The following is a 55,468-nucleotide window of genomic DNA, read 5'->3' as shown; positions in this document are numbered from 1 at the left end:
TCAGGATGAAACATCCCGCGGCAGTCGCTCTGCTAGAATCCGCCCCATTCATTGCCAGAGACTCTCCCATGAGCGAGCCGATTCGTCTGACCCAATACAGCCATGGCGCCGGGTGTGGCTGCAAGATTTCCCCGCAGGTGCTGGAAGTGATCCTCGCCGGCAGCGGCGCGCAGAATCTCGATCCAAAATTGTGGGTCGGCAACGCGTCGCGCGATGACGCGGCGGTGTACGAGATCGATGCCGAACGCGGTGTGGTGTCGACCACCGATTTTTTCATGCCGATTGTCGATGACCCGTTCGACTTCGGCCGCATCGCCGCGACCAACGCGATCAGCGACATCTACGCGATGGGCGGCGATCCGTTGATGGCGATTGCGATCCTCGGCTGGCCGGTGAATGTGCTGGCGCCGGAAGTGGCGCGCGAAGTGATTCGCGGCGGTCGCTCGGTGTGTGACGCGGCGGGCATTCCGTTGGCGGGCGGGCATTCGATCGATGCGCCGGAGCCGATCTTCGGCCTCGCGGTCACCGGGCTCGTGGACAAGCGCCACATGAAGCGCAACGACACGGCCACCGCCGGTTGCCTGTTGTACCTGACCAAACCGCTGGGCATCGGCATCCTTACCACCGCCGAGAAAAAGGGCAAATTGCGCGCTGCCGACGTTGGCGTGGCCCGCGACTGGATGTGCACCCTGAACAAGCCCGGCAGCCGGTTCGGCAAGCTCGCCGGTGTCACCGCAATGACCGATGTCACCGGTTTCGGCCTGCTCGGGCATCTGGTGGAAATGGCCGATGGCAGCCAGCTGACCGCGCGCATCGCTTATAGCCGCGTGCCGCGTCTGGACAGCGTCGAGTACTACCTCGATCAGGGCTGCGTGCCGGGCGGCACGCTGCGCAATTTCGACAGCTATTCGAGCAAGGTTGGCCGTGTGCAGGAGCTGCACAAACGCGTGCTGTGCGATCCGCAAACCAGTGGCGGTCTGCTGATTGCGGTCACCCCTGAAGGCAATGAAGAGTTCCTCGGCGTTGCTGCCGAACTGGGCCTGAACCTTGAGCCGATCGGCGAACTGGTCGAGCGACAGACCCACGCAGTCGAGGTGATCTGATGCTCCGCGACTGCTCCGACTACCGCGATATTTTCCTCAACGACCGGCCTATGATGGATGCCCGCGCGCCGGTCGAGTTTCACAAGGGCGCGTTCCCCGGCGTGGTCAATCTGCCGCTGATGAATGACCTGGAACGGCAGAAGATCGGCACCTGCTACAAGCAGCACGGCCAACAAGCCGCCATCGAACTGGGCCACCAACTGGTATCCGGCGCGGTGAAGGCCGAGCGTATCCAGGCCTGGGCCGAGTTCGCCAGGGCTCATCCCGATGGTTATTTGTATTGCTTTCGCGGCGGCTTGCGCTCGCAGATCACCCAGCAATGGCTGCGCGACGAGGCCGGCATCGACTATCCGCGGGTCGGCGGCGGCTACAAGGCGATGCGCAGTTTTTTGATCGATACGCTTGAACAGGCCATTGCGCAGTGTGATTTCGTTTTGCTGGGCGGCATGACCGGCACCGGCAAGACCGAAGTACTGGTGCAGTTGCGCAACGGTCTGGATCTGGAAGGCCACGCCAACCATCGCGGTTCCAGCTTCGGCAAACGCGCCACCGGGCAGCCGTCGAACATCGATTTCGAGAATCGCCTGGCCATCGACGTCCTCAAGAAACGTGATGCCGGTATCGAGCGGTTCGTGCTCGAGGACGAGAGCCGGGTGGTCGGCAGTTGCGCCTTGCCGTTGCCGTTATATCAAGGCATGCAGCAGTACCCGATGGTCTGGCTGGAAGACCGTTTCGAGGATCGTGTCGAGCGGATCCTGCGCGATTACGTGGTCGATCTGTCGGCGGAGTTTGCCTCGGTGCACGGTGAGAACGGCTTTGCATTGTTTTCCGAACGTCTGCTCGAAAGCCTCAATAACGTGCAGAAACGCCTCGGAGGTGAGCGCCACTCGCGGATGCTGGGGTTGATGGAACAGGCGCTGGCGGAGCAGGGCCGCAGCGGCGCGGTGGATCTGCACCGCGGCTGGATCGAGGGTTTGCTGCACGAATATTACGATCCGATGTATGTGTTCCAGCGCGAGAAGAAGGGCGGGCGCATCGAGTTTGCCGGGGAGCGTCAGGCGGTGACCGAATATTTGCGCGGGCGGGTGAGTCAGAAAGTCTGAGGTGGGTGCTACCGGCCTCTTCGCGAGCAGGCTCGCTCCCACAGGGAAATGCATTTCAACTGTGGGAGCGAGCCTGCTCGCGAAGAGGCAAGATCAGGCGATACCAATCTCAGGTCGGGCAAGTGTCCTTGCCGTTATCCAGCCCCTGCTTGTAACTGTGACTCTGCACACTGGCCCTGCCGTTGTGCCATTTCAGGGTCAGCACATACAACGAATCGAAATCGTCGCCCGCCCAGTCATCGGTAATCTTCTGCCGCTCGCCCACCGCATTGCCGGCGACCTTGTTGATCAGCTCCGGCAGGTAGCCATGGGACCAGGCGGTGTAGATCGTCGAGTTGTGGTACTTCTCGTCCAGCAGCTCGCGGGCCAGATCGCTGGTGTCGTTGGCGGAGAACTCAATGTTCACCGGCAAGCCGAGCTTGATCGCAACGGGGCTGATGGTCATCAGTGGGCGAATGTAGCTGTAGGAATTGTCCAGTTCGCCTTCTTCGACGTTGCGCGTCGGGTTGGCGGCGAACACGTAATCGGCCTTGCCGAATTTCTCCGGCAGCAGCGTCGACAGGTCGATGGCACGATTCAGGCCCTGGCAGTTGAGCTGGCCGAGGCCGCCTTCGGGTTTTTCCGCGTGGCGCAGAAACACCAGCGTCTGCGTGCCGTCCGCCGGCTGCGCGCGGCTCTCACTGGATTCGAGGGACAGGAATAACGCGCTGACTGCCAGCAGGGAGGGCAGGGCCACATACGCGCGATGTTTGAAACGTTTGGCGAAACTCATAAGGTTCGTCATCGATTGGCAGTTTCTTCAGCAATATCGGTTAAGGCTGACAAACCTTGGCACCGCGGGCTCCCAGCACCGGGTGTTTCCCTGTCGTGAACAGCTTCCTCTGCGAGAAAGGCATAGCTCAGAGTCCTTGATCGCCCGTTGGTTCGATGCGGGCCAGTGCGCAGCACTGTAACGGCAACCTTTAAGGGCTGGGATGCAGGTTAGCGACAGGATGTTACGGTTCGTGTAGGCGCCAACCCGGGCCTACATTATGATCGGCTTTCAATTTGTGACTGGATGCTTCCAATGACCGATCTGTCTGCATTCCCGATTACTCAGAAATGGCCGGCGCAGTACCCGGACTGGATTCAGCTCTACTCCTTGCCGACCCCCAACGGCGTCAAAGTGTCGATCATGCTCGAAGAAATCGGCCTGCCGTATGAGCCGCACCGCGTCGGTTTCGACACCAACGATCAGACCTCGGCGGAGTTTCTCTCGCTGAACCCGAACAACAAGATCCCGGCGATTCTCGATCCGCACGGCCCGGACGACAAACCGCTGGCATTGTTCGAATCCGGCGCGATCCTGATTTATCTGGCGGATAAAAGCGGCCAGTTGCTCGCGCAGGAGGGCGCATTGCGCTATGAGACCGTTCAGTGGCTGATGTGGCAGATGGGCGGCGTCGGCCCGATGTTCGGCCAGCTCGGTTTCTTCAACAAGTTCGCTGGCAAAGACTACGAGGACAAGCGTCCGCGCGATCGCTATGTCGATGAAAGCAAACGCCTGTTGAACGTGCTCAATACCCGCCTTGAGGGCCGCGACTGGATCATGGGCGAGCGCTACACCATCGCCGACATCGCCACGTTCCCGTGGGTGCGCAATTTGCTCGGGTTCTATGAGGCGGGGGATCTGGTGGGCATTCAGAATTTCCCGAATGTCACGCGGGTGCTGGAGCGGTTCCTCACTCGCCCGGCAGTCATCCGCGGCCTGACCATTCCTTCCTGACTGAACGCAAGACCCCTGTAGGAGCTGCCGAAGGCTGCGATCTTCTGATCTTGTTGTTTAGATCAAAATCAAAAGATCGCAGCCTTCGGCAGCTCCTGCACGGATTGTTGCATCTGCGGTAACGCTCTCTTGAGCGATCCAGGTTTGTCCCGCACCCGCCGCAAGGCATAAGCTTCGCCCCCTACGACTTTCGTCTCATTCGCTGTTTTCAGGAAAGGCCCCATGTCCAGTCAGTTCCCCGAAGCACGTCCCCGCCGTCTGCGCCGCAATGCGAGCCTGCGCAGCCTGTTCCAGGAAACCGAATTCAGCCTGAACGATCTGGTGCTGCCGATCTTTGTCGAGGAAGACATCGACGACTTCGTGCCGATCACCAGCATGCCCGGTGTGCAGCGCATTCCCGAGCGCAAACTGGCCAGCGAAATCGAGCGCTATGCCCGTGCCGGCATCAAGTCGGTGATGACTTTTGGCGTGTCCCATCATCTCGATGCCAACGGCAGCGACACCTGGCGCGAAGACGGTCTGGTCTCGCGCATGTCGCGCATTGCCAAGGACGCCGTGCCGGAAATGATCGTGATGTCCGACACCTGCTTCTGCGAATACACCGATCACGGCCATTGCGGCGTGATGCACAACCACGAAGTCGACAACGACCAGACTCTGATCAACCTCGGCAAGCAAGCCGTGGCCGCCGCCAGTGCCGGGGCTGACGTGATCGCGCCGTCGGCGGCGATGGACGGCCAGGTGCGCGCGATTCGCCAGGCGCTCGACGCTGCCGGCTTCACGCAGATTCCGATCATGGCCTACTCGACCAAATTCGCTTCGGCACTGTACGGCCCGTTCCGCGAGGCCGGTGGCAGCGCGCTCAAGGGCGATCGCAAAAGCTATCAGATGAACCCGATGAACCGCCGCGAAGCCCTGCGCGAATCGCTGCTCGATGAGCAGGAGGGTGCCGACGCGCTGATGGTCAAGCCGGCTGGTGCTTACCTCGACATCATCCGCGACATTCGCCAGGCCTCGAACCTGCCATTGGCGGCGTATCAGGTCAGCGGTGAATACGCGATGATCAAGTTCGGCGCCCAGGCTGGGGCGATCGATGAGGATCGCGTGGTGCGCGAAAGCCTTGGCGCAATCAAGCGTGCCGGGGCGGATCTGATCTTCACTTACTTTGCGATGGATCTGGCGTTGGCGGGGATCTGAGAAAGGAATCGCAACTTGCAGCATTGCCTGTATGGAATGGTTGCTCCTTGTAGGCAGAGGCGTCAGGTTGCGATCGTCTCCATGACTCGATTTTTATCAGAAAAGAGCTTTGCTGAGTTTGACACCTAGCGACGCAGTGACATGCAGCGTTGGAGCACCAATTTTGTGTTCTATTGGATCGAAATCAGCTTTGATTTCTCCACTGAAACGAGTTTTATTTTCAGAAATCGTTAGATACAAGATTGATTGATTGGGCGATGCGTACGTCCAACCTGCATGATTTGCAAAGTACACTGCGGCGGTCTGGTAGTAGGTCGAAGGTATTTCATATGTTCCATCTTCCAGATCGCTGAAAATTTGAAATATAAAAGACCTGTCGTTGGCCTCCGTTCTCCCTCGGAACTCATATTTTACCCGCTGGGTTGAACGCAACTCGATCAAAGCAGCATTTAAAGGTTGGTGGTCGGCGACTTCGAACAGTGCGTTTAATGTTCCAGTGACCTCTATGTCTTGCACTTGGTCTGCGGTGGACAGTTCCATCTTGATTGCTCCTTGAAAACGGTGAGCAATGATTAGAGGTGGCGCTGCGCAATACGTCTACTGTCAGAGTTGACAGGTGTTCAGGTCTTTCCGACGAATGGCTGGCCAACGAAGTGTGAAGGTCACTGAAAAGGCCGGATGCCGTGATCGAGGAAGTAGCGTTCGATCACCTTCGGATCGGCGCTGCTATCGGCAATCGCCACATAGGTATCCGGCCGCAGCAGGTAAAACCCGTTGCGCCCCAACCCCGCCGTTTCAAACGCCGGGCGCCAGTCGAACATATGCAGCGGCAAATGATGTTCCGCGCACCAGGCAATCATTTCGTCGCTGGTGTCGCCATAGACATGCACCTGCCAGCATGGCTGGCGCAGCGGTTCGAAATTATCCCCCTCAGCATCATGCGCCCACGGCAGGCGGTCGCCGCCGTGCACGTGGCCGGCTTCGCCCTGACTCAGCGGCATGCCGCGATAGTTGAGGGTGACTTGCGAGACCGTGCGAAACAGGAACTCGCGGCTGGCCTCGAACGCGGCCATTTTCGGCAGCAGAAACGGCGCTACACGCATGCGCAACAGGTCGGCCATACGGCCCTCGGCGGTGACGATGCTGAACACTTTGTCGGTGGTCGACACCAGCCGGCGGGCGAAGGCGATGCGTTCGGTTTCGTAACTGTCGAGCAGTTTGGGTTCAGCGCCACCGCTGAGCACCGCTGCGAGTTTCCAGGCCAGATTGATCGCATCGCCGATGCCGGTGTTCATGCCTTGTCCGCCGGCGGGACTGTGGACGTGGGCGGCATCGCCGAGCAGAAATGCCCGACCGCTGCGAAAGTGCTCGGCCACGCGATGATGCACGCGGTAGGTGGAGAACCAGTGCACGTCTTCGATATGCACCTTCAGATGTTCGATGGCGCGGCTGCTGACGTCGGAAAATTCCAGGGTTTCGGCGCGCTCGGCACGTTCGTCACGCACCGTGCCGATCAACCGCGCGCGGCCTTCGCCGGCCAGCGGAAACACCGCCAGAAAATCCGCTTCGTCGAGGTCCAGATGCAGCTCGCCATTGAGCGCCGGGCCGCTGGCCGTGACGTCGGCGACGTAGAAAATCTGTTCATAGGTGCCGCCGGGGAAGTCGGTGTCGAGAGTTTTGCGCACCATTGAACGGGCGCCGTCGCAACCGGCCAGATAACAGGCCTGACAGATTTCCGGCCGGCCATCGGGCAGGCGCAGATGGGCGGTGATGGAGTCGCCGGTCTGCTGGAAACTGTCCAGCGCGGTATTGCGTTCGACGCTGACGCCGTAGTCTTCGAGGCGTTCGATCAGCAGCCGTTCATGCTCGTCCTGGGGGAAGATTTCGACGAAGGCGTAGGGTGTCAGGCCTTCGCCGATACGGTTGAGCGGCAGTTGCGCGACCGGTTTGCCGTTGACCCAGAAATTCGCCGCCGCCACCTGGTGGCCCCGACGCACGATGGTCTCGGCGAGGTCGAGTTGGCGGTACAGCTCGAGGGTTCGCGCCTGCACGGCCAATGCGCGGGAAGTGGTGCCGGGCGCGGAGGTCTTGTCGAGGATGCGCACGCGCACGCCGAGTTTGCTCAGCCACAGGGCGAGGACCAGACCGGTCGGGCCGGCACCGATGATCAGGACGTCGCTGCGGTTCATGGGGCTGTCCTCCTGTTGCGGTGCAGCAAGTATGGATCAGGTCGCCAGTTCCGGCCTCTTCGCGAGCAGGCTCGCTCCCACAGGGAACGCATTCCAGTGTAGGAGCGAGCCTGCTCGCGAAGGGGCCGGGTCAACCACCACAAAACCGAAAAGGCCCCGCAACGTGAAGCTGCGAGGCCCTTTTTACACTGCGATGACGTTTAGAAGTCGATAGTCCCGGACAACTTCGCCACCCGCGGTTCACCCTGGCTCAGATACCCGCCCTGAGCCGATTCCCAGTATTTCTTGTTTGCCACGTTTTCAACGCCGAAACGCAGCGTCACGTCCTTCTCCGAGACCTTGAACGCATACCGTGCGCCCGCGTCGAAGCGGTTCCAGGTCGGCAGGCTGAGGTTGTTCGCTGCATCAGCGTATTGCCCGCCCGTGCGCAACATCCGCGCATTCAGTGCGACGCCTTGCAGGCCAGGCACGTCCCAATCCACGCCGGCGTTGAACTGGAAGGTCGGCACGCCGATGGCATGGTTGCCGTCGTTGGCGCCGTTGAGGGTGTTTTTCAGTTCGGTGTCCATCAGCGTCAGGCCGCTGATCAGGCGCAGGCCTTCGATCGGCTCACCGAACACGTTCATTTCCACGCCTTTGTTGATCTGCTCGCCTTCACGCACATAGGTGCACGTGGTGGCGCTGTTGATTTCGCAATAACCGTCGCTTGGCTGTTCGATGCGATAAACGCCCAAGCTCGCGCCATAGGTGCCCATGTCGACCTTCACGCCGAGTTCGGTCTGCTTCGAGCGTTTTGGTGCGTAGACTTCGTTGCCGTTGGTCACGCGCAAACCGCCGGAGCTGGCCGGCGAGGTCGGCCCCTGCGCGAGGCCTTCGATGTGATTGGCGTAGAACGACACATGCTCCCACGGCTTGAAGACGATGCCGTACACCGGCGTGGTGATCGATTCGTCGTAGCTCGACTTCCTGTCGCCGCTGCCCCAACTGGCGTAGTTGTAGCCTTGTACCACCAGTTGCTGACGACGCAGGCCGGCGGTGACCAGTAGGCGGTCGTCGAAGAAACCGAGGGTGTCGGAGAGGGCGACGCTGCGGTTGAAGGTCTTGCCGACAATGCCCGGATCGTTCAGATCGCCACCGGCGAAGTTGCCGACCGGCGCCGGGGTGGTGACCGGGTGATAGATGTTGTTGGAGTAGCGGGTCAGGTCGAAATCATAGGCGCTGCGCTGCTCGGCCCAGATCCCGGTGAGGCCGAAATTGAGTTTGTGGCTGACCGGTCCGGTGTTGAATTTGCCGTTGAGGCCGGCCATGACGCTGGTGTTGTCCTCGTCATGGGGCACGAACGAGCCGGTGGTGAACGACGCACCGTTGTTGCCGACCAGGGTGGTCGAGTTATAGCGCCCGACCTCACGGGTATGCTTGGCGCCACCGGCGGCGTAGGCCGTCCAGTTGTCGTTGAGGTCGTACTCGGCACGCAGCATGCCGAAGGTGTCTTCGATGTCGGTGTAGCCCCACTTCGGCGCGTAGTTGGTGTCGGCCGAAGGCGCGTCCGGCAGGTGCGTGGCGGTGCCGAGGTTGACCGAGCTGCGGCCACCGTTGACGCGCTCCTTCTGATAGGCGAAGTCACCGGATAGCCGCAGCGCATCGCCGCGATAATCCAGGCCGATGGCGAACAGTTTCGAGCGCTGGTTCTCGTGATCGATGCCGGTGTCGCCCTCGCGCTGCGACAGGTTGATTCGTGCGCCGAAGCGGTTGTCTTCGCCGAAACGCTGGCCAATGTCGAAGTGCTGACCGATGCGGCCTTCGCTATTGATGTCGGTGGTGAAGCGGCGCAGCGGCACGTCGCCGGCACGCTTGGGTTGCAGGTTGACGCCGCCGCCGATGCCGGAGCCAGTCGGGGTCACTCCGTTGATAAAGGCGTTGGGGCCTTTGAACACTTCCACACGCTCCAGCGCATCGGTGGAAATGATCTGTCGGGGCAGCACGCCGTAGAGGCCGTTATAGGAAATGTCATCGCCGTTCAGCGGCAGGCCGCGAATCATGAAGACCTGCGCCTGGTTGGAGAACCCCGAGGCCTGGCGCACCGAGGAGTCGTTGAGCAGCACATCGGCGACGTTTTCCGCCTGCTGGTCCTGAATCAGTTGCTCGGTGTAGGACGCCGCGCTGAACGGCACGTCCATCATGTCTTGATTGCCCAGTACGCCCAACTGGCCGCCGCGCGCCACCTGACCACCGGCGTAGACCGGGGGCAGGGCGTTGGGAGCTGGGGCCTGGGCGTTGATGTTGACGTCGTCGAGCACCAGCTCTTTGCTGTTTTCTTCAGCAGCGTGGGCGGTGACGGTCAGGGAGCACAGCAGAGCAAGCAATGTCGGGCGGAACGGGGCGCCGAGTCGAGCTGAAGCGGGCATGTCGGATACCTGGAGGCGAGCGGCCAATGAATAATTAAAGAGCAGCGCGAAACTCCTTTCGCTAATGCGACTCCAGGCGCAAATGATAGGGTTTCGCAGTAACGTTTTGCAATCAGTTTGTCATCCATAGGAGCCGCCGCAGGCTGCGATCTTTTGACCTTGATCCTGGTCTTGATCTTGATCTGCAAAAAGCAAGATCAAAAGATCGCAGCCTGCGGCAGCTCCTACACGGGTTGTGTATGGTGGTCTGGCTAAATTGATTGGATGGAGCAACATGCGACTACTCATTACTCTCGGCACCTTGCTACTGCTCGCCGGTTGCGCCAGCCAGCGCAGCAACGAACCGGCACCGCGCCCGCCGGCCGAAGTGAAGGCTGAAATCGTTCGTCTGCTGCCGGCGAAAACTGCCGATCGCCAAGGCTGGGCCACCGACATCTACGCCGCGTTCGCTGCTCAGGGCATCAATACCACCACGCAGAATCTGTGTTCGGTGCTGGCCGTGGCTGAACAGGAATCCACTTTCCAGGCCGACCCGACGGTGCCCGGTCTGGGCAAGATCGCCCGCGACGAAATCGACCGCCGCGCCGCCAAGGTGCACATCCCGAGCTTGTTGGTCAGCGGTGCTTTGCAGGTTCGCTCGCCGAATGGCAAGACCTACAGCGAACGCCTCAATGCAGCGCGCAGTGAAAAAGAGCTGAGCGCGATTTTCGATGACTTCATCGGCATGGTACCGATGGGCCGTACGCTGTTCGGCGGCTTCAACCCGGTGCATACCGGTGGGCCGATGCAGGTCAGCATCGAGTTCGCCGAAGAGCACGCCGAGGATTACCCATACCCGGTGGACGGCACGATCCGCCGCGAAGTGTTCAGCCGACGCGGTGGCATGTACTTCGGCATCGCCCATTTGCTCGGTTACCCGGTGACCTATCGCGAGCCGCTGTATCGCTTCGCCGATTTCAATGCCGGCTGGTACGCCAGCCGCAATGCTGCTTTTCAGAACGCAGTCAGCCGTGCCTCGGGGATCCCGTTGACCCTGGATGGCGATCTGATTCGCTACGACTCGATCATGCCCGGCAGCACCGAGCTGGCGGTACGCACCCTCGGCAAATCGTTGGGCATGCGCAACCCGACTATTCGCGATCAGCTGGAAAAGGGCAAAACCCTGGAATTCGAAGAGACCAAGCTCTATCAGCGTGTGTTCGAGCTGGCGGAGCGGGCCGAAGGCAAGGCGTTACCCCGTGCGCTGTTGCCCGGGATCGTGCTGCAGAGTCCGAAAATCACCCGAAAACTCACCACAGCCTGGTTCGCCAAACGCGTGGACGAGCGCTACAAGCGCTGCATGGCCAAGGCCGGATAAAACAGGCAGGCATAAAAAACCCGGCTGCGGGAGCCGGGTTTTTCTGCGGTGTTGCGCTTGCAGTCATGCATCAGGCAACGCGGCGTTCGATCAAACGATCCGAACCACCTTCGGCAACGCGGCGTTCGAGCAGACGATCAGCACCGCCTTCGGCAACGCGGCGTTCGATCAGGCGATCAGCGCCACCTTCGGCAACGCGACGTTCGAGCAGGCGATCAGCGCCACCTTCGGCAACGCGGCGTTCGATCAGGCGATCAGCGCCACCTTCGGCAACGCGGCGTTCGAGCAGGCGATCAGCACCACCTTCGGCAACGCGGCGTTCGAGCAGACGATCCGAACCGCCTTCAGCCAGACGGCTTTCGATCAGTTTGTCCGAGCCGCCTTCGGCGATCATGGTGTGCGCCGGGGTGGCGGCAAAAGCGTTTACTGCGAAAACCGAGAAGGCGATGCTGAGAAGAGTCTGGCGTTTCATGATGGTGTGCTCCGGGGTGTTGTTGGTTGGTATGGAGCTGATGTTACGCCGGGATTTTTTTATGAGAACTTCATTGCCGTGATGGTGAACATCGACGTGGATGATGGTTAATGTAGGAGCTGCCGAAGGCTGCGATCTTTTGATTGTTCTTAAAATCAAGATCAAAAGATCGCAGCCTTCGGCAGCTCCTACAGAGAAACGTTAGAGCACCTTCACCGCACGACCGATCGCCTGAATCGGCCCGGTCGGTTTGCCGATCGGCGAGCCGTTGGCGCCTTCCAGCGTCAGCTCGAACAACTGGTTCGGCTGCAGCGGCGGCAACTTGTCCAGTGGCACCGACAAGGCCTGTCCCGGTTTGACCAGGCCCAGGGAAACCGGCCCCGACCAGCCATCGGCCTTGGTCCAGAATTCCAGCGCCTTGTCCGCTGGCACTTCGACCGCCCCCAGCGGAATCAATTGAATCTCACGGGAATTGCTCGCCTGAATCACCCAGCCCGGCGCCTTGTCCTGCGGCGCGACGAGTACCACCAGATAACTCGGTTTCGGCGCGGTCTGGGTCAGCAGGATCGTGCCCAGGATCAGCGTCGCGGCCAGACCGGCGGCACTCAAACCACGCCACAGCGGCAACAGGTTCCACCAGGAGGCTGGCGGTTGTGCAAGCGTCAGGCGTTCGAGACTGCGCTCGATACGCGGCCATAGTTGTGCCGACGGTTGCTGTGGCTCGGCCAGATCGGTCAGCTCCAGCAGGCGCCGCTCCCAGGCATCCACCGCCGCACGAAGTTCAGGATCGTTCGGCAATCGGCGTTGCACCTCGATGCGCTGCTCGAACGACAAGGTGCCGAGCACGTATTCGCCGGCCAGTTCATCCCGTTCCTGCGCTGATTCGCCGGTCATCCCATGCACTCCCGCAAAGCATTGAGGCTACGCTTGATCCACGCTTTGACCGTGCCCAGCGGCGTGTCGAGGCGTGCGGAAATCTGCGCATGGCTGTAACCGTCAACGTAGGCGTGAAGGATGCAGCTGCGCCGCTGCGGTTCCAGTTGTTCCAGGCAGCGGTGGACACGCGCCGAGTAAAGATCGGCCACCTCGTCAGGCGCCGCTGTTTCGTGTTCTTCGCTGAGCGGCGTTTGCCGACCTTGATTGCGCAACTGATTGAGCGCCAGATGCCGGGTCACGCTGTACATCCAGCCCCGCGCCGAACCGCGTGCCGGATCGAACCCGGCCGCGCCGTTCCAGATCTTGATGAATGCCTCATGCACGATGTCCTCGGCCAGCGCCGTATCGCGCACCAGCCGCTTGGCCACGCCGAGCAGGCGCGGACCTTCCTGCACGTACAAATCACGCAGGGCCGCGCGCTCGCCCCGGACACAGGCTTTGAGTCGGGCTTCATAATCGAACGTGGATTCGGGTATCGGCATGTCCTGCAATCTAGCTCACATTCTCCAAACATCCAGACTGTAGCAATCGCTGTGGGAGCGAGCCTGCTCGCGAAGGCGGAGTGTCAGTCGCCAAACCAATACCTGACCCACTGCATTCGCGAGCAGGCTCGCTCCCACATTTGAATTTTCAGTATGCCCAGATCAGTTCGCCGCCCAGAAAATATAATCCGCCTGATACTTCACCACTTCCTGCTTGCCCCTGTTTGCCGCTGTGCATTCACTGCCCGGTGCGACGCCGCCCTTGAGCGCGACACGCTGGATATAGCTGACCCCACTCATCGCGCCTTTGCCCTCGGCGGGGTTGGCCTTGACCAGTTGATAGGGCAGGTTGCCCGGTCCCGACGGCGCCACGGCCAGTTGCGTGCCGGTGACTTTCGAACCGTCGTTGGCCTGCCAGGTGGCCGGTGGGCCGAAATAGCTGCCGACCTGTTTGCCGCTGCGATCATTGAGCACCGCTTTGGGGCCGACAAAGGTCCATTCGCTCTGCCCGGCAGCGTTGGGCTTGTCGCGGCATTCATAGGTGATTTCACCGACCCCGATGGTTTCCAGCGCAATCCTGTGCCCGTCCGGCACCTTGATCGCGTCGGGATAACTGCTCTGGGCAAAGGTGCTGGCGGTGAAAGCGAGCAAACCGGTGAAGCCAATCAGCTGGGTGATGTTCATCCGATGATTCTCCGAAAAGGGTGGGGCGCTGACAGCCGAAAGCGGGCTGTTACAGGGACTACCCGTGGCGGAGGCGATTGGATGCAGGGCTAGAAAAATAAATTTCAATCACCGCCGATCAAACCTGTGGGAGCGAGCCTGCTCGCGAAGGCGGCGTGCCAGAGACACATTCATGGCTGACCCACCGCATTCGCGAGCGGGCTCGCTCCCACAGGGTTTTGCATCTGGCTTGAACGATTCATTAACAGAATTTTCTACATCAGGGCAGCCAGCATCTACCCTGTTGCAAAGGCCTTTATCGGGGGGAACGGACATGTACCAGCTCTACGGGCACAAGAATTCCGGCGCGGCCGCCATCGAGGCGGCACTGGAGTTGTGCCAGATCGCCTATCGCTTCATTGACACCGAAGCCAGCACCGAGGCCGCCGAGGCGCTGGGCAAACTCAATCCGCTGAAACAGATCCCGACCTTGCAACTGCCTGACGGCAGTGCCATGACCGAAAGTGCGGCGATCCTGATTCATCTGGGTCTGACGTTTCCCAAGTCCGGTCTGCTGCCGACCGAGGCGGCGGATCGCGATCAGGCGATTCGCGGTCTGGCGTACATTGTCAGCAACTGCTACGCGGCCATCGGCATCATCGATTACCCCGAGCGCTGGTTGATCGCCCCCGACGAAAGCGCACGGCAAAACCTGATCGCCGGCACACGCCAGCGGCTGCACTTCAGTTGGGAAGTATTTGCCGACCAGTTTTCCGGCGAGCTGTATCTTGATGACGAAACGCCGGGAGCGCTGGATGTGCTGGCGGCGGTGGTGAGCCGCTGGGCTGGCAGCCGCGAACATCTGCGCCAGACCCGCCCGGGCTTTTATGCGTGGCTGCAAAGAATTGACCGGCACCCGGTGCTGGCGCCGGTGTTCGAGCGGCATTGGCCGTCTCACGGCTGAGAAATACCCCCGGTGGGAGCGAGCCTGCTCGCGAAAGCGGTCTGTCAGCCAAAAGATGTGTCGACTGAGCCAGCGCATTCGCGAGCAGGCTCGCTCCCACAAGGGGATCACGGTGAGCAGCTCACTCCCCGCGAATGTACTGCTCCAGCTGTTTGATCAGTTCGGCCTGTTCGGCAATCGCTTCCTTGACCAGGTCACCGATCGACAGCAAGCCGATCAATTGGCCGTCCTCGACCACCGGCAAGTGGCGCAGGCGTTTGTCTGACATGATCCCCAGGCAGGTGTCGACGGTTTGCCGGGTGTCTACGGTGATCACGTCCTTGACCATGATGTCGCGCACCGGCGTGCCCACCGAGGAGCGCCCGTGCAGCACCAGTTTGCGTGCGTAGTCGCGCTCGCTGATGATGCCGACCACCTTGTCGTCTTCCACAACCAGCAAGGCGCCGACGTTTTTCTCGGCCATCTTCATCAGCGCTTCGAGCACCATGTGATCGGGTTGGATCTGGTGCACTTCCTGATTTTTCTGATCTTTGAGCTTGAGCAGTTGGGCGACGGTCTTCATGGCGGTTACTCAGGTGTTGTCGTTGTTAACCAAGCATCGTAGACGCAGCGGCGCAGGGCAAGGTGGCAAAGCGGCAGATAGCGTGCAAAAAACGCCATCTGCGGGGTTTTTTCGCAGATCCGCAGCATTTTTCGCCAGGGCCAACCCGGGCAATGCCGCGTAGAATGCCCGTCAGTTTCAATATCCGAGGTCGCAGTGGTGGATTTACAGCAGGGCTTCGTCCTGACCCGGCACTGGCGCGATACGCCGGGCGGCACCGAAGTCGAGTTCTGGCTGGCGACGGACGCCGGGCCGCGCCGTGTGCGTCTGGCGCATCAGCCATCGGTGGCGTTTATTCCCGCCGTACAGCGGGAGGCGGCCGAGCGGGTGCTGGCGGACGAAAAGAATGTCGAACTGCGCCCGCTGGCCCTGCAGGATTTCGAACATCGTCCGGTGCTCGGTCTGTATTGCCAGCAGCATGGCCAGTTGATGCGCCTGGAGACCGCACTGAACCGCGCCGGCGTCGACGTTTTCGAGGCGGATGTACGCCCGCCGGAACGCTATCTGATGGAGCGTTTCATCACCGCGCCCGTGCTGTTCAGCGGTACGCCGGATGCCGACGGCGTGCTGATAAACGCCCAGCTGAAACCCGACCCCGGTTACCGGCCGACACTGCGGCTGGTCTCCCTCGACATCGAAACCACCGAAAAAGGCGAGCTGTATTCCATTGCGCTGGAAGGCTGCGGCGAACGTCAGGTGTACATGCTCGGCGCGCCGAACGGCAATGACAGCGTGGTCGACTTCGACCTGGAATACTGCGACTCGCGCACGCTGATCCTGAAGAAGCTCAACGACTGGTTCGCCCGCCACGACCCCGATGCCATCATCGGCTGGAACGTCGTGCAGTTCGACCTGCGCATCCTCCACGAACATGCGCGACGCCTCGGTGTGCCGCTGAAGATTGGCCGTGGCGGCGAAGAAATGCAGTGGCGCGAGCACGGCAGCCGCAACCACTATTTCGCCTCGGCAGCGGGGCGGCTGATCATCGATGGCATCGAGTCCTTGCGTTCGGCGACCTGGAGCTTTCCATCCTTCAGCCTGGAAAATGTGGCGCAGACCCTGCTCGGCGAAGGCAAGGCGATCAACAATCCGTACCAGCGCATGGACGAAATCAACCGCATGTTCGCCGAGGACAAACCGGCGCTGGCCAAGTACAACCTCAAGGACTGCGAACTGGTCACGCGAATCTTCGCCAAGACCGAACTGCTGACGTTTTTGCTTGAGCGCGCCAGTGTCACCGGTTTGCCCGCCGATCGTAGCGGCGGCTCGGTGGCTGCGTTCACCCACTTGTACATGCCGTTGATGCATCGCCAGGGTTTCGTTGCACCGAATCTGGGCACCAATCCACCCCAGGCCAGCCCCGGCGGATTTGTCATGGATTCGCGACCGGGGTTGTACGAATCGGTTCTGGTACTCGATTACAAAAGCCTTTACCCGTCGATCATTCGCACTTTTCTGATCGACCCGGTGGGCTTGATCGAAGGCCTGCAACACCCGGACGATGCCGACTCGGTGCCGGGTTTCCGTGGAGCACGTTTCTCACGTACCCGGCATTGCCTGCCGTCCATCGTGGCACGGGTGGCCGAAGGGCGTGAGACCGCCAAGCGCGAGCACAACGCGCCGCTGTCCCAAGCGCTGAAGATCATCATGAATGCCTTTTACGGCGTGCTCGGTTCCAGCGGTTGTCGGTTTTTCGATACGCGCCTGGCCTCGTCGATCACCTTGCGCGGCCACGAAATCATGCTGCGCACTCGCCAGTTGATCGAGGAGCAGGGTCACGCCGTGATTTATGGCGACACCGATTCCACCTTCGTCTGGCTGCGCCGGCTGCACGGTCAGGACGAAGCGGCGCAGATCGGCCATGCGCTGGTCAGGCACGTCAACGATTGGTGGCGTGAGCATGTGCGTGAGGAGTACGGGTTGCACAGCGCGCTGGAGTTGCAGTTCGAGACTCACTACAAACGCTTTCTCATGCCGACCATTCGCGGCGCGGAGGAGGGCAGCAAGAAGCGCTACGCCGGCCTCGTCAGCCGCGCCGATGGCAGCGAGGAAATGGTCTACAAAGGCCTGGAAACCGTGCGCACCGATTGGTCGCTGCTGGCCCGGCAGTTTCAGCAGGAACTCTACGAGCGGATCTTCCAGCGCAAGCCGTATCAGGATTACGTGCGCGACTATGTGCGCAAGACCCTGGCCGGGGAATTCGACGAACGACTGGTCTACCGCAAGCGCCTGCGCCGCACCCTCGATGATTATGAGCGCAACGTGCCGCCCCACGTGCGCGCGGCGCGGTTGGCCGACGACTACAACGACCAGAATGGGCGGCCCCGGCAGTATCAGAACGGCGGCTGGATCAGCTATGTCATCACCCTGGCCGGCCCGGAACCGCTGGAAGTGCGCCGCGCCGCCATTGATTACGACCACTACATCACCCGGCAACTGCAGCCGGTAGCGGATGCGATTCTGCCGTTTGTCGACGACGACTTCTCAACCCTGATCGGTGGGCAACTGGGCCTGTTTTAAGTCGAGCAGTTGCAGCGTCCACTCATCGAGAATGCCGTGGAAATAGCGCTCGAGCGCCTGGTTGAACAGGCTGTCAGCGCCGCTGAACTGCGCGAACAAAGTCATCGAAGAATGAAATTTCAAGTCATCCGGATGCCCGAAAATCTCCGCGATCGAGCGCTGCGGAATGTCGAGCACCCACTGCGTGCAAGTGCGCAGCCGCGCGCCGAGCAGTTCGTCGGCCAGATAGGCCTGGGCTTCCTCGGCTGAACCAATGGCAAAGCGCCGGGCCATTTCGCTGCCGCCCAGACCGGCGAACTGCGGAAAGACAAACCACATCCAGTGGCTGCGCTTTTGGCCTTCCTTGAGTTCGCGCTCGACCCGATCAAACACCGGGTCCTGAGCCTGGATAAAACGTTGCAGGTTGAACGGGTCGTGCAGATCGGTGCTTCTCATTGCCAAGCCCTCGCAGTCGGCGGCTCAAACCATGGCCAGCCGCTGCTTGCGTTGTGGCGCCGGAAACACCTGATCCAGCGCCGCGAGATCCCCGGCCTCCAGTTGCAGCTGCGCCGCTTGCGCATTGAGTTGTACATGCTCGGGGCGCACAGCTTTTGGGATCGCAATCACGCCATCCTGGCGCAGGATCCACGCCAGCGAAACCTGCGCCGGGGTGGCGTTGTGACGAGTGGCAATCTCTTGCAGCACCGGCTCGGCCAGCATCGCGCCGCCCTGGCCAATCGGACAGTAAGCCATCAGCGGCAGGCGCTGATGTTTGCACCACGGCAGCAGATCGAATTCGATGCCGCGCTCTTCGAGGTTATACAACACCTGATTGGTGGCGCAGGCCGAACTTGAGAGTTCTTCGAGGTCGTCGACATCGAAATTCGACACGCCCCAACGGCCGATCTTGCCGTCCTCGCGCAGGCGTTCGAAAGCTTCGACGGTTTCCTCCAGCGGATACTGGCCACGCCAGTGCAACAGATACAGGTCGATGTAATCGGTGCCGAGCCGGCGCAGGCTGCGCTCGCAGGCCTGCGGGATGCCTTGGCGGCTGGCGTTGTGCGGGTAGACCTTGCTGACCAGAAATACTTGCTCACGCAGACCGGCAATCGCTTCGCCGACCAGCGTTTCGGCGCCGCCCTCGGCATACATTTCGGCCGTGTCGATCAACGTCATGCCCAGCTCGATGCCCCTGCGCAGCGCGGCCACTTCACGCTGATGCGCCGAGCGATCCTCACCCATGCGCCAGGTGCCCTGACCAATCACGGGAACCTGCACGCCGGCCAACTCAAGAGTACGCATTCAAACCTCCTGGCTTAAAGAGTCGATATCTTTAGTGGGCAGCAGAATAGCGTCGGGGTTCAAAAAGCAGAAAAGATCGCAGCGTTCCGCAGCTCCTACAGGGGGATGTGTTTTTCTGTAGGAGCAGCGGAACGCTGCGATCTTTTGATCTTCCAGCTTTTACCTGGTGGTGAATTTCAGGATCACGCTGTGGGCATAGGTCTGCCCCGGATCAAGCCGCGTGCTCGGGAAAGCCGGCTGATTCGGCGAGTCCGGATAATGCTGGGTCTCGAGGGTAAACGCGCCCCAGTGCGGATAGACCTTGCCGCCCTTGCCCTTGACCGTGCCATCGAGGAAGTTGCTGGTGTAGAACTGCACGCCCGGTTCGGTGGTGTACAGCTGCAGGGTGCGCCCCGATTGCGGGTCGCTGACTTCAGTGGCGACTTTGCCGATATCGCCCTTGGTGTCCAGCGCCCAGTTGAAATCGAAACCGCCGTGTTTCGCTTCGGCGAATTTCAGCTGCGGGTGGTCAGCCTTGATGTGCGTGCCGATCGCCGTCGGTTTGGTGAAATCCATCGGCGTACCGGCGACTGGCGCCAGTTCCCCGGTGGGGATCAGTTTCGCGGTGACCGGCGTGTAATGGCTGGAGTGGATGGTCGCGACCTGCTTGAGAATGTCGCCATTGCCAGCGCCGGCGAGGTTGAAGTAACTGTGGTTGGTCAGGTTGAGCACGGTCGGTTTGTCAGTGCTGGCCTTGTAGTCGATGCGCAGCTCGTTGTTGTCGGTCAGGCGATAGGTGACTTCGGTGGTCAGATTGCCCGGGAAACCCATTTCACCGTCCGCCGACAGATAGGTCAGTGTCACGCCGACCGAATCCTTGTCCTTGGTTTCCCTGGCCTTCCAGACTTTTTTGTCGAACCCATCGGGCCCGCCGTGCAAAGCGTTGGTCTTGTCGTTCTGCGGCACTTGATAGCGCTTGCCGTCGAGTTCGAAGGCACCCTCGGCCAGGCGATTGCCGAAGCGGCCAATGGTCGCGCCGAAGTAGGCGGTGCCTTTCTGATAGCCCTGCACATCGTCGAAACCGAGGACGACGTCGTCGAACTTGCCGTGCTTGTCAGCGACTTTCAGCGCTTGCAGGGTGGCGCCATAGGTGATGACGGTGGCCTGCATGCCGTGGCTGTTGCGCAGGATGTACTGCTCGACGGGCGTGCCGTCATTGGTCTTGCCGAAGGCTTTGTATTCAGCGGTCAGGCCCGCCGCGTTGGCGGAAAGGGTAGCGATCATCAGGGACAGTCCGAGGCCGGAGAGCAGGTGACGGGATTGAAGCATGGTTGACCTTCCTTTTTGTTGTTGTTTTGGTACAGACCGTAGGAGCTGCCGAAGGCTGCGATCTTTTGATCTTGATTTTGATTTTTAGAAGCAAGATCAAAAGATCGCAGCCTTCGGCAGCTCCCACATGTAACTAGTCATGCTATTTGAGTCGAGAAAGAAGATTTATAGCGGATTTTCCGGGTTTCGCAAATATAAAGTCCGACTAATTGACAGATCGCAAAGCGCCGAAGGTCGGCTAACACCTCGAGCACTGCACTTTTTCGCAATCGGCGGCTCTATGCATGGCCAGGATGCGGTGACTCCCGCCGCACAGGAATGTGCCTGTCCGAGACTTCATGCCGAGTGTTTTTGCCCTGATCAGCGCCTTTCACCGCCGCCCGTGCCTGCTGCTGGCCTGGCTGTTCCCGTTGTTGCTCAGCGGCTGCAGCCATCAGAACGGCAACGGATTCTTCAATCAGATGCGTGAAGGGCAGCCGCAGGAGTTTTTGCAGACCAGCGTCGACCGCATGGCCACCCTGGCAATGCGCGACAACCTCGACAGCCTCTATCGGCTGATGGGCAAGTTGTACCTGCGCAACCCGGAAGAGCTGCGCAAGTCGGGCTTCCTCAACATCAACACCGCCGTGAAACAGGTACGCCTCGCTGTCGAGCAACAGCAGCCGCTGCCCGTGCTGGGCGGGCGCAAGGATCTGGCGGCGCTGAGCTACGCGATGAGCCGGGAATTCCTCGGCGACCGGGTCGGCGCGTTCATCTATGCGATCGGCAGCATGCTGGTCACCGCCCACGGCAATCGCACCGAGTTCTACATGACCGACGCGATCAACCCGACCTTCGTGCACAACGCCGCGCGCAACATCGAAAAAGCCATGTGGATTTTGTCGCAACGGCAGAACAAGGAGGGCCAACCGCTGCTGTTCTCCAACGAAATCTCGGAGGAGGGCAGCAACCTCAGCTTCGCCACCGAATTCAGCAAAGTCGTCGCACGCCTGGATCTGCTCACGCAAATGCTGGATGAGCGCTATCGAAGGATCGGCCTGAATTACGCGCAGAGTCTGTTGTTTCTGAATTTCTTGCCGGTGCAGTGAGCCAGACCACTGTGGGAGCGAGCCTGCTCGCGAAGGCGCCGGATCATTCAAATCATCGGTTGCTGACCCACCGCCTTCGCGAGCAGGCTCGCTCCCACAGGGGTACTTCGCTGAATGCCGATATGGCATAACGATAGACCGCATCGATATATGTGGTTATATGAAAAATCGCTATGCTGCGGGCCAGATTTTTCCTGTCGTTTTCTGGACGTTTGAATGGAATTGGCAAATTTCGGCCTGGTCATTGCGGGGCTGGTCGTAGGGTTTATTGTCGGCATGACCGGTGTCGGCGGTGGTTCGTTGATGACGCCGATTCTGCTGTGGTTCGGCATCAACCCGGCGACGGCGGTGGGCACTGATCTGTTGTACGCCGCCATTACCAAATCCAGTGGTGTCCTCGTTCACAAGAAGAACAAGAATATCGACTGGGCGATCACCGGCTGGCTGACCCTCGGCAGCGTGCCGGCGGTGGCCATGACCCTGTGGTTCCTCAGCACCCTGCACACCGCGCCGGAAGCGATGAACGCCATCATCAAACAGGCCCTCGGCTTCGTCCTGTTCGCCACGGCGCTGGCGATTTTCTTCAAGAAACGCTTGCTCGAATTCGCCCACAAACGCGCCGGCGGCAACTACAACCCGAGCGGTTCGCGTCTGAATGCCATGACGGTGATCACCGGGCTGGTCCTCGGCACCATGGTCGCCCTGACCTCGATCGGCGCCGGCGCACTGGGCACCGTCGCCTTGTTCATCCTCTACCCGTTGCTGCCGACCCGCCGCCTGGTCGGCACTGAAATCGCCCACGCCGTACCGCTGACCCTGGTCGCCGGCCTCGGCCACGCGAGCATGGGCAACATGGACTGGGGGGTGCTAAGTTTCCTGCTGATGGGCTCGCTGCCGGGTATCTGGCTCGGCAGCCACCTGACCGGGCGCATCTCCGACGAAGTCCTGCGCCCGTGCCTGGCGACGATGCTGGTGTTGATTGGTTACAAGTTGGCATTCTGATCCTGCTGAGCGCCACAGCGTCAGCGCGGGATCACGAACTTCAGCACCATTGGTAGAGCAGCCACCCGGTGCGCTCGGGGCCGCTAATCCAATCGGCGTAGTGGTCACGTCTGCGATGTTGCGCAAAGTTTTCCCTGACCTAAGCTTTTGGCAGGGCGATGCCTTTTTGCCAGGCGCCGCCGGAACAATCGCCACGATGCGCAATCAGTAGTGCGTGGATATCAAAAGGAGATGCGCATGCTCATCAGGTCCCTGACCTTGACCCTGACCCTCTTGCTGGCGATCGCCGGCCCCTTGTTCGCCGCCGACAGCGATTCACCCCTGGCCGGGGACATGGGCCGCGCCCGCCCGCTGGTCGTGATTGCGCAAAGCACCGTCGACCCGGTGTGGCTGAGCCTGAAAAAATCGCTGGAAGACCCGGCCAACAAAAAGGGCGTCACCGACCGCAACATCAAGGTCTACACCATCCTCAACATGTCCGGCCAGCTCGACGGCAAGGACATGGGCCAGCAGGACACCATGGCCCTGCTGCGCTCGCTGAAGCTGGGCGCCGGGACCTATCCGAAAGTGTTCCTGGTGGGCAAGGACGGCGAAACCAAGCTCTCCGCCTCGGGTGACGAAGCCAAGGCTTTGAGCCTGACAAAAATCTTCGAAACCATCGACGCCATGCCCATGGCCGAAAAAGAAGCCGCCGCTGCCGCCGCAGCGCAAGCACCCGCCGCCACCGAGCCGGAACCGGCCAAAGGCGCGAAGGGCAGCAAGCCGAGCAAACCGGCGAAACCGAGCAAGCCGCCGCAGATGCCGGATGATTGATGGCGCGTTGCGTGAATGGAGCAAAAAACCTGTGGGAGCTGACAAACCAGCTCCCACATTTTTTTGTGTGATGCAGAGAGCAAATGTGGAAGCGAGCCTGCTCGCGATAGCGGTTTTTCTGGCGCTGAGAGGCGTCTGATCCAGCGCATTCGCGAGCAGGCTCGCTCCTACAATTCATCGGCATGGACCGCGTGAAAACCGATCCCGTAGGAGCTGCCAAAGGCTGCGATCTTTTTTACTCTGCCAGCGCACCGAAAATCGTATGCGCAATTTTCACCCGTTCGACGTTCGGGTAATTCTTGTTGGCGAGGATCACGATACCCATGTCCCGCGACGGCACGAACGCCACATACGCGCCAAAGCCCCGTGTGGAACCGGTTTTGTTGAACAGCACATTGGCAGGTTCAGCTTGCGGCGGGGTCAACCAGTCGACTCTGTGTGGCTCCATGGCCATGGGGGTCGAATTGCCGTTTTGCAGTTTTTCCAGGCTGATCGGGTAGTCGTAACGTTCCCAGCCCAGGCTCTGGGTCATATCGCCGACGCGGTAGTAACCGGTGTGCGTGTTGGCAATGGCTTTGCGCAGGTCTGGCTCGAGGCTGGACGGTCTCAGCTGTGCCTGCACGTAACGCAGTAGATCGGCGGCGCTGGTTTTGATGCCATAGGCTTCGGCGTCGAGTGCACCGGGGCTGACGCGCACCGGTTGATCGGCGCTGTCGTAGCCTTGGGCGTAAAGCTTCGATTGCGCCGGCGGCACACTGAGGAAAGTGTGATGCAGGCCGAGCTTCGGCAGCAGGGTTTGGGTCATGGCCTGGTCAAACGGCTGGTCGAGGCTTTTCGCCGTCAGGTAGCCGAACAGGCCGAGACTCGGGTTGGAATACAGGCGATGGCTGCCGGCGGGAAACTGCGGTTTCCACTGTTGGTAATAGCTGAGCATCCTGTCGGAAGAATCCGCTTCAGCCGGGAATTGCAGTGGTAAACCACCGGCGCTGTAGGTGCCCAGCTGCAACACGCTGATGCTGTCGAACGCGCTGCCCTTGAGTTCGGGCCAGAGCTGGCTGGCCGTGCTCGCAAGGTTCAGTTTGCCGGTGGCCTGGGCGTAACCTGCGAGGGTTGCGGTGAAGGTTTTGCTCACCGAACCGACTTCGAACAGGGTGTTTTCGCTGACCTTTTGCCCGGTATCCTTGGCGGCGACTCCGTAGTTAAAGTAATGCGTCTGGCCATTTATCGTGAGCCCTACGGTCAGGCCTGGAATGTTGTTTTTCTGCATCGCCGGGGTCACGGCTTGCGTGACCAGTGCCTGCAATTGCGCATCCGTTGGCGTGGCAGCCTGACAGGCAACGCTGCTGAACAACAGTGCGAAAGCGCTGTAGGGAAAGACCTTGCTTGGCTTGAATGAATACATGCTTGAATCACTCTCCATGAGTGTCGATTGTTGTATCCCGCTACACTGCGGGTGATTTTTCATCGGGGGCTGATCAGCGCGGCTAATTTAGGCACTTCGCCCGCCATCGACAAACGATGAAAACTCGCACGAGCCATTAGAAAAATTTGGAACAGCGCATGATTCGACCGCAACTGCCGCTAAACGCGTTACGCGCTTTCGAAGCGTCGGCGCGTCACTTGAGCTTCACCCGCGCCGCCGTGGAACTGTGTGTGACGCAAGCGGCGGTCAGCCACCAGGTCAAAAGCCTGGAAGCACAACTCAACCTTACCCTGTTCAAACGCCTGCCCCGTGGCTTGATGCTGACCAGTGAAGGAGAGACCTTGCTGCCGGTGCTCAGCACTTCATTCGATCACATTGCGCAGCTGCTCGAACGCCTGGCTGGCGGGCGGTATCGGGACATGTTGACGGTGGGCGCGGTCGGCACCTTTGCCGTGGGGTGGCTGTTGCCGAGGCTGGCGGATTTTCGGGCGAAACATCCATTGATTGATTTGCGCCTGTCGACGCACAACAACCGGGTGGACGTGGCGGCGGAAGGTCTGGATTACGCGATACGTTTCGGCGCTGGCGCCTGGCATGGCATTGAAGCGACGCGCTTGCTCGATGCGCCGTTGTCGGTGTTGTGTGTACCGGAAATCGCCCGGCAATTGCACTCGCCGGCGGACCTGTTGCAGCAGACTTTGCTACGTTCCTACCGCACCGATGAGTGGCCGGAGTGGTTTCAGGCGGCGGGGCTGGCGACTCAGGCGGCACCGCCGCAGAGCATCGTGTTCGACTCGTCGCTGGCGATGATGGAAGCGGCACTGCAGGGCGGCGGGGTGGCGTTGGCGCCGCCGCTGATGTTCGCCCGGCAACTGGCGGCGGATGCGATTCGCCAGCCGTTTGCGATCGAGATCACCACGGGCAGTTACTGGTTGACGCGGTTGCAGTCGCGAGCGGAAACGGCGGCGATGCTGGCGTTCAAGGAGTGGTTGCTGCAAATCCCAAGCTGAACACCGAATTGTAGGAGCTGCCGAAGGCTGCGATCTTTTGATCTTCAAAACAGAATCAAAAGATCGCAGCCTTCGGCAGCTCCTACATATATCAGCGAGGCATCACCGCACCAGACACGGCCGTTTGTTATCGAATTTCCACCCCGGAATCAGAAACTGCATCGCCACGCTGTCGTCCCGCGCGCCGAGGCCCATGCCTTTGTACAGTTCGTGGGCCTTGGCCACTTGATCCATGTCCAGCTCCACCCCCAGCCCCGGTTTCTGCGGCACCTGCACGCAGCCGTCGACGATTTGCAGCGGTGCCTTGGTCAGTCGCTGGCCGTCCTGCCAGATCCAGTGGGTGTCAATGGCGGTGATCTCTCCCGGTGCGGCGGCGGCGACGTGGGTGAACATGGCCAGGGAAATGTCGAAGTGGTTGTTGGAATGCGAGCCCCAGGTCAGGCCCCACTCATGGCACATCTGCGCGACGCGCACCGAGCCCTGCATGGTCCAGAAATGCGGGTCGGCCAGCGGAATGTCCACTGACTGCAATTGAATCGCATGGCCCATCTCGCGCCAGTCGGTGGCGATCATATTGGTCGCGGTTTTCAGGCCGGTGGCGCGGCGGAACTCAGCCATGACTTCGCGACCGGAATAACCGTTTTCCGCACCGCACGGATCTTCAGCGTAGGCGAGCACGTGATGCTGATCGCGGCACAGACGAATCGCCTCTTTCAATGACCATGCACCGTTCGGATCGAGGGTGATCCGCGCCTCAGGGAAGCGCTCAGCCAGTGCCGTCACCGCTTCAATTTCGGCATCGCCACTGAGCACGCCGCCCTTGAGTTTGAAGTCCTTGAAGCCGTACTTGGCGTGCGCCGCCTCGGCCAGGCGCACCACCGCTTCGGCAGTCATGGCTTGTTCATGCCGCACGCGGAACCAGTCATTGTCGGCGTCCGGCTCGCTGCGATAGGCCAGATCGGTCTGGTGCTGATCGCCGACGTAGAACAGATAACCGAGCATCTTCACTTCATCACGTTGCTGACCCTCACCGAGCAGCGCCGCCACCGGTACGTCGAGGTGTTGGCCGAGCAGGTCGAGCAGAGCGGCTTCCAGGCCAGTGACCGCGTGGATAGTGATGCGCAGATCGAAGGTCTGCAGGCCACGGCCGCCGGCATCGCGGTCGGCGAAGGTCTGGCGCACCTGATTGAGAATCTTCTGGTAGGTGCCGATCGGGCTGCCGATCACCAGATTGCGTGCGTCCTCCAGGGTCTGGCGAATACGCTCGCCACCGGGCACTTCGCCAACACCGGTGTGGCCGGCGTTGTCCTTGAGAATGACAATGTTGCGAGTGAAAAACGGCCCGTGGGCGCCGCTCAGGTTGAGCAGCATGCCGTCGTGACCGGCCACCGGAATGACCTGCATATCAGTGATGATCGGAGCTTTGGCGGTGTCATGAACAGTCATTGTTGTTTTCCTTGTCGAGACGAAGTCAGGCATGTTTCGGCGCGGCGTCGGCCACAGCATTTTCAGAGGCAGGTTTCGGCGTGGTGCGTGCAGCGAAGACGATGATGGCGGCGATGATCGAGGTCGCGGCCAGACCATAGAGGCCGCCCTGGATCGAGCCGGTGTGTTGTTCCAACAGGCCGAACGTGGTTGGCGCAACGAAGCCGCCAAGGTTGCCCACTGAGTTGATCAACGCGATCACCGCCGCTGCGATGCGCGCATCCAGATAGGCCTGCGGAATTGGCCAGAACAGTGACGAGGCGGATTTGAACCCCAGTGCCGCAAAGCAGATCGCGACGAAGGCGAAGATCGGCCCGCCGGTGGTGGACATGAACATCCCCGCCGCGGCGATAAGCAGCGCTGTGGCCACCCACGCCTGCTGATGTTTCCACTTCGCTGACAGCGAGGCGAAGGCGTACATGCCGACGATCGACAGCAACCACGGAATCGAGTTGAACAGGCCGACCTGCACGTCGCTGAGCTCGCCCATCTTCTTGATGATGCTCGGCAGCCAGAAAGTTGCAGCGTAGATGGTCAGCTGGATGAAGAAGTAGATCAGGCAGAACAGGATGATCTGCCGATCCTTGAGCAGTTTGCCCAGTGACGGGCGGATCGGCGTGGCGGCTTCGCGAGCCTTTTGTTCATCGTCGATGGCGGTGACCAGCGCGTCCTGTTCGGCGCGGGTCAGCCATTTCGCGTCGTGGGGTTTGGCATCCAGCCAGAACCAGACGAAGACGCACAGGCATACCGAGAACATCCCTTCGATGAAGTACATCCACTGCCAGCCGTGCATGCCCAGGCCGTTGATCTGCAGGAGCAGGCCGGACAGCGGGCCGGAGATCAGCGAGGCCACGGCCGAGCCACTGAGAAAGATCGCGATCGCCTTGCCGCGCTCGGCGCCGGGCAGCCAGCGGGTGAAGTAGTAGATCACCCCCGGAAAGAAACCAGCCTCGGCCACACCGAGCAGAAACCGCAGGATGTAGAAGTGGGTTTCGTTCTGGATGAAGGCCATGCCGGCGGCGACCAGGCCCCAGGTGAACATGATGCGGGTCAGCCAGATGCGGGCTCCGACTTTCTGCAGGAGCATGTTGGACGGCACTTCGAACAGCGCGTAGCCGATGAAGAACAGGCCGGCGCCGAAGCCGTAAGCGGCAGCGCCAATGCCCAGATCGGTTTCCATGTGGGTACGGACGAAACCGATGTTCACCCGGTCAATGTAATTGACGATGAACATGATTACGAAAAGCGGCAGGACGTGGCGTTTGACTTTCGAGATGGCCGAGACGAGCGTTGGATCGACGCCGTCGTGCATCCCCGAGACGGAGGTGTTCACTGGTTTTTCTCCCACTGATTATTTTTATGCGGGTAGGGCAGGGTGCTGCTTTGTTGATAGACATCATACAACTGAGTTTTTTTGTCCTACAAGTGGGGTGAGGTGATTAAATTCTTCTGATGGGGCGGTTTCTTATGCGGAAACCGGATTCTGTCGCGTTTTTAATGGACTTTGGTCGGATGTGCCGAGCGCCTTGCTGGTGGGCTGACTGATCGCGCGGTTCCGTAGACTGGCACAGGGGGATAAGAATATTGAGTGTTGTCATACAAGTTGCGACGCCATGAAGCGTTAAATCCGTCTCAACCGTCATCACGCAGTGCTACGATCGGCAAGCCCCATCACCGGAACCGATCATGTACGAAGACCTCGACGCGCCAGCGCGCAAACGCACGCACAATCTCGCTCATGACCTGGTGGAAAAACTCACCCAGAGCATCCTGCTCGGACAGATGTCACCCGGTGACAAGCTGCCATCGGAGAATTCCATCGTTAAGGAACACGGCGTCAGCCGCACGGTGGTGCGCGAGGCGATCTCCAAGTTGCAGGCTTCAGGTCTGGTTGAAACGCGCCACGGCATCGGCACCTTCGTGATTGAACGCGCACCGGAACAAGGTTTGCGCCTGAACGTCGACACGGCGCTGGGCGTGCGCAGCATTCTCGAACTGCGCATGGGCCTGGAGACGCAAGCGGCGGCGCTGGCGGCGCAACGGCGCAGCGAGCAGCAATTGCAACAGATGCGTCAGGCGCTGGACGACTACCAGCGGCTGCTGGCCAGCAACGACAGTTGCGTGGAGGCCGATCGGCGTTTTCATCTGTTGATCGCCGAGGCCACCGGCAATGCCTGCTTCAGCGAGATCATGCAGCACTTGGGCAGTGCGATGATCCCGCGCCATCGGCTGAATGCCGCCGAGCGCGGCGCGGCGGATCTGAGCAGGCTCGGGCACCTGGCCAATCTGGAGCATGAGGCGATTCTGAACGCCATCAAGCGTCAGGACCCGGACGCCGCTCGCGCCGCCATGTGGCTGCACCTGACCAATAGTCGTGATCGGTTTATCGCACAGGGGTGACACCGCTGGTCTGATGTATCGCACGCCGTCGATGGCCGCGCTTCCAACGAATACGCCGCGGATATTCCGCGCCTGTTTCTGTGAGGTGTAGCATGGCTGATGACGCGCTTGTTCCCGGTGGCATGGCGCCCACCGACCAGACCCGCCCGGTATCCGGCAGCGACGAGCCGACACTGAGCGATCACGACGCACCGCCTGGCATGGATCCGGGTCGCGACCCATTGAGCGATGACGACCGGCCGGATGACTGGAAGGATCCTCCGGATGATGACGAGGTACCGCCGGCGGATGAGCCGACGCCGTTGTCGGATGATAGGCGCTGAGGTCTGGATTATTCGTTGAGTGTGCCGGCCTTTTCGCGAGCAGGCTCGCTCCCACAGTGGCTGACACAAATTTCCTGTGGGAGCGAGCCTGCTCGCGAAGAGGCATCGGCTTCACCTGCAAATCACGGCCGTACTTCGCGTGCCCCGACCAGGTCGCCATTCACCCAACACGCAAATCCCGCATCAACAACCCAAAACGCAGGTCCACCCCATCGGGTATCGGTACATACACCGTATGCCCATCCCCTGGCGCCACCTCGATGGCTTTACCGTTCAGACCCTGCAACTCATGCAGATCAAAGTGAACATTGCCCTTGGGCGTCATCAGTTCCAGATGATCACCCAAGGCGAAACGATTTTTCACTTTCACCTCAGCCAGCTGGTTCCGCCGCTCGCCGGTCAGCTCGCCGACAAACTGCTGGCGCTCCGAGACCGAGCTGCCGCGCTGATAATTCTGATATTCGTCGTGGACATGCCGGCGCAGAAAACCCTCGGTGTAACCGCGCTGGGCGAGTGATTCGAGGTCGAGCATCAGACTGCGATCGAACTCTCGCCCGGCCACCGCGTCGTCAATCGCCCGGCGATACACCTGAGTGGTGCGCGCGCAGTAGAAATGCGATTTGGTCCGGCCCTCGATCTTCAACGATTGCACGCCCATGCGCGTCAGCCGCTCGACATGCTGCACGGCGCGCAGGTCCTTGGCGTTCATGATGTAGGTGCCGTGTTCGTCCTCGAACGCCGGCATCAATTCTTCGGGGCGGTTGGCTTCTTGCAACAGGAACACTTGATCGGTCGGTGCGCCGAGGCCCAGGGTCGGTTCGGGTTCAAAGGTCTGGACGATCTCGCCGAGCTGGTTTTGCGTAGCCTCCTGCGCCGTGTATTTCCAGCGGCAGGCGTTGGTGCAAGTGCCCTGATTGGCGTCCCGTTTGTTCATGTAACCCGAGAGCAGGCAGCGCCCGGAATAGGCCATGCACAGCGCGCCATGCACAAACACTTCCAGCTCGATGCCCGGCACTTGTTCGCGGATTTCGTCGATCTCTTCCAGCGACAGTTCGCGCGACAGGATGATCCGGTTCAGCCCCTGTTGCTGCCAGAACTCGACACTGGCCCAGTTCACCGTGTTGGCCTGGACTGACAAGTGGATGGGCATCTGCGGAAAATGTCGGCGCACCAGCATGATCAGGCCCGGGTCGGACATGATCAGCGCATCCGGCGCCATCTCGATCACCGGTGCCAGATCCTTGAGGAAGGTCTTGAGCTTGGCGTTGTGCGGGGCGATGTTGACCACCACGTAGAAACGCTTGCCCTGGGCCTGCGCCTCACGAATGCCCAGCGCCAGATTGGCGTGGTCGAATTCATTGTTGCGCACCCGCAGGCTGTAGCGCGGCTGGCCGGCATAGACCGCATCGGCGCCGTAGGCAAAGGCGTAGCGCATGTTTTTCAGGGTGCCGGCGGGGGCGAGCAGTTCGGGGGCGATGAGGGTAGGCATCTCGGTGTCGGTCGCAAAAGCCGCGAAGGGTAGGGCAGCTGTCGCGAGGGTTTATTGATCTGGATCTATGCTCATCAATAAACATGGCACTCGCGCGCGCGGCGGCTGACTAAGTGGGGCGGGCGTGCGGGACGCCTGACTGACATGGACCGGATATGAACGAAAAGAGTCTGCAATTCAAATCCCTGACAGTGCTGCTGGTGCTGGTCACGGTCGCCTTCATCTGGATTCTGCTGCCGTTCTATGGCGCGGTGTTCTGGGCCGTCATCCTCGGCATTCTGTTTGCCCCGGTGCAGCGCAGGCTGCAGCTGAAATTCGGCTGGGAACGCAACCTGACATCGCTGTGCACCTTGAGCCTGTGCCTGGTGATCGCGATTCTGCCGGTGATCATCGTCAGCCTCCTGCTGGTGCAGGAAGGCGCGACGGTCTACAAGAACATTGAAAGCGGTGAGCTGGACATCGCCGCCTATCTGGCGCAGTTCAAACACAGCCTGCCGCCATATTTTCAGCATCTGCTCGATCGCTTTGGCATGGGGGAACTCGACAGTCTGCGCGAGAAGATCGTCAAAACCGCGATGCAGGGCAGCCAAGTGCTGGCAACTCAAGCGTTCAGCTTCGGCCAGGGCACGTTCGAGTTCGTGGTGAGCTTTTTCATCATGCTCTATCTGCTGTTTTTCTTTCTGCGTGACGGCGCCGAACTGGCGCGCAAGATACGCACAGCGGTGCCGCTGGAGGAAAACCACAAGCGCCGTCTGCAACTGAAGTTCAATCGCGTGGTGCGCGCAACGGTCAAAGGCAATGTGCTGGTGGCCGTGACGCAAGGTGCGCTGGGCGGGGCAATTTTCTGGTTTCTCGACATCCCCAGCGCGTTGCTCTGGGCGGTGCTGATGGCATTTCTGTCGCTGTTGCCAGCGGTGGGCGCGGGGATTGTCTGGGCGCCGGTGGCGGTGTACTTCCTGCTCAGCGGCATGATCTGGAAGGGCGTGGTGCTGGGCTTGTTCGGCGTCTTCGTGATCGGTCTGGTCGATAACGTGCTGCGACCCATTCTGGTGGGCAAGGACACGAAAATGCCGGACTACCTGATTCTGGTGTCAACGCTGGGCGGCCTCGCGGTATTCGGCCTCAACGGCTTTGTCATCGGGCCGCTGATTGCCGCTTTGTTCCTGTCGAGCTGGGCACTGTTCGTCGAGACCAAACCCAAGGTGCAACTGCCTTAGGCCTGAAACGCGCTGCTGGCAACTTGTTGCGACAGCGCTTGCGCCGCGGGCAACGAAGTGAGCGGGCCGCTGATCGGCTCGCCGTCGCGCACCAGATACCAGCAGGCAAGCAACCCCGACGCACGCAGCGAAGCGGGAACTGCGCTGCCGATCACCGACATGATTTGAACCTGAGCCATGGGAAAACCTCCATCAAACTGATGGGGCTACCTTAGGGATTTACCGGCGCTGCGGACAATCAACGCTTTCGATAGTGGTCATTGATACCAGTGAGGTCTCTGGCGTCATTCGACCACTTGATCGAGCATGTGCATGACTTCGCGTTCGTTGAGCAGGCCCTTGTGCACCAGGTTCTCGGCCAGCAGCGACAGCAGCTTGGCGCAGCGGTGGCCTTCGAGGTGCTTGAGTTCGGTCAGCGCACTGTAGACTTTGCCAGAGGTGCACAAACCGACGATGCGGTGCGGATTTTGAGTGGGCATACAGTCGTCCTTGTTGTTATCGATCTGTTGTTTACGGACGGATTCAGCTTGCGGTTCCGTCATGACAAAGCAGTGACCGTTTGATGAAAAAAGTGCCAACGGTCGATTCCATCATGCCGACTTTAGCTGCTCGAACTGTCCCGGCAGCGACCTTGGCGAGATTATTTCAGACCTGCCCCGACCAGCGGTCATAAAAAAGCCCCGCTTGAAAGCGGGGCTCGGTATTTGCTTACCAGCGTGGACCGCCGTAGTAGCCATGCGGGCCGCCATAGTAGTAGCCATGGGGCCGGCCGTAGTAACCGCGCGGCGGGCCGTAGTATACGGGGGCCGGCTGCACGTAAACCGGTTGCTGTACATACACCGGCGCCGGTTGGTAGTAGACCGGTGGAGGCGGTTGCTGCACATAGACCGGTTGCGGCTGAACATAAACCGGTTGTTGCTGCACATACACCGGTCGATCCTGATTGATCAGTGCCGAGCCGATGATGGCCGAGCCGACGATCGCGCCAAACACTGCAGGGCCCTGCCAGCCATGGCCACCACCCGCTTCAGCCTCGCCGGTGACCGCGAGTGCGCCAATCAACAAAGCCATGATGGGAAGTTTACGAATCATGATAAGTCCTCGGTTCTTCGACCCGGCGGCTGGGCCTGAACCAGGCCCACAGTTGTCGCGGGGATACAGCTGAGACAGCAAATTTGCGAAATTCAGCACAGCCGCTGGGTAAATTTTGTGTAAGGTCTGTAGCGGCTTTTTTACCCGACAGCGCGGCGCCTTGAACAAGCCGCAATGATGATTCAGAACCCGGTGGGCTGGCCAATCCCGTCCATCCGAAAGTGCGTTTGAAGGAGAAGTTTCATGCAGATGAACCCGAATAAAGACACCCAACTGTGCATGTCCCTGTCCGGGCGCCCGGGGAACTTCGGTCTGCGTTTTCACAACCATTTGTATGAACAGCTGGGCCTGAACTTCTATTACAAGGCGTTCAGCAGCCAGGATCTGACCGGCGCGGTCGGCGGCATCCGTGCGCTGGGCATTCGCGGCTGCGGTGTGTCGATGCCGTTCAAGGAAGCCTGTATTGCGCTGGTCGATGAGCTGGATGCGTCGGCGGCGGCGATCCAGTCGATCAACACTATCGTCAACACCAATGGCCACCTCAAGGCCTACAACACTGATTACATCGCCGTGGCGCAGTTGCTTGAAAGCCACGCGGTGCCCAAGGCTTCAACGTTCGCCCTGCGCGGCAGCGGCGGCATGGCCAAAGCGGTGGCCAGTGCGTTGCGTGACGGCGGTTACAGGAACGGTCTGATCGTCGCCCGTAACGAGCGAGCCGGGCGTGCGCTGGCGGATTCGCTGGGTTATCGCTGGCAGGCCGAGCTGGCCGACGAGCGCCCGCAGATGCTGATCAATGTGACGCCGGTGGGCATGGACGGCGGGCCGGAAGCAGGGCAGCTGGCATTTGAGCCCGAAGTGATCAAAACGGCGGACACCGTGTTCGATGTGGTGGCGATTCCCTCGGAGACGCCGCTGATCGTGCGCGCGCGGGCCGAGGGCAAGCGCGTGATCACCGGGCTGGAAGTGATTGCCATCCAGGCGCTGGAGCAGTTCGTGCTGTACACCGGGGTGCGGCCGAATGAGGCGCAGTTTGCTGCGGCGGTGAATTTTGCCCGTAGCTGAGTGTTGCGGTGGCTGAACGGGCCTCTTCGCGAGCAGGCTCGCTCCCACAGGTTGAGCGTATTCCTGCCGTTGGAATTCGATTGAAGGTGGGAGCGAGCCTGCTCGCGAAGGCCGCGCTGCGGGTCTGGATCGCTGTCTATAATCCTCGCCAGCGCCCATTACAGAAAAAAATCTCCGAGGCCAACCATGCATCCGCCCATCCTCAACCTCAACGAGGTCGAACTCGAACCCCTGCCCGAAGCCCTTGCCCCCGAAGGCGAAACCGCCGGGCGTTATCAGCAGCGTTTTGCGCGGATCGGCCAGCAATTGGGTGCGCAAAAACTCGGCTATCGTCTGTATGCACTGCCAGCGGGCATGCGCGGCAGCCCGTTTCACAGTCATCGGGTCAACGAGGAAATGTTCTACGTGGTGGCCGGAGAGGGCGAGGTGCGGTTGGGGGGCGAGCGTTTTCCGATCCGCGCGGGTGATGTGATCGCCTGCCCACCGGGCGGGCCGGAGAAGGCCCATCAGATCATCAATACCAGTGCGGGCGAATTGCATTATCTGGCGATCAGCACCCAGCAGCAGCCGGAGATTTGCGAGTATCCGGATTCGAACAAGTATGCGGTGATGGATAACTTCGCGGTGGATGCCGAGGGCAATACCTCCGGATTTGTCGCGGTCGCGCGGCAGGCGGATGGGGTGGATTATTGGGATGGCGAATAAAGCGGGCAACTGAACATGGCGCAGACCCTGTGGGAGCGAGCCTGCTCGCGACGGCGATGGGTCATTCGAGATCGTGGTGACTGACACTACGCTTTCGCGAGCAGGCTCGCTCCCACAGTGGCTTTGTGGTGGTTATTCGAGGCGGGCCAGGCGCTCTTCCAGCAATGCAATCCGTGCTTCCAGCTCTTCGATACGCTCCAGCGAAACGCCAGCGCTGGGACGCTCCCCGGGATTTTGCCGCGCCGCCAATATCGCCTCGATATCCGCCGGATCGCCCAGCGCATGGGTGTAGCGATCTTCGCGCTGCCCTGACTGACGTGGAATCAGCACTGCCAGTCCACGAGCGATCAATCGTTCAAGCTGATGCACGACCTGCTCGGCGTCTTCGAACTCATGCATGCGCCCGCTGCGGGTGAGCAGTTCATTGACGGTTTGCGGCCCGCGCAAAAACATCAAACCGGTAAGGATCACCTGCGCCGGTACCAGCTCCAGCGCCTTGTCGACCTTGTGTTCCCAGCGGTCGGCGCGACTGCCCATCACCAGCTTGGTGAAACCCCGACTTTCCAGCGTGCGCAGGCTCTGGCCGACCTGGCCTTGATTGAGGTTCATCACCGGTTCGCGGCTGGTTTTCTGATTGCAGGCCAGCACCAGCGCGTTGAGGGTCAGCGGGTAGGTTTCCGGGTTGGTCGCCTGTTTTTCGATCAGCGCGCCCAGAATGCGGATTTCCGTGGCATTGAGCCGTGGCTGTTCGGAGGTGGATTCTTGTTCGGTGGTCATCGCGCGTTCCCTCTGCAGTCGAAGCCGCCTAGCCTAATCCTTGCCAAACAAAAGGCAAGCCGTGTGGTCATCAAGCATGGCTATAATCGCCACCACGTATTACCCAGCCATCACATGAGATTGCCATGACCATTTCACTGTACGCCGCATCCGTCCCGGTTTTTCAACAAATGCTCAACGCCCTGAGCGATGTGCTGAACAAGGCTGAAGCCCACGCCAGCGCGAAAAACATCGACCAGAGTGTCTTCCTGCAAGCGCGGTTGTACCCGGACATGTTCCCGCTGGTGCGTCAGGTGCAGATCGCGGTGGATTTCGCCAAAGGTGTGTCGGCGCGTCTGGCCGAAGTCGAACTGCCGAAGTACGACGACACTGAAACCACCTTCGCCGACCTGCAAGCGCTGATCGCCAAGGTTCTGGCCTTCATCGGCGAGATCAAGCCAGAGCAGATCGACGGCAAGGAAGGCATCGAAATCGTGACTCGTCCGGGCACGCCAAAAGAGAAGCGCTTCAGTGGTCAGGCGTATCTGCTGACTTACGGGTTGCCGCAGTTCTTCTTCCACGTGACGACGGCTTATGCGCTGCTGCGTCATAACGGTGTTGAAGTGGGCAAGCGCGATTACATGGGCGCGTTCTAAACACCTGGATACAAAAAAGCCCGCCAAGGTTCGCGCCTTGGCGGGCTTTTTTTGGGGAGGAGCGAGCCTGCTCGCGAATGCGGCGTATCAGGCGATATTAATGCTGAATGTCTCGCCCCTTTCGCGAGCAGGCTCGCTCCCACAGGTAACGCGATTACGCCGTACGCTGAGCCTTCTCTTCCTCACCCAGGCAAGCCGCCGCTGTAAACAGCACGTCAGTCGACGAGTTCAGCGCGGTCTCCGCTGAATCCTGCAGCACGCCAATAATGAAGCCCACCGCGACGACCTGCATGGCGATCTCGCTCGGGATGCCGAACAGACTGCACGCCAGCGGAATCAGCAGCAGCGAACCACCGGCCACACCCGAAGCGCCGCAGGCGCAGATCGCCGCGACGACGCTGAGCAGGATGGCGGTCGGGATGTCCACGGTGATCCCCAACGTGTGCACGGCAGCGAGGGTCAGTACGGTGATGGTGATCGCTGCACCAGCCATATTGATGGTGGCGCCGAGCGGGATCGATACCGAGTAGGTGTCTTCATGCAGACCCAAACGTTTGCTCAGTTCCAGATTGACCGGAATGTTCGCCGCCGAGCTGCGGGTGAAGAACGCGGTGATCCCGCTCTCGCGCAGGCACATCAGGGTCAGTGGATACGGATTGCGGCGCAGCTTCCAGAACACGATCAGCGGGTTCATCACCAGCGCGACGAACAGCATGCAGCCCAGCAGCACGGCCAGCAGGTGCGCATAACCGAGCAGCGCGCCGAAACCGGAGGTGGCCAGGGTCGAAGCCACCAGGCCGAAGATGCCCAGCGGCGCGAAGCGAATCACTACGCGCACGATCAGGGTTACGCCGTTGGACAGGTCATCGAGCACTTCGCGGGTGGTGTCGCCGGCGTGGCGAATGGCGATGCCCATACCGATCGCCCAGGCCAGAATGCCGATGAAATTGGCATTCATCAGCGCGCTGACCGGGTTGTCGACAACGCTCAGCAACAGGCTTTGCAGCACCTCGCTGATGCCGCCGGGCGCCGTGACCGAAACGTTTTCGGTGGACAGCACCAGACTCGAGGGGAAGCTCATGCTGGCGACCACGGCCACCACCGCAGCGGCGAAAGTGCCCAGCAGATAGAGGAACAGAATCGGCCGAATGTGGGTTTCCTGACCGTGCTTGTGGTTGGCAATCGAAGCCATCACCAGCACGAACACCAGTATCGGCGCCACGGCTTTCAACGCCGAGACAAACACCTTGCCGATGAACGCGGTGGACTTCGCCGCTTCCGGAGCGAACAGAGCCAGGGCGATGCCGGCGATCAGGCCGATGACGATCTGGCTGACCAGACTCAGGTTTTTCAGGCGTAGCAGGAGAGAAGGGGATGAAGCGGTCATAACGGCATCTCTGTTTTTATAGGGTGCGCAGCGTCGTGGGCAGTCACGAAACGCCTGTCGAAGTGACAGCAACGCCGCCGAACGCAGCGTTACACAGCTGTACGATTTTTCAGGGCGCGGACTTTATCACAGCGTAGGCCCAATCCTTCAGGCCTGTGACGATCTGCCACCGGATCGGCCACACAGATCGGCAGCTTTGTGCAACTCAGCCCGGACACAGTCTGTTAAGATTCGCCATCCTCATTTTCAAGTTCTGCCAGCGGGCCTCCGGGTCAACGCTGGTGTCGTCGTTTTGCTGGAGTTGCGCATGCTGTTGCCTATTCTTCTGTTGTCCGCCGCCGGGTTCACGGTGCTGACCACGGAATTCGTCATCGTCGGCCTGTTGCCGGCGATTGCCCGAGACCTCGAAGTCACCATCCCGCAAGCCGGGCTGCTGGTGACGTTGTTCGCCTTTACCGTGGCGCTGTTCGGGCCGTTTTTGACCGCGTATTTCGCCCGTTTCGAACGGCGCAAACTGTTCATCACCATCCTGATCATGTTCGGCCTGGCCAATACCGTCGCAGCGCTGGCGCCGAACATCTGGGTGATGGCCATTGCGCGCTTGATTCCGGCGTTGGGCTTGCCGGTGTTCTGGGCCTTGGCCAGCGAGACGGCGGTGGACATCGTCGGCCCGGATTTCGCCGGTCGGGCGATTGCCAAGATAGGCTTCGGTATCGTCTGCGCTACGGTATTCGGCATTCCGGTCGGCACGCTGATTTCCGATGCGTTCGGCTGGCGCAGCGCATTCGGTATTCTGGCGCTGATCGCATTTGCCAAAGCCTTGCTGCTGTTGGTCTATCTGCCGAAAACCAGCCTGCACCAGCATCAGGTGAGCTTTCGTTCGCAGTTCAAGATCCTGCGCAGTCCATTGATGATCGGCCATATCGTGCTGTCGATTCTGGTGTTCAGTGGCATGTTCACCGCTTACACCTACCTTGCAGACATCCTCGAACGTCTCGCCGGTTTCAACGGCACCGTGGTCGGTTGGTGCCTGATGGCCTTCGGTGCGGTCGGGCTGATCGGTAATTCGCTGGGCGGGCGTGCGGTGGATCGGCATCCGCTCGGGGCGTCGGTATTGTTCTGTGCATTCATGATTGCCGGCATGGTCTCGCTGGTGCCGAATATTCATTCGCCGCTGGGGCTGGCGGTGGCGCTGGGGATCTGGGGCGTGACCCAGGCCGCGTTGTTTCTGGTCAGCCACGTGCGCCTGATGAAAGCCGCACCAGAGGCGCCAGCCTTTGCCGCCTCGTTGAACATCGCCGGGGCCAACCTCGGCATCGGCCTGGGCGCGATGGTCGGCGGTCGGGTCATCGACAGTGCCGGTCTGGGCTTTCTCGGGTTTGCCGCTGCGGGCTTTATTCTGCTCTCGGTGTTTCTCGCCATGGTGCTGATGACCCTCAAGCCGCGAGAGACATGCGCGCAAGCTTCATAACCCGGTAAACAACTCGCGTCGGGCACCCTCGGTAATCGCAACGATGCCAGGGTGCTTGACCTTGCGCTCTACCGAAATGGCATAGAACGACTCGCTCACGGCGTCGGTCTGGCCAATCAGCTGGACGCTGTACTGGCGCTTCACTTCCTCGGCGATCACGCTCGGGCCGATAAAAATCCCGCTGCCGGATTGGCCGAAGGCCTGCATCAAGGCACTGTCATCGAACTCGCCGACGATCTGCGGCTGGATCTGCTGCTCGGCGAACCAGCGCTGCAAGCGGCTGCGCACCACGGTTTCCGCGCCGGGAATCAGCAGCGGTGCGCCGTGCAGGCTGCGCGGGAAGTCCTGGCCATACTGCGCGGCCAGTTCGGCAGTGGCGAAAAAGCTGATTCCGCATTCTCCAAGCTTCTGGCTGTAGCCTTTGATATCCAGATGCGAGGGCATCGGGCTGTCCGAGATCACCAGGTCCAGACGCTGAATGGCCAGATCTGCCAGCAAGCGTTCGAGTTTGTCCTCTCGGCAGGTGATGCGCAGCGGCTCGCTCAACTCCATGGTCGGCGCAATCAGGCGATAGACGATGGATTTTGGCACCACGTCGGCGACGCCGACCCGGAACAGGATCTGCTGCTCATTCGGTTGCGCACGCAGCATCAGCTCAAGTTCGCCGCCCAGTTGAAACATTTGCTCAGCGTAGGGCAGGGCCTGGCGTCCGGCTTCGGTAAGCTCCAGCTGCCGGCCGACGCGGCGAAACAACTCGACGCCGTAGGTTTGCTCGAGCAGGGAAATCTGCCCGCTGATGGTTTGCGGGGTCAGGTTCAACTGCTCGCAGGCGCGGACGATGCTGCCGGTTTTGGCCACGACCCAGAAGTAATGCAGTTGCCGGTAATTGAGCATATCAATCGCCACTTCGTTAAAACCGAAGTATAGCCGCTAAAAATACGAATTTTCCTGAAGTGTTCATCTCCCTAGAATGCCCAGCCATCGACGGCCGGTCGTTGCGCCTGTCTGTTCATTCGAAGGAAACCTTATGAAATACACATTCCCTGCATTGATGTTTGCGTCTTTACTGGTTCTGGCCGGTTGTGATCAGGCCGAAAAAAGCGCCCAGCAGTTGATGGGCGCGGCGGCGGAAACTGCCAAGCAAGCGATCGACGACACCCACAAGGCTGCCGAGCAGGCGCTGAGCGATGCCACCGGTGGGTTGATTCAGAAAAAAGAGACACCGGAAAAAGAAACGGAAGAATCCGAATCTTCCTTCAAGACCATCTAAACCGTCTTACACAGAGTCAGGACTGACCCATGGAATATCTGTTAGAACTCGCCGCCAGCCCCACCGCCTGGGTTGCATTGGCCACACTGGTGGTGATGGAAATCGTGCTCGGCATCGATAACCTGATCTTTATCTCGATCCTGACCAACAAACTGCCCGAACAGCATCGCCAGAAGGCGCGCCGTATCGGTATCGGCATGGCCCTGATCCTGCGTCTGGCGCTGTTGAGCACCATCGCCTTCATTGTCCAGTTGACCGAGCCGGTGATTGAAATCCTCGGTCAGGCGTTCTCCTGGAAGGACATGATCCTGATCGCCGGTGGTCTGTTCCTGGTCTGGAAAGCCACGACCGAGATCCATCACAGCATGGATCCGGCGCCGGAGGATCCGAAGACCGCGACCTCGACCGTGACTCTGGGTTTTGCCGCGACTATCGGTCAGATCCTGATGCTTGACATGGTGTTCTCGATCGACAGCATCATTACCGCTGTCGGCATGACCGAACACTTGCCGATCATGATCATCGCGGTGGTGGTGTCGGTGCTGGTGATGTTGCTCGCGGCTGATCCGTTGGCCAAGTTCATCAACGACAACCCGACGGTGGTCATGCTGGCGCTGGGCTTCCTGATCATGATCGGCATGACGCTGATCGCCGAAGGCTTCGGCGCCCACGTACCGAAAGGTTATGTGTACGCGGCCATGGCGTTCTCGGCCGGCATCGAGGTGTTGAACATGATGTCGCGCCGGGCGAAGCAGAAGCGGGTTGCTCAGCAGGCGTAAACGCTGACAACGCAAAGACCGCCTGGGCTTTTTGAGCCCAGGCGGTTTTTTATTCACGATTCGCTGGATATCGAGAGCGCTGCCGAGCGCTCTTGTGAAGGGAAGATCATGGTGATCTTCAGTGGGCAGTCGCATGCCGCACGGAATGTTTCTTTTTCTTCTCAATCGGCATCGTCCGCACCGGATGATGATGCCGCCGGGAAATCCGCAACACACCCCACAACATGGCAGTCGCTACGGCCAGCCAGCCGGCAATCAACATTACGATGGTCATGGTCAGGCTCATTGGTGCCTCCTCTTCGCCCTGCGTCGGGCGCTCGCTTTTCGCAATTCGCTCTATTTCAGTGACAGTCTAGTCAATGGGGTGTTTCAAGCTATTGACCAAAGGTCGGCAGTGATCAATCAGTTCGCTCTATGCAATCGCCGCGTCTGCGGTTTAAGGCTATACCGCGGGCGGGTGCGGCTCTATGATCGCTGGCGTTGCCGGAGCACGATGACCGGCGTCTGAAGAGAGTGACAATGGTGCAGGTATTTTCTCGAGTGCGCGGGGCGCTGCTGATTGGCGTTAGCGTGGTGGCAATGGCCGGATGTGCAGGCAGTGTCGCGCCTGAAGTCAAACGCTTGCCGGAACGGGTCGAACTCAGCGGCACCTTTTACCGTGGCGAAGCCAATCAGAGTGGGCCACAGGTGCTGGCCAGTCTGTTGTCGCAGCAAGGCATCGTGATTACCCCGGGCCTTCTGGAAAAACCGCTGCACTTGCCGGGTGCTGAAGACAAGCTGCAGCAGAACATGCAAAACCTCGCCCGCGAATATGGTCTGGTGGTCTATCCACTCGAGAGCAAGCTGCCAGCCTTGCTGGCCCAGGTTGCTGCGGGTTATCCGGTTATGGTGCGTTTCAGCGAGGGTTCGGCATTCTGGGCCGAACCGCGTTACGCCATTCTGTCCGGCTACGACCGCAATAAACAGAAAGTGCTGCTGCGCGCTGGCATGAACCGCCGGCAATTGATGGACTTCGGCAGCTTTGAATCAGCGCTCGAAAAGGCCGGTGGCTGGGCAATCCTCATTCAGAAACCGTCGCAGATTCCGGCATCTGTCGACCGCTCCCGTTGGCTGAAAGCCGCCGATGAACTGGCGCAGGCCGGTGAAGAAAACGCTGCGGCGCAGGCGCGAAAGGCCCTCGCGGCGCAATAGACCTTCCGTTCGTCATCTGCCGGGCACGACTGCGCCCGGCAAGCCTCTGAATATCAGTACCCGTGCTTCGCGGGTGAATCAAGGAGGCAACATGGCAGATTCCCCAACCCCGAAAGGCCCGCACTCGTCCGAGCATTCCTCTGGCGATGATCTGGGATTCGATCCGGATTCGCCAGACCTCGACGATCCGCAAGTCGATCCGATCGGTCCTGCGAAGGCGCCGCTGGATGTCGAGCGCGGCGAAGATCCGAAAAAACCGGCCAAGCCCTACGATCCCATGGCCGATCTGAAACCTTGAGGCGAGGTGCGTATGAGTACCGATTCAAGCTTCGATGACCACAAACCCGAGAGCGTGCCGACCACGCCGGAGGAGGGAGTTGATCCGGTGCTGGATCCGGGCAGTCCGATGCGCGATCCGCTGGCCCGGCCCAATGTGCTGACGCCGGAGGTTTCGCCAGAGCCGGGCTCCGGCGATGGCATCCCCGATGATGACAAGATGCCGCTGCCCAACGACTGATGCACAGGCGAAAAAAAGCCCCGAAGATTCGGGGCTTTTTCATGTCGCAATATTTATTTCGCCGCTTCGACCACGCCGCTCTGGCGGCTCTTGAGGTTCTTGTCGGCTTTGTATTGCTGCGCCACTGCAGGCACATTGGCGCTACGCCCGGTTTCCACCCAACTGCGGATGCGGCTGGCGTCGGCAAAATGCGTGTATTTGCCAAACGCATCGAGAATTACCAGGGCGACTGGGCGGTTGCCCATCTTTGTCACCAGCACCAGGCAATGGCCCGCCGGGTTGGTGAAGCCGGTCTTGGTGATCTTGATGTCCCAATCGGCCTTATTGACCAAGTGATCAGTATTGCGAAAGCCCAAGGTGTAATTAGGCTTGCGGAACGCCACGGTTTTTTCCTTGGTGGTGGTCAGTTCGACCAGAAGCGGATACTTATGCGCGGCAACAAGCAGCTTGCTCAAGTCGCGAGCGGTGGAAACGTTGCGCTCCGACAGGCCGGTCGGTTCCACGAAGTGGGTGCTGGTCATGCCCAATGCCTTGGCCTTGGCGTTCATTGCCGCGATAAACGCTGCATAGCCGCCGGGATAGTGATGGGCCAGGCTCGTGGCGGCGCGGTTTTCCGAGGACATCAAGGCAATCAGCAGCATCTCGCGGCGCGGCAATTCACTCTTGAGTTTGACCCGGGAAAACACGCCCTTCATTTCCGGGGTGTTCCTGATATCGACATCGATCCATTCGTCCATGTTCTGTCGTGCTTCAACCACCACCAGGCCAGTCATCAGCTTGCTGACGGAAGCGATCGGCACGATCACGTCAGGATTGCTGGAGTAAATGACTTTATTGGTCTGCATGTCCATGAGCAGAGCGCTGCCGGACGCGATCTTCAATGTCGAAGCGTCGCGTGGGACAGCGGTGGTTTCCGCAGCGTTGATCGTTGGCGTGATGAAAGTGCCTGTGAACGCAAAAAACAGGCTCAGAATCGAAAGACGAATTTTCACGCGGGCTAACTCATAAAGGTTGGAATTCCGTTAGTTTGTAACGGGTTATTTCTTCAAAGCGTCGCATTCTAGAAGTATGGCTGAAGATCTGTCGATGGTTGTTTGATCGACCTGAAAATCTCGTGAAAAGGCCTGTAAAAAGAGTGGTTTCCGGCGAACGGTTAGAGTTTTTTCTCAGGCATGAAAAACCCCGCACAAGGCGGGGTTCCGGTGCGGCGGAAAAACCCGGTCAGACGTGCAGGGTTTCAGCCGCGTAGAGGGTGTTTTCGAGCAGGCAGGCGCGGGTCATCGGGCCGACGCCGCCGGGTACTGGGGTGATCCAGCCAGCGCGGGGCAGGGCGGTTTCGTAGACGACATCACCGACCAGTTTGCCGTCGTCCTGACGGTTGATACCGACGTCGATCACGATCGCGCCTTCCTTGATCCACTCGCCCTTGACCAGGCCTGGCTTGCCGGCAGCGACGACCACCAGATCAGCACGGCCGACATGACCGGCCAGATCCTTGGTGAAACGGTGGGTCACGGTGACGGTGCAGCCGGCCAGCAACAATTCCATGGCCATCGGGCGACCGACGATATTGGAGGCGCCGACGACTACAGCGTCCATCCCGTAAAGGTCAGCACCGGTGCTTTCCAGCAGGGTCATGATGCCTTTCGGTGTGCACGGACGCAGCAGGGGGATGCGCTGGGCCAGGCGACCGACGTTGTACGGGTGGAAGCCGTCGACGTCTTTGTCCGGGCGGATGCGTTCCAGCAGCTTCGAGGCGTCGAGGTGCTCTGGCAAAGGCAGTTGCAGAAGAACGCCGTCGATGGCCGGGTCGTCATTGAGGCGATCGATCAGATCGGTCAGAGCGTCCTGAGTGGTGTCGCAGGGCAGGTCGTAGGCTTGAGAGAGGAAGCCGACCTCTTCACAGTCTTTACGCTTGTGCGAGACATAAACCTGAGAGGCAGGATCGCTGCCGACCAGGATCACCGCGAGGCCGGGGGTGCGCAGGCCTTGCTGGCGACGCTCGGCAACTCGTTGGGCGATCTGCTGGCGCAGGCTGGCGGCGATCGATTTGCCGTCGATTAGTTGTGCAGTCATTGCGCGTGATTAACCATCGAGAGGGGAAAAAATGAGAACGCATTCTCGCATGTCGAGCGGTGAGGGCAAAGGCGCTTGGTCAGCAAATTCCTCTAACTCCTTTAATTAAATGAATTTTTTTCAAAAAGGATTTGACGACCTTTGGAGCCCTCTATACTATTCGTCGCACTTGTCGGGCACAGCCTAGCACTGGTTAAGAAGGTGAAGCGGAATCAAGGTTCTGCGACACCGGAAAGCACTTAGTTTGTAGTCCTTTAAGAGTACAGATTAACAAGGCGCCCGTAGCTCAGCTGGATAGAGCATCCGCCTTCTAAGCGGATGGTCGCAGGTTCGAGTCCTGCCGGGTGCGCCAATAGGCAGCTTTGGCACAAGTAGCGCGATATGGTGGGCGTAGCTCAGTTGGTAGAGCACGGGATTGTGACTCCCGTTGTCGTGGGTTCGATCCCCATCGTCCACCCCATATTTCGAAAGGCGCCAGATTTAACGGTCTGGCGCCTTTGCTTTAAAAGCTTCATCCGCGGATGTGGTGGAATTGGTAGACACACTGGATTTAGGTTCCAGCGCCGCGAGGCGTAAGAGTTCGAGTCTCTTCATCCGCACCAGATAAAAGCTTCCTTTGCGCCGTAGGCCTGATGAAGTTTCAACAAAGAAGCTGTTGGCTTTTTTGTTACGCAATATGGTGGGCGTAGCTCAGTTGGTAGAGCACGGGATTGTGACTCCCGTTGTCGTGGGTTCGATCCCCATCGTCCACCCCATATTTCGAGAGGCGCCAGATTTAACAGTCTGGCGCCTTTTTTGTTTTAGCGGTTTTGAAAGCCGACCAAGGCCGGTTTCGGATCGTGGGGCAGGGCACTTCATCGTATTTACAGGTTCCGATGAGGCTGATCTGCTCGTCATTCCGGTTTCACAGGAATGGCTGTCGGGGCGTAATTGTTCGTCTCTTCTATATATAGAAGCGTTGATGCAGAGCCCTGACGTTATCGGTTGTATTCGCCAGTGGAGCGCAACGCATTCGTGCAGCGATCCCTATAAATTGCCTGCTGTTTTTTTACCCGTTTTCAGTAGGGTGACTTCTTGAGTTTGACCCACTAGAATGCATGCCCTTGATTCTGGGGTCGGAAACGGCCGGCTTACGTCTGTGCAACGAGGAATATCCATGCAAGTTTCTGTTGAAAATACTACTGCTCTCGAGCGCCGCATGAGCGTCACCGTGCCGGCAGAGCGCATCGAGACTCAGGTCAACAAGCGTCTGCAGCAGACTGCCCAAAAGGCCAAAATTGCTGGCTTCCGTCCAGGCAAAGTGCCAATGAGCGAAATCAAGCGCCGTTTCGGTGCTGATGCCCGTCAGGAAGCTGTCGGCGACGTGATCCAGTCTTCGTTCTACGAAGCCGTGGTTGAGCAGAAACTCAACCCTGCCGGTTCGCCGTCGATCGAGCCAAAGTCCCTCGAAGCGGGCAAGGATCTGGAATACGTTGCTGTGTTCGAAGTGTTCCCGGAGTTTACCGTTGCCGGCTTCGAAGGCATCACCGTTGAGCGTCTGAGCGCGGAAGTGGCCGACGCTGACCTGGACAAGATGCTCGACATCCTGCGCAAGCAGAACACCCGTTTTGAAGTGGCCGACCGTGCTGCCCAGAACGAAGACCAGTTGAACATCGATTTCGTTGGCAAGGTTGACGGCGAAGTGTTCGCTGGCGGTTCCGCCAAAGGCACTCAGCTGGTGCTCGGTTCCGGCCGCATGATCCCGGGCTTCGAAGATGGCCTGGTTGGCGCCAAGGCTGGCGAAGAGCGCGTTCTGAACCTGACCTTCCCAGAGGACTATCAGAACCTGGATCTGGCTGGCAAAACCGCCGAATTCACCGTGACTGTCAACACTGTGTCCGAGCCTAAGCTGCCTGAGCTGAACGAAGAGTTCTTCGCTCAATTCGGCATCAAGGAAAGCGGCATCGACGGTTTCCGCACCGAAGTTCGCAAGAACATGGAGCGTGAACTGCGTCAGGCGATCAAGTCCAAGGTCAAGAACCAGGTCATGGATGGTCTGCTGGCCACCAACCCGATCGAAGTGCCAAAGGCACTGCTGTCCAACGAAGTTGACCGTCTGCGCGTGCAGGCTGTTCAGCAGTTCGGTGGCAACATCAAACCAGACCAACTGCCGGCCGAGCTGTTCGAAGAACAAGCCAAGCGTCGCGTAGTCCTGGGCCTGATCGTGGCCGAAGTGGTCAAGCAGTTCGATCTGAAGCCTGACGAAGCTCGCGTTCGCGAAATGATTCAGGAAATGGCTTCGGCTTACCAGGAGCCAGAGCAGGTTGTGTCGTGGTACTACAAAAACGAGCAGCAACTGAACGAGGTGCGTTCGGTTGTGCTGGAAGAACAAGTTGTGGATACTGTTCTGCAGAAAGCTAGTGTGACCGACAAAGCGGTCTCCTACGAAGAAGCAGTCAAGCCGGTAGAAGCTCCAGCAGCCGACTGATTGATTTTGCGTTAGAAGTACACACCATAAGCCAGCTCTCGAGCTGGCTTATGCGTATTCAAGACATAACTATTTGGGAGCGACTGCAGAGCATGTTCCGTAATTCTTATATTCAGCAGAACTCTGATATCCAGGCCGCAGGCGGCCTGGTCCCGATGGTTGTAGAGCAGTCCGCTCGTGGCGAACGCGCCTACGACATCTACTCGCGCCTGCTCAAGGAGCGAGTGATCTTTCTGGTCGGCCCGGTAGAGGACTACATGGCCAACCTGATCTGTGCGCAACTGCTGTTCCTTGAAGCGGAAAACCCGGACAAGGACATCCATCTGTACATCAACTCCCCGGGCGGTTCGGTGACTGCGGGCATGTCGATCTACGACACCATGCAGTTCATCAAGCCAAACGTATCGACCACCTGCATCGGTCAGGCCTGCAGCATGGGCGCATTCCTGCTCACCGCAGGTGCTCCGGGCAAGCGTTTCTGCCTGCCGAACTCGCGCGTGATGATTCACCAGCCACTGGGCGGTTTCCAGGGCCAGGCGTCGGACATTGAAATCCACGCCAAGGAAATCCTCTTCATCCGCGAACGTCTGAACAAGCTGATGGCCTACCACAGCGGCCGTACTCTGGAAGAAATCGAGCGCGATACCAATCGCGACAACTTCATGAGTGCCGAAGCTGCGAAGGAATACGGCCTGATCGACGAAGTGATCAATCAGCGTCCAGCTTAATATAAGCAGCGCAAAACAGGCCTGATCGGCATGTCCGATCAGCGGCGGGCTTGAAAAAGCCCGCAATAGCCTTCATCTTGTGTTGCAAGCCTATCGGATTTGGATCGAACGAATGACTGACACCCGCAACGGCGAGGACAACGGCAAGCTGCTCTATTGCTCCTTCTGTGGCAAAAGCCAGCATGAAGTGCGCAAATTGATTGCCGGCCCCTCGGTCTTTATCTGCGACGAGTGCGTCGACCTGTGCAATGACATCATCCGCGAGGAGGTGCAGGAAGCACAGGCCGAAAGCAGCGCGCATAAATTGCCTTCGCCTAAAGAAATCAGCGGCATCCTTGACCAGTACGTCATTGGTCAGGAGCGTGCGAAAAAGGTTTTGGCCGTAGCGGTATACAACCACTACAAACGCCTGAACCAGCGTGACAAAAAGGCTGACGACGTCGAACTCGGCAAGAGCAACATCCTGCTGATCGGCCCGACAGGCTCTGGTAAAACCCTGCTGGCCGAAACACTGGCCCGCTTGCTGAACGTTCCGTTCACTATCGCCGACGCAACCACCCTCACCGAGGCGGGTTATGTGGGCGAGGACGTCGAGAACATCATTCAGAAGCTGCTGCAGAAATGCGATTACGACGTAGAGAAAGCCCAGATGGGCATTGTCTACATCGACGAAATCGACAAGATTTCCCGCAAGTCCGACAACCCGTCGATCACCCGCGATGTTTCCGGTGAAGGCGTGCAGCAGGCCTTGCTCAAGTTGATCGAAGGCACGGTAGCTTCGGTACCGCCGCAAGGTGGCCGCAAGCACCCGCAGCAGGAATTCCTGCAGGTCGACACCCGTAACATCCTGTTCATCTGTGGTGGTGCGTTCTCCGGCCTGGAAAAGGTCATTCAGAACCGTTCCACCAAGGGCGGCATCGGCTTCAACGCCGAAGTGCGCAGCAAGGAAGAAGGCAAGAAGGTCGGTGAGTCCCTGCGTGAAGTCGAGCCTGACGATCTGGTCAAGTTCGGTCTGATCCCGGAATTCGTCGGTCGTCTGCCGGTGCTTGCGACGCTGGACGAGCTCGACGAGGCTGCGCTGATGCAGATCCTTACCGAGCCGAAAAATGCCTTGACCAAGCAGTATGCCAAGCTGTTCGAGATGGAAGGCGTGGATCTGGAATTCCGTTCCGACGCACTGAAATCGGTCGCCAAGCGTGCCCTGGAGCGTAAAACCGGTGCCCGTGGCCTGCGTTCGATTCTCGAAGGTGTGCTGCTCGACACGATGTATGAAATCCCCTCGCAGTCCGAGGTGAGCAAAGTCGTGATCGACGAAAGCGTGATCGAAGGCAAGTCCAAGCCACTGTATATCTACGAAAACAGTGAGCCGACGGCCAAGGCGGCGCCGGACGCGTAAGCGCACCGCACCGCAACAAAGAAGGGGCCTTCGGGCCTCTTTTTTTTTATGTCGTTTTTTACCGCAGCTTTACGCTTGTTTTTTTTCGAGGCAGACCCCATCTTGGTTTCAAGCTCAATTCCATCTGATTACGGCCATACGGCCGCCGTAGAGGCGAAATCATGAAGACAACCATCGAATTGCCTCTCCTGCCATTGCGTGATGTCGTGGTTTATCCGCACATGGTTATCCCGCTGTTCGTGGGGCGCGAGAAGTCCATCGAAGCCCTCGAGGCCGCGATGACGGGTGACAAGCAGATTCTGCTGCTGGCCCAAAGAAACCCGGCGGACGATGATCCCGGTGAAGACGCTCTCTATCGCGTAGGCACGATTGCCACGGTTCTGCAGCTGCTGAAGTTGCCAGATGGCACCGTCAAGGTTCTGGTTGAAGGTGAGCAGCGTGGCACGGTCGAGCGCTTCAGTGAAGTCGATGGCCACTGCCGCGCCGAAGTCTCGCTGATCGAAGAAGTCGATGCCGCCGAGCGCGAATCCGAAGTGTTCGTGCGCACGCTGCTGTCGCAGTTCGAACAATACGTCCAGCTGGGCAAGAAGGTGCCTGCTGAAGTCCTGTCGTCGCTCAACAGCATCGATGAGCCGGGGCGTCTGGTAGACACCATGGCCGCGCACATGGCGCTGAAAATCGAACAGAAGCAGGAAATCCTCGAGATCATCGACCTCTCGGCTCGCGTCGAGCACGTTCTGGCGCTGCTGGATGCCGAGATCGACCTGCTCCAGGTTGAAAAGCGCATTCGCGGCCGCGTCAAAAAACAGATGGAGCGCAGCCAGCGCGAGTACTACCTGAATGAGCAGATGAAGGCCATTCAAAAAGAGCTGGGCGACGGTGACGAAGGTCACAACGAGATCGAAGAGCTGAAAAAACGCATCGACGCCGCCGGCCTGCCGAAAGACGCGCTGGCCAAGGCTACCGCTGAGCTGAACAAGCTCAAGCAGATGTCGCCGATGTCGGCTGAAGCCACCGTGGTGCGCTCGTACATCGACTGGCTGGTGCAAGTGCCGTGGAAGGCGCAGAGCAAAGTGCGTCTGGATCTGGCCCGTGCAGAAGACATTCTCGACGCCGATCACTATGGCCTGGAGGAGGTCAAGGAACGCATCCTTGAATATCTCGCCGTGCAGAAACGCGTGAAGAAAATTCGTGGCCCGGTGTTGTGCCTGGTCGGTCCACCAGGCGTGGGTAAAACCTCGCTGGCGGAGTCGATTGCTCACGCGACCAACCGCAAATTCGTACGTATGGCCCTCGGTGGCGTGCGTGATGAAGCGGAAATTCGCGGCCACCGCCGGACTTACATCGGTTCGATGCCGGGAAGATTGATTCAAAAGATGACAAAAGTGGGCGTACGCAACCCGCTGTTCCTGCTCGATGAAATCGACAAGATGGGCAGCGACATGCGTGGCGATCCAGCGTCGGCGTTGCTGGAAGTGCTCGATCCTGAGCAAAATCACAACTTCAACGATCACTATCTGGAGGTCGATTACGACCTTTCCGATGTGATGTTCCTGTGCACCTCCAACTCGATGAACATCCCGCCTGCGCTGCTGGACCGGATGGAAGTCATCCGTCTGCCGGGTTACACCGAAGACGAGAAGATCAACATCGCGGTCAAATACCTGTCGCCAAAACAGATCACCGCCAACGGCCTGAAGAAGGGCGAGTTGGAGTTCGACGAAGAAGCGATCCGCGACATCATTCGTTATTACACCCGTGAAGCGGGTGTGCGTGGTCTCGAGCGGCAGATCGCCAAGGTCTGCCGCAAGGCCGTCAAAGAACACGCACTGGAAAAACGCTTCTCGGTGAAAGTGACAGCAGACCTGCTCGAGCATTTCCTCGGTGTACGCAAGTTCCGCTATGGTCTGGCCGAGCAGCAGGATCAGGTGGGGCAGGTGACTGGCCTGGCCTGGACCCAGGTTGGTGGCGAATTGCTGACGATCGAAGCTGCCGTGATTCCAGGCAAAGGGCAGCTGATCAAGACCGGTTCACTGGGCGATGTGATGGTCGAATCGATCACTGCCGCGCAGACCGTTGTGCGCAGCCGCGCCAAGAGCCTGGGGATTCCGCTGGACTTCCACGAGAAGCGCGACACCCACATCCACATGCCGGAAGGGGCAACGCCTAAAGACGGTCCCAGCGCTGGCGTGGGCATGTGCACGGCGCTGGTATCGGCATTGACCGGCATTCCGGTGCGCGCCGATGTTGCCATGACCGGGGAAATCACGCTGCGCGGTCAGGTGCTGGCGATTGGCGGTTTGAAGGAAAAACTGCTGGCGGCACATCGTGGCGGAATCAAGATTGTGATTATTCCGGAAGAAAACGTCCGCGATCTGAAGGAGATTCCCGACAATATCAAGCAGGATCTGCAGATCAAACCGGTTAAATGGATTGACGAGGTCCTGCAAATTGCGCTGCAATACGCGCCGGAGCCCTTGCCGGATGTGGCTCCGGAGATAGTTGCCAAGGACGAAAAACGCGAGTCTGACGCTAAGGAAAGAATCAGCACGCATTAATACGTTTTCGCCTGGGGGGCTTTCCTTGACAGCTTTTTAGAGCCCTTGTTATAAAGCGGCTCTTAAGTGTCTGTAGGCCATTCAGCACTCGTTTTTGCTTTCACCAAAAAACTTAGAAACATCTCAAAATAGATATAAGGGGACTTAGAGTGAACAAGTCGGAACTGATTGATGCTATCGCTGCATCCGCTGATATCCCGAAAGCTGCTGCTGGCCGTGCGCTGGACGCTGTAATCGAATCCGTCACTGGCGCTCTGAAGGCTGGCGACTCCGTTGTTCTGGTTGGTTTCGGTACTTTCTCCGTGACTGACCGTCCGGCTCGTACCGGTCGCAACCCGCAAACCGGCAAGACTCTGGAAATCCCGGCTGCCAAGAAGCCAGGTTTCAAAGCCGGTAAAGCACTGAAAGAAGCTGTTAACTGAGTTTTCAGGTTTTTACCCATCCGGGTCGGGGTCAAGCCTGACTTGGCAGCGGAGCGGTAGAGCAGGTGGCTGGAACAGGCACCTGTAACGCCGGGATCGAGGGTTCGAGCCCTGTCCGCTCCGCCAGTTACGAGAAGGCGCATCCTCGGATGCGCCTTTCTTCTATCCGGATTCTACCCACGCTCCACGGTTGCCTAAATTGAAGTTCAACCGTTTCTGGGGGACGCATGCTGCAGAATATCAGGGACAATTCACAAGGCTGGATTGCCAAGACAATTATCGGGGTCATCGTTGCACTGATGGCTCTGACCGGTTTCGACGCCATTTTCCAGGCCACGACTCACAAGAACGAGGCGGCCAAGGTCAACGGTGACGAAATCAGCCAGAACGAGCTGAGCCAGGCCGTTGACATGCAACGCCGTCAGCTGATGCAACAGCTGGGCAAGGACTTCGATGCTTCCTTGCTCGACGAAAAAATGCTCCGCGAATCGGCCCTCAAAGGCCTGATCGATCGCAAGCTGCTGCTGCAAGGTGCCGAACAGGCGAAGTTCTCGTTCTCCGAAGCCGCGCTGGATCAGGTGATCCTGCAGACGCCTGAATTTCAGGTAGACGGTAAATTCAGCTCCGAGCGTTTCGACCAGGTCATCCGTCAACTGGGTTACAGCCGTATGCAGTTCCGCCAGATGCTGGCTCAGGAAATGCTCATCGGTCAGCTGCGCGCCGGTGTGGCGGGCAGCGGTTTCGTCACCGACGCTGAAGTGCTGGCATTTGCCCGTCTGGAAAAACAGACCCGCGATTTCGCCACGTTGAACGTCAAAGCCGACCCGGCGTCGGTCAAGCTGACCGATGATGAGGTCAAGGCTTACTACGACGAACACGCCAAGGAATTCATGACCCCGGATCAGGTGATCATCGATTACGTCGAGCTGAAGAAGTCCTCGTTCTTCGATCAGGTTGCGGTCAAGGATGAAGACCTGCAGGCGGCGTATCAAAAAGAAATCGCCAACCTGTCGGAACAACGTCGTGCCGCCCACATCCTGATCGAAGTGAACGACAAGACCACCGAAGCGCAAGCCAAGGCGAAGATCGACGAAGTTCAGGCGCGTCTGGCCAAAGGCGAGAAGTTCGAAGCGCTGGCCAAGGAGTTCTCGCAGGATCCGGGCTCGGCGAACAATGGCGGTGACCTCGGTTACGCCGGTCCTGGCGTGTACGACCCGGCCTTCGAGAAAGCTCTGTACTCGCTGTCGAAAGACCAAGTGTCCGAGCCGATCCGTACCGACTTCGGTTATCACTTGATCAAGCTGCTGGGTGTCGAGGCGCCTGAAGTGCCGACCCTGGCCAGCCTGAAAGACAAGCTGACCCGCGAGCTGAAAGCGGCTCAGGTCGAGCAGCGTTTCGTTGAGGCGACCAAGCAACTGGAAGATTCGGCGTTCGAAGCTTCTGACCTGGCCCAGCCGGCAGCGGATCTGAAACTGACCGTGCACACCTCCAAGCCGTTCGGCCGTGAAGGCGGCGAAGGTGTTGCCGCCAATCGTGCTGTAGTCACTGCCGCGTTCAGCCCGGAAGTGATTGATGAAGGTGCCAACAGCACAGCCATCGAGCTGGATCCGGAAACCGTGATCGTGCTGCGCGCCAAGGAACATCTGAAGCCTGCGCAACTGCCGCTGGAAAGCGTGAGCGCGGCTATCCGCACTCAGCTGACCAAGGAGCACGCCAGTGCCGAGGCCAAGACCCGTGCCGAGAAGCTGATTGCCAACCTGCGCGACGGCAAGGCGCCGCTGGACAAGGCGGTCGAGGGTCAGAACTGGAAAACCACCGAAGCAGCCACCCGTGGTCAGGAAGGTGTTGATCCGGCTGTGCTGCAGGCGTTGTTCCGTATGCCAAAGCCGGCTGCCAAGGACAAGCCGACGTTCACCAGCGTTACATTGCCGGACGGCAGCTTGATGATTGTGCGTCTGAACGGCGTCAATGAAGCGGCTGCGCCGACGGATGAGGAGAAGGCGCAGTATCGTCGCTTCCTGGCATCCCGTGAGGGACAGCAGGACTTTGCGGCGTATCGCAAGCAGTTGGAAGCTGAGGCGAAGATCGAGCGGTTTTGATCTTTTGACTGATGTTTGAAGGAGCCCCGGCCTGTTGGTCGGGGCTTTTTTTTGTGCCTTGGTGGCCTTTGGGCCGACCATGCTCCCTGGGGGTTTTGAGTGAATATCCGTTGCTTCGGTAGCGGCTGCTGGCGGTTTCGCCCTTACGGCGAGGCACTTTTTCCAGACGCCGAAAAAGTACCCAAAAAGGCTTGCTCCTGCGTTCGGCCCTCGCAGGCTCGGGTTCCTTCGCTGCGGGAT

54 protein-coding genes and 4 tRNA genes are annotated in these 55,468 nt (G+C 59.6%); 33 read left to right on the top strand and 25 right to left on the bottom strand.

Going from position 1 to position 55,468, the window contains the following annotated elements; all coding sequences use genetic code 11:
• Positions 1–68: 68 nt before the first annotated feature.
• A complete protein-coding gene (selD, locus tag VNV36_RS01930) occupies positions 69–1,103 on the top strand; it encodes a selenide, water dikinase SelD (protein ID WP_325715716.1) in 1,035 nt (344 codons plus the stop codon).
• Positions 1,103–2,206, top strand: coding sequence for a tRNA 2-selenouridine(34) synthase MnmH (mnmH, locus tag VNV36_RS01925; protein WP_325715714.1), 1,104 nt, complete (start codon positions 1,103–1,105; stop codon positions 2,204–2,206). Before selD ends, mnmH begins: the two co-directional genes overlap by 1 nt.
• Positions 2,207–2,315: 109 nt before the next feature.
• Here the strand turns inward: mnmH and VNV36_RS01920 are convergent, their stop codons facing one another.
• Positions 2,316–2,990, bottom strand: a complete 675-nt coding sequence (locus VNV36_RS01920) for a histidine phosphatase family protein (RefSeq protein ID WP_325715712.1) — start codon at positions 2,988–2,990, stop codon at positions 2,316–2,318.
• Positions 2,991–3,272: 282 nt separating this feature from the next.
• On the opposite strand from VNV36_RS01920, the gene VNV36_RS01915 reads away from it, so the two are divergent.
• Both VNV36_RS01915 and hemB read left to right on the top strand, forming a co-directional pair.
• On the top strand, positions 3,273–3,971 hold the full coding sequence (locus tag VNV36_RS01915; protein WP_325715710.1) for a glutathione binding-like protein: 699 nt from the start codon (positions 3,273–3,275) through the stop codon (positions 3,969–3,971).
• A gap of 222 nt (positions 3,972–4,193) precedes the next feature.
• Positions 4,194–5,168: a porphobilinogen synthase gene (hemB, locus tag VNV36_RS01910; RefSeq protein ID WP_325715708.1), complete on the top strand. Its 975-nt coding sequence runs from the start codon at positions 4,194–4,196 to the stop codon at positions 5,166–5,168.
• Positions 5,169–5,264: 96 nt separating this feature from the next.
• Here the strand turns inward: hemB and VNV36_RS01905 are convergent, their stop codons facing one another.
• The 3 genes from VNV36_RS01905 to VNV36_RS01895 all read right to left on the bottom strand — a co-directional run bounded on the left by VNV36_RS01905 (position 5,265) and on the right by VNV36_RS01895 (position 9,762).
• On the bottom strand, positions 5,265–5,708 hold the full coding sequence (locus tag VNV36_RS01905) for a hypothetical protein (protein ID WP_325715706.1): 444 nt from the start codon (positions 5,706–5,708) through the stop codon (positions 5,265–5,267).
• Positions 5,709–5,830: 122 nt separating this feature from the next.
• On the bottom strand, positions 5,831–7,357 hold the full coding sequence (locus tag VNV36_RS01900; RefSeq protein WP_325715704.1) for an FAD-dependent oxidoreductase: 1,527 nt from the start codon (positions 7,355–7,357) through the stop codon (positions 5,831–5,833).
• Between the two features lie 200 nt (positions 7,358–7,557).
• Positions 7,558–9,762: a TonB-dependent receptor gene (locus VNV36_RS01895; protein ID WP_325715702.1), complete on the bottom strand. Its 2,205-nt coding sequence runs from the start codon at positions 9,760–9,762 to the stop codon at positions 7,558–7,560.
• A gap of 274 nt (positions 9,763–10,036) precedes the next feature.
• Here VNV36_RS01895 and VNV36_RS01890 point away from each other — a divergent pair, with 274 nt between their 5' ends.
• Positions 10,037–11,119 (top strand): DUF1615 domain-containing protein, encoded by a 1,083-nt coding sequence (locus VNV36_RS01890; RefSeq protein ID WP_325715700.1) that lies wholly within the window; start codon positions 10,037–10,039, stop codon positions 11,117–11,119.
• A gap of 70 nt (positions 11,120–11,189) precedes the next feature.
• Here VNV36_RS01890 and VNV36_RS01885 read toward each other — a convergent pair whose 3' ends face one another.
• The 4 genes from VNV36_RS01885 to VNV36_RS01870 form a co-directional block, all read right to left on the bottom strand.
• Positions 11,190–11,591 (bottom strand): hypothetical protein, encoded by a 402-nt coding sequence (locus VNV36_RS01885; protein ID WP_325715698.1) that lies wholly within the window; start codon positions 11,589–11,591, stop codon positions 11,190–11,192.
• Positions 11,592–11,792: 201 nt separating this feature from the next.
• Positions 11,793–12,485 carry an anti-sigma factor gene (locus VNV36_RS01880; protein ID WP_325715696.1) on the bottom strand — a complete coding sequence of 231 codons (693 nt, stop codon included), beginning with the start codon at positions 12,483–12,485 and terminating at the stop codon, positions 11,793–11,795.
• Positions 12,482–13,009, bottom strand: coding sequence for a sigma-70 family RNA polymerase sigma factor (locus VNV36_RS01875; protein ID WP_325715694.1), 528 nt, complete (start codon positions 13,007–13,009; stop codon positions 12,482–12,484). Before VNV36_RS01875 ends, VNV36_RS01880 begins: the two co-directional genes overlap by 4 nt.
• A 162-nt stretch (positions 13,010–13,171) precedes the next feature.
• Positions 13,172–13,693, bottom strand: a complete 522-nt coding sequence (locus VNV36_RS01870; RefSeq protein ID WP_325715692.1) for a DUF3455 domain-containing protein — start codon at positions 13,691–13,693, stop codon at positions 13,172–13,174.
• A 313-nt stretch (positions 13,694–14,006) separates the two neighbouring features.
• Between VNV36_RS01870 and VNV36_RS01865 the strand changes: the two genes are divergently transcribed.
• A complete protein-coding gene (locus VNV36_RS01865) occupies positions 14,007–14,636 on the top strand; it encodes a glutathione S-transferase N-terminal domain-containing protein (protein WP_325715690.1) in 630 nt (209 codons plus the stop codon).
• Positions 14,637–14,757: 121 nt separating this feature from the next.
• Here VNV36_RS01865 and VNV36_RS01860 read toward each other — a convergent pair whose 3' ends face one another.
• Positions 14,758–15,198, bottom strand: a complete 441-nt coding sequence (locus VNV36_RS01860; RefSeq protein WP_325715687.1) for a CBS domain-containing protein — start codon at positions 15,196–15,198, stop codon at positions 14,758–14,760.
• A 198-nt stretch (positions 15,199–15,396) separates the two neighbouring features.
• On the opposite strand from VNV36_RS01860, the gene VNV36_RS01855 reads away from it, so the two are divergent.
• Entirely contained in the window at positions 15,397–17,757 is a 2,361-nt protein-coding gene (locus tag VNV36_RS01855; protein WP_325715685.1) for a DNA polymerase II, read from the top strand.
• On the opposite strand, the gene VNV36_RS01850 is transcribed toward VNV36_RS01855, so the two are convergent.
• The 3 genes from VNV36_RS01850 to VNV36_RS01840 form a co-directional block, all read right to left on the bottom strand.
• A complete protein-coding gene (locus VNV36_RS01850; RefSeq protein ID WP_325715684.1) occupies positions 17,722–18,192 on the bottom strand; it encodes a DUF1810 domain-containing protein in 471 nt (156 codons plus the stop codon). The genes VNV36_RS01855 and VNV36_RS01850 overlap by 36 nt on opposite strands.
• A 24-nt stretch (positions 18,193–18,216) precedes the next feature.
• Complete coding sequence (locus tag VNV36_RS01845) at positions 18,217–19,038, bottom strand: aldo/keto reductase (RefSeq protein WP_325715683.1); 822 nt, start codon at positions 19,036–19,038, stop codon at positions 18,217–18,219.
• Positions 19,039–19,197: 159 nt separating this feature from the next.
• Positions 19,198–20,346, bottom strand: a complete 1,149-nt coding sequence (locus tag VNV36_RS01840; protein ID WP_325715681.1) for an aldose epimerase family protein — start codon at positions 20,344–20,346, stop codon at positions 19,198–19,200.
• Positions 20,347–20,684: 338 nt separating this feature from the next.
• Between VNV36_RS01840 and VNV36_RS01835 the strand changes: the two genes are divergently transcribed.
• From VNV36_RS01835 to VNV36_RS01825, 3 genes are all read left to right on the top strand, one after another.
• The gene (locus VNV36_RS01835; RefSeq protein ID WP_325715679.1) at positions 20,685–21,434 is read left to right on the top strand and encodes a hypothetical protein; all 750 of its coding nucleotides are present in this window, start codon (positions 20,685–20,687) and stop codon (positions 21,432–21,434) included.
• 216 nt (positions 21,435–21,650) lie between these two features.
• Complete coding sequence (locus VNV36_RS01830) at positions 21,651–22,436, top strand: sulfite exporter TauE/SafE family protein (protein WP_325715677.1); 786 nt, start codon at positions 21,651–21,653, stop codon at positions 22,434–22,436.
• 237 nt (positions 22,437–22,673) lie between these two features.
• Positions 22,674–23,249 (top strand): DUF4174 domain-containing protein, encoded by a 576-nt coding sequence (locus VNV36_RS01825; protein WP_325715675.1) that lies wholly within the window; start codon positions 22,674–22,676, stop codon positions 23,247–23,249.
• 235 nt (positions 23,250–23,484) lie between these two features.
• Here the strand turns inward: VNV36_RS01825 and ampC are convergent, their stop codons facing one another.
• A complete protein-coding gene (gene ampC / locus VNV36_RS01820; RefSeq protein ID WP_325715674.1) occupies positions 23,485–24,651 on the bottom strand; it encodes a class C beta-lactamase in 1,167 nt (388 codons plus the stop codon).
• A 158-nt stretch (positions 24,652–24,809) separates the two neighbouring features.
• On the opposite strand from ampC, the gene VNV36_RS01815 reads away from it, so the two are divergent.
• Positions 24,810–25,682, top strand: a complete 873-nt coding sequence (locus VNV36_RS01815) for a LysR family transcriptional regulator (RefSeq protein ID WP_325715672.1) — start codon at positions 24,810–24,812, stop codon at positions 25,680–25,682.
• Positions 25,683–25,784: 102 nt separating this feature from the next.
• On the opposite strand, the gene gudD is transcribed toward VNV36_RS01815, so the two are convergent.
• Positions 25,785–27,128, bottom strand: a complete 1,344-nt coding sequence (gene gudD, locus VNV36_RS01810) for a glucarate dehydratase (RefSeq protein ID WP_325715670.1) — start codon at positions 27,126–27,128, stop codon at positions 25,785–25,787.
• A gap of 25 nt (positions 27,129–27,153) precedes the next feature.
• Positions 27,154–28,500: an MFS transporter gene (locus VNV36_RS01805; protein ID WP_325715668.1), complete on the bottom strand. Its 1,347-nt coding sequence runs from the start codon at positions 28,498–28,500 to the stop codon at positions 27,154–27,156.
• A gap of 353 nt (positions 28,501–28,853) precedes the next feature.
• Between VNV36_RS01805 and VNV36_RS01800 the strand changes: the two genes are divergently transcribed.
• Both VNV36_RS01800 and VNV36_RS01795 read left to right on the top strand, forming a co-directional pair.
• Positions 28,854–29,567 carry a FadR/GntR family transcriptional regulator gene (locus VNV36_RS01800; RefSeq protein ID WP_325715666.1) on the top strand — a complete coding sequence of 238 codons (714 nt, stop codon included), beginning with the start codon at positions 28,854–28,856 and terminating at the stop codon, positions 29,565–29,567.
• A gap of 92 nt (positions 29,568–29,659) precedes the next feature.
• Positions 29,660–29,890 (top strand): hypothetical protein, encoded by a 231-nt coding sequence (locus VNV36_RS01795; protein WP_325715664.1) that lies wholly within the window; start codon positions 29,660–29,662, stop codon positions 29,888–29,890.
• Positions 29,891–30,050: 160 nt separating this feature from the next.
• On the opposite strand, the gene trhP is transcribed toward VNV36_RS01795, so the two are convergent.
• Positions 30,051–31,379: a prephenate-dependent tRNA uridine(34) hydroxylase TrhP gene (gene trhP, locus VNV36_RS01790; protein ID WP_325715662.1), complete on the bottom strand. Its 1,329-nt coding sequence runs from the start codon at positions 31,377–31,379 to the stop codon at positions 30,051–30,053.
• Between the two features lie 155 nt (positions 31,380–31,534).
• Between trhP and VNV36_RS01785 the strand changes: the two genes are divergently transcribed.
• Positions 31,535–32,596, top strand: coding sequence for an AI-2E family transporter (locus VNV36_RS01785; protein WP_325715660.1), 1,062 nt, complete (start codon positions 31,535–31,537; stop codon positions 32,594–32,596).
• Here the strand turns inward: VNV36_RS01785 and VNV36_RS01780 are convergent.
• The 3 genes from VNV36_RS01780 to VNV36_RS01770 all read right to left on the bottom strand — a co-directional run bounded on the left by VNV36_RS01780 (position 32,593) and on the right by VNV36_RS01770 (position 33,688).
• A complete protein-coding gene (locus tag VNV36_RS01780; RefSeq protein WP_325715659.1) occupies positions 32,593–32,775 on the bottom strand; it encodes a hypothetical protein in 183 nt (60 codons plus the stop codon). The genes VNV36_RS01785 and VNV36_RS01780 overlap by 4 nt on opposite strands.
• A 105-nt stretch (positions 32,776–32,880) precedes the next feature.
• Positions 32,881–33,075, bottom strand: a complete 195-nt coding sequence (locus VNV36_RS01775; protein ID WP_325715657.1) for a hypothetical protein — start codon at positions 33,073–33,075, stop codon at positions 32,881–32,883.
• 229 nt (positions 33,076–33,304) lie between these two features.
• Positions 33,305–33,688, bottom strand: coding sequence for a hypothetical protein (locus VNV36_RS01770; RefSeq protein ID WP_325715655.1), 384 nt, complete (start codon positions 33,686–33,688; stop codon positions 33,305–33,307).
• 243 nt (positions 33,689–33,931) lie between these two features.
• Here VNV36_RS01770 and VNV36_RS01765 point away from each other — a divergent pair, with 243 nt between their 5' ends.
• Positions 33,932–34,750, top strand: coding sequence for a shikimate 5-dehydrogenase (locus tag VNV36_RS01765; RefSeq protein ID WP_325715653.1), 819 nt, complete (start codon positions 33,932–33,934; stop codon positions 34,748–34,750).
• 186 nt (positions 34,751–34,936) lie between these two features.
• Positions 34,937–35,455, top strand: a complete 519-nt coding sequence (locus VNV36_RS01760; protein ID WP_325715651.1) for a cupin domain-containing protein — start codon at positions 34,937–34,939, stop codon at positions 35,453–35,455.
• 132 nt (positions 35,456–35,587) lie between these two features.
• On the opposite strand, the gene VNV36_RS01755 is transcribed toward VNV36_RS01760, so the two are convergent.
• Positions 35,588–36,232, bottom strand: a complete 645-nt coding sequence (locus tag VNV36_RS01755; RefSeq protein ID WP_325715649.1) for a YceH family protein — start codon at positions 36,230–36,232, stop codon at positions 35,588–35,590.
• Positions 36,233–36,357: 125 nt separating this feature from the next.
• On the opposite strand from VNV36_RS01755, the gene VNV36_RS01750 reads away from it, so the two are divergent.
• Entirely contained in the window at positions 36,358–36,867 is a 510-nt protein-coding gene (locus VNV36_RS01750) for a DUF1993 domain-containing protein (RefSeq protein ID WP_325715647.1), read from the top strand.
• Between the two features lie 154 nt (positions 36,868–37,021).
• Here the strand turns inward: VNV36_RS01750 and sstT are convergent, their stop codons facing one another.
• Positions 37,022–38,254, bottom strand: coding sequence for a serine/threonine transporter SstT (gene sstT / locus VNV36_RS01745; RefSeq protein WP_325715645.1), 1,233 nt, complete (start codon positions 38,252–38,254; stop codon positions 37,022–37,024).
• Between the two features lie 307 nt (positions 38,255–38,561).
• Between sstT and VNV36_RS01740 the strand changes: the two genes are divergently transcribed.
• Positions 38,562–39,725: an MFS transporter gene (locus VNV36_RS01740; RefSeq protein WP_325715643.1), complete on the top strand. Its 1,164-nt coding sequence runs from the start codon at positions 38,562–38,564 to the stop codon at positions 39,723–39,725.
• On the opposite strand, the gene nhaR is transcribed toward VNV36_RS01740, so the two are convergent.
• Positions 39,720–40,619, bottom strand: a complete 900-nt coding sequence (nhaR, locus tag VNV36_RS01735) for a transcriptional activator NhaR (protein ID WP_325715641.1) — start codon at positions 40,617–40,619, stop codon at positions 39,720–39,722. The genes VNV36_RS01740 and nhaR overlap by 6 nt on opposite strands.
• Positions 40,620–40,752: 133 nt before the next feature.
• On the opposite strand from nhaR, the gene VNV36_RS01730 reads away from it, so the two are divergent.
• Positions 40,753–40,995 carry a hypothetical protein gene (locus VNV36_RS01730; RefSeq protein WP_325715639.1) on the top strand — a complete coding sequence of 81 codons (243 nt, stop codon included), beginning with the start codon at positions 40,753–40,755 and terminating at the stop codon, positions 40,993–40,995.
• Between the two features lie 29 nt (positions 40,996–41,024).
• Positions 41,025–41,774, top strand: a complete 750-nt coding sequence (locus tag VNV36_RS01725) for a TerC family protein (RefSeq protein WP_325715637.1) — start codon at positions 41,025–41,027, stop codon at positions 41,772–41,774.
• A gap of 118 nt (positions 41,775–41,892) precedes the next feature.
• On the opposite strand, the gene VNV36_RS01720 is transcribed toward VNV36_RS01725, so the two are convergent.
• A complete protein-coding gene (locus VNV36_RS01720; RefSeq protein WP_325715635.1) occupies positions 41,893–42,060 on the bottom strand; it encodes a hypothetical protein in 168 nt (55 codons plus the stop codon).
• A 233-nt stretch (positions 42,061–42,293) separates the two neighbouring features.
• Between VNV36_RS01720 and VNV36_RS01715 the strand changes: the two genes are divergently transcribed.
• From VNV36_RS01715 to VNV36_RS01705, 3 genes are all read left to right on the top strand, one after another.
• Entirely contained in the window at positions 42,294–42,965 is a 672-nt protein-coding gene (locus VNV36_RS01715; protein ID WP_325715633.1) for a C39 family peptidase, read from the top strand.
• A 91-nt stretch (positions 42,966–43,056) separates the two neighbouring features.
• On the top strand, positions 43,057–43,263 hold the full coding sequence (locus VNV36_RS01710; RefSeq protein WP_325715632.1) for a DUF6021 family protein: 207 nt from the start codon (positions 43,057–43,059) through the stop codon (positions 43,261–43,263).
• 12 nt (positions 43,264–43,275) lie between these two features.
• Complete coding sequence (locus VNV36_RS01705; RefSeq protein WP_325715630.1) at positions 43,276–43,482, top strand: hypothetical protein; 207 nt, start codon at positions 43,276–43,278, stop codon at positions 43,480–43,482.
• Between the two features lie 53 nt (positions 43,483–43,535).
• Here VNV36_RS01705 and pbpG read toward each other — a convergent pair whose 3' ends face one another.
• Both pbpG and folD read right to left on the bottom strand, forming a co-directional pair.
• Positions 43,536–44,474, bottom strand: a complete 939-nt coding sequence (pbpG, locus tag VNV36_RS01700) for a D-alanyl-D-alanine endopeptidase (protein WP_325715627.1) — start codon at positions 44,472–44,474, stop codon at positions 43,536–43,538.
• Between the two features lie 229 nt (positions 44,475–44,703).
• A complete protein-coding gene (gene folD / locus VNV36_RS01695; RefSeq protein ID WP_101159166.1) occupies positions 44,704–45,558 on the bottom strand; it encodes a bifunctional methylenetetrahydrofolate dehydrogenase/methenyltetrahydrofolate cyclohydrolase FolD in 855 nt (284 codons plus the stop codon).
• A 275-nt stretch (positions 45,559–45,833) separates the two neighbouring features.
• Here folD and VNV36_RS01690 point away from each other — a divergent pair.
• From VNV36_RS01690 to VNV36_RS01645, 10 genes are all read left to right on the top strand, one after another.
• Positions 45,834–45,910, top strand: a tRNA-Arg gene (locus VNV36_RS01690).
• A gap of 32 nt (positions 45,911–45,942) precedes the next feature.
• A tRNA-His gene (locus VNV36_RS01685) sits at positions 45,943–46,018 on the top strand.
• A gap of 57 nt (positions 46,019–46,075) precedes the next feature.
• Positions 46,076–46,160, top strand: a tRNA-Leu gene (locus tag VNV36_RS01680).
• Between the two features lie 77 nt (positions 46,161–46,237).
• Positions 46,238–46,313, top strand: a tRNA-His gene (locus tag VNV36_RS01675).
• A 401-nt stretch (positions 46,314–46,714) separates the two neighbouring features.
• Entirely contained in the window at positions 46,715–48,025 is a 1,311-nt protein-coding gene (gene tig / locus VNV36_RS01670; RefSeq protein WP_325715623.1) for a trigger factor, read from the top strand.
• A 92-nt stretch (positions 48,026–48,117) separates the two neighbouring features.
• The gene (gene clpP, locus VNV36_RS01665) at positions 48,118–48,753 is read left to right on the top strand and encodes an ATP-dependent Clp endopeptidase proteolytic subunit ClpP (RefSeq protein WP_325715621.1); all 636 of its coding nucleotides are present in this window, start codon (positions 48,118–48,120) and stop codon (positions 48,751–48,753) included.
• Between the two features lie 112 nt (positions 48,754–48,865).
• Positions 48,866–50,149 carry an ATP-dependent Clp protease ATP-binding subunit ClpX gene (clpX, locus tag VNV36_RS01660; protein WP_016775335.1) on the top strand — a complete coding sequence of 428 codons (1,284 nt, stop codon included), beginning with the start codon at positions 48,866–48,868 and terminating at the stop codon, positions 50,147–50,149.
• A gap of 161 nt (positions 50,150–50,310) precedes the next feature.
• The gene (gene lon, locus VNV36_RS01655; protein WP_206421867.1) at positions 50,311–52,707 is read left to right on the top strand and encodes an endopeptidase La; all 2,397 of its coding nucleotides are present in this window, start codon (positions 50,311–50,313) and stop codon (positions 52,705–52,707) included.
• Positions 52,708–52,856: 149 nt separating this feature from the next.
• Positions 52,857–53,129 carry an HU family DNA-binding protein gene (locus tag VNV36_RS01650; protein ID WP_003183171.1) on the top strand — a complete coding sequence of 91 codons (273 nt, stop codon included), beginning with the start codon at positions 52,857–52,859 and terminating at the stop codon, positions 53,127–53,129.
• Positions 53,130–53,356: 227 nt separating this feature from the next.
• Positions 53,357–55,228, top strand: a complete 1,872-nt coding sequence (locus VNV36_RS01645; RefSeq protein ID WP_325715613.1) for a SurA N-terminal domain-containing protein — start codon at positions 53,357–53,359, stop codon at positions 55,226–55,228.
• Positions 55,229–55,468: the final 240 nt, after the last annotated feature.

It is taken from the genome of Pseudomonas sp. (genome assembly GCF_035554175.1).
GTDB lineage: Bacteria > Pseudomonadota > Gammaproteobacteria > Pseudomonadales > Pseudomonadaceae > Aquipseudomonas.
Note: the sequence above shows the minus strand (reverse complement) of the source record. Positions and strands in the feature narration are given on the sequence as shown.

Coding starts and splice junctions, on each gene's coding strand:
- VNV36_RS01765 (WP_325715653.1), top strand. CDS start 33,932: ATGCAGATGAACCCGAATAAAGACACCCAACTGTGCATGTCCCTGTCC.
- gudD (WP_325715670.1), bottom strand. CDS start 27,128: ATGACTGTTCATGACACCGCCAAAGCTCCGATCATCACTGATATGCAG.
- clpX (WP_016775335.1), top strand. CDS start 48,866: ATGACTGACACCCGCAACGGCGAGGACAACGGCAAGCTGCTCTATTGC.
- sstT (WP_325715645.1), bottom strand. CDS start 38,254: ATGACCGCTTCATCCCCTTCTCTCCTGCTACGCCTGAAAAACCTGAGT.
- hemB (WP_325715708.1), top strand. CDS start 4,194: ATGTCCAGTCAGTTCCCCGAAGCACGTCCCCGCCGTCTGCGCCGCAAT.
- VNV36_RS01710 (WP_325715632.1), top strand. CDS start 43,057: ATGGCAGATTCCCCAACCCCGAAAGGCCCGCACTCGTCCGAGCATTCC.
- VNV36_RS01825 (WP_325715675.1), top strand. CDS start 22,674: ATGCTCATCAGGTCCCTGACCTTGACCCTGACCCTCTTGCTGGCGATC.
- VNV36_RS01860 (WP_325715687.1), bottom strand. CDS start 15,198: ATGAAGACCGTCGCCCAACTGCTCAAGCTCAAAGATCAGAAAAATCAG.
- VNV36_RS01785 (WP_325715660.1), top strand. CDS start 31,535: ATGAACGAAAAGAGTCTGCAATTCAAATCCCTGACAGTGCTGCTGGTG.
- trhP (WP_325715662.1), bottom strand. CDS start 31,379: ATGCCTACCCTCATCGCCCCCGAACTGCTCGCCCCCGCCGGCACCCTG.
- VNV36_RS01840 (WP_325715681.1), bottom strand. CDS start 20,346: ATGCTTCAATCCCGTCACCTGCTCTCCGGCCTCGGACTGTCCCTGATG.
- VNV36_RS01900 (WP_325715704.1), bottom strand. CDS start 7,357: ATGAACCGCAGCGACGTCCTGATCATCGGTGCCGGCCCGACCGGTCTG.
- VNV36_RS01815 (WP_325715672.1), top strand. CDS start 24,810: ATGATTCGACCGCAACTGCCGCTAAACGCGTTACGCGCTTTCGAAGCG.
- tig (WP_325715623.1), top strand. CDS start 46,715: ATGCAAGTTTCTGTTGAAAATACTACTGCTCTCGAGCGCCGCATGAGC.
- VNV36_RS01740 (WP_325715643.1), top strand. CDS start 38,562: ATGCTGTTGCCTATTCTTCTGTTGTCCGCCGCCGGGTTCACGGTGCTG.
- VNV36_RS01905 (WP_325715706.1), bottom strand. CDS start 5,708: ATGGAACTGTCCACCGCAGACCAAGTGCAAGACATAGAGGTCACTGGA.
- VNV36_RS01800 (WP_325715666.1), top strand. CDS start 28,854: ATGTACGAAGACCTCGACGCGCCAGCGCGCAAACGCACGCACAATCTC.
- VNV36_RS01775 (WP_325715657.1), bottom strand. CDS start 33,075: ATGCCCACTCAAAATCCGCACCGCATCGTCGGTTTGTGCACCTCTGGC.
- nhaR (WP_325715641.1), bottom strand. CDS start 40,619: ATGCTCAATTACCGGCAACTGCATTACTTCTGGGTCGTGGCCAAAACC.
- VNV36_RS01770 (WP_325715655.1), bottom strand. CDS start 33,688: ATGATTCGTAAACTTCCCATCATGGCTTTGTTGATTGGCGCACTCGCG.
- VNV36_RS01720 (WP_325715635.1), bottom strand. CDS start 42,060: ATGAGCCTGACCATGACCATCGTAATGTTGATTGCCGGCTGGCTGGCC.
- VNV36_RS01830 (WP_325715677.1), top strand. CDS start 21,651: ATGGAATTGGCAAATTTCGGCCTGGTCATTGCGGGGCTGGTCGTAGGG.
- VNV36_RS01865 (WP_325715690.1), top strand. CDS start 14,007: ATGTACCAGCTCTACGGGCACAAGAATTCCGGCGCGGCCGCCATCGAG.
- VNV36_RS01880 (WP_325715696.1), bottom strand. CDS start 12,485: ATGACCGGCGAATCAGCGCAGGAACGGGATGAACTGGCCGGCGAATAC.
- VNV36_RS01715 (WP_325715633.1), top strand. CDS start 42,294: ATGGTGCAGGTATTTTCTCGAGTGCGCGGGGCGCTGCTGATTGGCGTT.
- VNV36_RS01915 (WP_325715710.1), top strand. CDS start 3,273: ATGACCGATCTGTCTGCATTCCCGATTACTCAGAAATGGCCGGCGCAG.
- VNV36_RS01780 (WP_325715659.1), bottom strand. CDS start 32,775: ATGGCTCAGGTTCAAATCATGTCGGTGATCGGCAGCGCAGTTCCCGCT.
- VNV36_RS01750 (WP_325715647.1), top strand. CDS start 36,358: ATGACCATTTCACTGTACGCCGCATCCGTCCCGGTTTTTCAACAAATG.
- VNV36_RS01870 (WP_325715692.1), bottom strand. CDS start 13,693: ATGAACATCACCCAGCTGATTGGCTTCACCGGTTTGCTCGCTTTCACC.
- mnmH (WP_325715714.1), top strand. CDS start 1,103: ATGCTCCGCGACTGCTCCGACTACCGCGATATTTTCCTCAACGACCGG.
- VNV36_RS01835 (WP_325715679.1), top strand. CDS start 20,685: ATGCCGAGTGTTTTTGCCCTGATCAGCGCCTTTCACCGCCGCCCGTGC.
- clpP (WP_325715621.1), top strand. CDS start 48,118: ATGTTCCGTAATTCTTATATTCAGCAGAACTCTGATATCCAGGCCGCA.
- VNV36_RS01885 (WP_325715698.1), bottom strand. CDS start 11,591: ATGAAACGCCAGACTCTTCTCAGCATCGCCTTCTCGGTTTTCGCAGTA.
- VNV36_RS01920 (WP_325715712.1), bottom strand. CDS start 2,990: ATGACGAACCTTATGAGTTTCGCCAAACGTTTCAAACATCGCGCGTAT.
- VNV36_RS01730 (WP_325715639.1), top strand. CDS start 40,753: ATGAAATACACATTCCCTGCATTGATGTTTGCGTCTTTACTGGTTCTG.
- VNV36_RS01725 (WP_325715637.1), top strand. CDS start 41,025: ATGGAATATCTGTTAGAACTCGCCGCCAGCCCCACCGCCTGGGTTGCA.
- ampC (WP_325715674.1), bottom strand. CDS start 24,651: ATGTATTCATTCAAGCCAAGCAAGGTCTTTCCCTACAGCGCTTTCGCA.
- lon (WP_206421867.1), top strand. CDS start 50,311: ATGAAGACAACCATCGAATTGCCTCTCCTGCCATTGCGTGATGTCGTG.
- VNV36_RS01705 (WP_325715630.1), top strand. CDS start 43,276: ATGAGTACCGATTCAAGCTTCGATGACCACAAACCCGAGAGCGTGCCG.
- VNV36_RS01895 (WP_325715702.1), bottom strand. CDS start 9,762: ATGCCCGCTTCAGCTCGACTCGGCGCCCCGTTCCGCCCGACATTGCTT.
- VNV36_RS01875 (WP_325715694.1), bottom strand. CDS start 13,009: ATGCCGATACCCGAATCCACGTTCGATTATGAAGCCCGACTCAAAGCC.
- folD (WP_101159166.1), bottom strand. CDS start 45,558: ATGACTGCACAACTAATCGACGGCAAATCGATCGCCGCCAGCCTGCGC.
- VNV36_RS01755 (WP_325715649.1), bottom strand. CDS start 36,232: ATGACCACCGAACAAGAATCCACCTCCGAACAGCCACGGCTCAATGCC.
- VNV36_RS01850 (WP_325715684.1), bottom strand. CDS start 18,192: ATGAGAAGCACCGATCTGCACGACCCGTTCAACCTGCAACGTTTTATC.
- VNV36_RS01890 (WP_325715700.1), top strand. CDS start 10,037: ATGCGACTACTCATTACTCTCGGCACCTTGCTACTGCTCGCCGGTTGC.
- VNV36_RS01760 (WP_325715651.1), top strand. CDS start 34,937: ATGCATCCGCCCATCCTCAACCTCAACGAGGTCGAACTCGAACCCCTG.
- selD (WP_325715716.1), top strand. CDS start 69: ATGAGCGAGCCGATTCGTCTGACCCAATACAGCCATGGCGCCGGGTGT.
- VNV36_RS01645 (WP_325715613.1), top strand. CDS start 53,357: ATGCTGCAGAATATCAGGGACAATTCACAAGGCTGGATTGCCAAGACA.
- VNV36_RS01845 (WP_325715683.1), bottom strand. CDS start 19,038: ATGCGTACTCTTGAGTTGGCCGGCGTGCAGGTTCCCGTGATTGGTCAG.
- VNV36_RS01795 (WP_325715664.1), top strand. CDS start 29,660: ATGGCTGATGACGCGCTTGTTCCCGGTGGCATGGCGCCCACCGACCAG.